55 protein-coding genes and 2 riboswitches (1 of these 57 cut by a window edge) are annotated in these 56,548 nt (G+C 61.2%); of the genes, 26 read left to right on the plus strand and 29 right to left on the minus strand.

Features of this window, described 5'->3' with window-relative positions; genetic code table 11:
• Positions 1-210: 210 nt before the first annotated feature.
• Entirely contained in the window at positions 211-1,623 is a 1,413-nt protein-coding gene (locus QM716_RS26895; RefSeq protein WP_283307281.1) for a plasmid pRiA4b ORF-3 family protein, read from the plus strand.
• Between the two features lie 81 nt (positions 1,624-1,704).
• Here QM716_RS26895 and QM716_RS26900 read toward each other — a convergent pair whose 3' ends face one another.
• Positions 1,705-2,280 (minus strand): TerD family protein, encoded by a 576-nt coding sequence (locus QM716_RS26900; protein WP_003940660.1) that lies wholly within the window; start codon positions 2,278-2,280, stop codon positions 1,705-1,707.
• A 113-nt stretch (positions 2,281-2,393) separates the two neighbouring features.
• Positions 2,394-5,576 (minus strand): DEAD/DEAH box helicase, encoded by a 3,183-nt coding sequence (locus QM716_RS26905; RefSeq protein ID WP_283307284.1) that lies wholly within the window; start codon positions 5,574-5,576, stop codon positions 2,394-2,396.
• A 118-nt stretch (positions 5,577-5,694) separates the two neighbouring features.
• Here QM716_RS26905 and QM716_RS26910 point away from each other — a divergent pair, with 118 nt between their 5' ends.
• Positions 5,695-6,813: an alpha/beta hydrolase gene (locus QM716_RS26910; RefSeq protein ID WP_283307286.1), complete on the plus strand. Its 1,119-nt coding sequence runs from the start codon at positions 5,695-5,697 to the stop codon at positions 6,811-6,813.
• Positions 6,814-6,864: 51 nt separating this feature from the next.
• On the opposite strand, the gene QM716_RS26915 is transcribed toward QM716_RS26910, so the two are convergent.
• The gene (locus QM716_RS26915) at positions 6,865-7,233 is read right to left on the minus strand and encodes an excalibur calcium-binding domain-containing protein (RefSeq protein ID WP_283307288.1); all 369 of its coding nucleotides are present in this window, start codon (positions 7,231-7,233) and stop codon (positions 6,865-6,867) included.
• A 171-nt stretch (positions 7,234-7,404) separates the two neighbouring features.
• Positions 7,405-8,778, minus strand: coding sequence for a dicarboxylate/amino acid:cation symporter (locus QM716_RS26920; protein ID WP_283307290.1), 1,374 nt, complete (start codon positions 8,776-8,778; stop codon positions 7,405-7,407).
• A gap of 339 nt (positions 8,779-9,117) precedes the next feature.
• On the opposite strand from QM716_RS26920, the gene QM716_RS26925 reads away from it, so the two are divergent.
• The 3 genes from QM716_RS26925 to QM716_RS26935 all read left to right on the plus strand — a co-directional run bounded on the left by QM716_RS26925 (position 9,118) and on the right by QM716_RS26935 (position 12,933).
• The gene (locus QM716_RS26925) at positions 9,118-10,023 is read left to right on the plus strand and encodes a phosphodiesterase (RefSeq protein WP_283307292.1); all 906 of its coding nucleotides are present in this window, start codon (positions 9,118-9,120) and stop codon (positions 10,021-10,023) included.
• Positions 10,024-10,101: 78 nt separating this feature from the next.
• Positions 10,102-10,215, plus strand: a riboswitch (SAM riboswitch).
• Between the two features lie 88 nt (positions 10,216-10,303).
• Positions 10,304-11,545 carry an LLM class flavin-dependent oxidoreductase gene (locus QM716_RS26930; RefSeq protein WP_283307294.1) on the plus strand — a complete coding sequence of 414 codons (1,242 nt, stop codon included), beginning with the start codon at positions 10,304-10,306 and terminating at the stop codon, positions 11,543-11,545.
• A gap of 20 nt (positions 11,546-11,565) precedes the next feature.
• Positions 11,566-12,933: an NtaA/DmoA family FMN-dependent monooxygenase gene (locus QM716_RS26935; protein ID WP_283307296.1), complete on the plus strand. Its 1,368-nt coding sequence runs from the start codon at positions 11,566-11,568 to the stop codon at positions 12,931-12,933.
• A gap of 51 nt (positions 12,934-12,984) precedes the next feature.
• Here QM716_RS26935 and QM716_RS26940 read toward each other — a convergent pair whose 3' ends face one another.
• A complete protein-coding gene (locus tag QM716_RS26940; RefSeq protein ID WP_283307441.1) occupies positions 12,985-14,478 on the minus strand; it encodes a stealth family protein in 1,494 nt (497 codons plus the stop codon).
• Positions 14,479-14,758: 280 nt separating this feature from the next.
• Between QM716_RS26940 and QM716_RS26945 the strand changes: the two genes are divergently transcribed.
• Positions 14,759-14,992, plus strand: coding sequence for a hypothetical protein (locus QM716_RS26945; protein WP_283307298.1), 234 nt, complete (start codon positions 14,759-14,761; stop codon positions 14,990-14,992).
• 3 nt (positions 14,993-14,995) lie between these two features.
• Here the strand turns inward: QM716_RS26945 and QM716_RS26950 are convergent, their stop codons facing one another.
• The gene (locus QM716_RS26950; RefSeq protein WP_283307300.1) at positions 14,996-15,421 is read right to left on the minus strand and encodes a nuclear transport factor 2 family protein; all 426 of its coding nucleotides are present in this window, start codon (positions 15,419-15,421) and stop codon (positions 14,996-14,998) included.
• Between the two features lie 235 nt (positions 15,422-15,656).
• Between QM716_RS26950 and QM716_RS26955 the strand changes: the two genes are divergently transcribed.
• Positions 15,657-16,631: a TauD/TfdA dioxygenase family protein gene (locus QM716_RS26955; protein WP_283307302.1), complete on the plus strand. Its 975-nt coding sequence runs from the start codon at positions 15,657-15,659 to the stop codon at positions 16,629-16,631.
• A gap of 85 nt (positions 16,632-16,716) precedes the next feature.
• Here QM716_RS26955 and QM716_RS26960 read toward each other — a convergent pair whose 3' ends face one another.
• Entirely contained in the window at positions 16,717-18,510 is a 1,794-nt protein-coding gene (locus QM716_RS26960) for an alanine racemase (protein ID WP_283307304.1), read from the minus strand.
• Positions 18,511-18,670: 160 nt separating this feature from the next.
• Here QM716_RS26960 and QM716_RS26965 point away from each other — a divergent pair, with 160 nt between their 5' ends.
• Together QM716_RS26965 and QM716_RS26970 are read left to right on the plus strand one after the other, a co-directional pair.
• Positions 18,671-20,116 (plus strand): amino acid permease, encoded by a 1,446-nt coding sequence (locus QM716_RS26965; RefSeq protein WP_283307305.1) that lies wholly within the window; start codon positions 18,671-18,673, stop codon positions 20,114-20,116.
• On the plus strand, positions 20,113-21,033 hold the full coding sequence (locus QM716_RS26970) for a universal stress protein (RefSeq protein ID WP_283307307.1): 921 nt from the start codon (positions 20,113-20,115) through the stop codon (positions 21,031-21,033). Before QM716_RS26965 ends, QM716_RS26970 begins: the two co-directional genes overlap by 4 nt.
• Before the next feature lie 42 nt (positions 21,034-21,075).
• Here the strand turns inward: QM716_RS26970 and QM716_RS26975 are convergent, their stop codons facing one another.
• A complete protein-coding gene (locus QM716_RS26975; protein WP_283307309.1) occupies positions 21,076-22,077 on the minus strand; it encodes an MBL fold metallo-hydrolase in 1,002 nt (333 codons plus the stop codon).
• 297 nt (positions 22,078-22,374) lie between these two features.
• Here QM716_RS26975 and QM716_RS26980 point away from each other — a divergent pair, with 297 nt between their 5' ends.
• Positions 22,375-23,475 (plus strand): LLM class flavin-dependent oxidoreductase, encoded by a 1,101-nt coding sequence (locus QM716_RS26980; protein ID WP_283307311.1) that lies wholly within the window; start codon positions 22,375-22,377, stop codon positions 23,473-23,475.
• A 281-nt stretch (positions 23,476-23,756) separates the two neighbouring features.
• On the opposite strand, the gene QM716_RS26985 is transcribed toward QM716_RS26980, so the two are convergent.
• Entirely contained in the window at positions 23,757-24,344 is a 588-nt protein-coding gene (locus tag QM716_RS26985) for a T3SS (YopN, CesT) and YbjN peptide-binding chaperone 1 (protein WP_283307313.1), read from the minus strand.
• A 186-nt stretch (positions 24,345-24,530) separates the two neighbouring features.
• On the opposite strand from QM716_RS26985, the gene QM716_RS26990 reads away from it, so the two are divergent.
• Positions 24,531-24,992 (plus strand): MarR family winged helix-turn-helix transcriptional regulator, encoded by a 462-nt coding sequence (locus QM716_RS26990; RefSeq protein ID WP_283307315.1) that lies wholly within the window; start codon positions 24,531-24,533, stop codon positions 24,990-24,992.
• Positions 24,989-26,782: an AMP-dependent synthetase/ligase gene (locus tag QM716_RS26995; protein ID WP_283307317.1), complete on the plus strand. Its 1,794-nt coding sequence runs from the start codon at positions 24,989-24,991 to the stop codon at positions 26,780-26,782. Before QM716_RS26990 ends, QM716_RS26995 begins: the two co-directional genes overlap by 4 nt.
• Here QM716_RS26995 and QM716_RS27000 read toward each other — a convergent pair.
• Positions 26,779-27,159, minus strand: coding sequence for a helix-turn-helix domain-containing protein (locus QM716_RS27000; protein WP_283307319.1), 381 nt, complete (start codon positions 27,157-27,159; stop codon positions 26,779-26,781). The genes QM716_RS26995 and QM716_RS27000 overlap by 4 nt on opposite strands.
• Before the next feature lie 222 nt (positions 27,160-27,381).
• On the opposite strand from QM716_RS27000, the gene QM716_RS27005 reads away from it, so the two are divergent.
• The 3 genes from QM716_RS27005 (at position 27,382) to QM716_RS27015 (ending at position 29,664) form a co-directional block, all read left to right on the plus strand.
• Positions 27,382-27,627, plus strand: coding sequence for a hypothetical protein (locus QM716_RS27005; RefSeq protein WP_283307321.1), 246 nt, complete (start codon positions 27,382-27,384; stop codon positions 27,625-27,627).
• 124 nt (positions 27,628-27,751) lie between these two features.
• Positions 27,752-29,344: an FAD-dependent oxidoreductase gene (locus QM716_RS27010; protein ID WP_283307323.1), complete on the plus strand. Its 1,593-nt coding sequence runs from the start codon at positions 27,752-27,754 to the stop codon at positions 29,342-29,344.
• On the plus strand, positions 29,341-29,664 hold the full coding sequence (locus QM716_RS27015; RefSeq protein WP_283307325.1) for a 4Fe-4S dicluster domain-containing protein: 324 nt from the start codon (positions 29,341-29,343) through the stop codon (positions 29,662-29,664). The genes QM716_RS27010 and QM716_RS27015 overlap by 4 nt, the downstream gene beginning before the upstream one ends.
• On the opposite strand, the gene QM716_RS27020 is transcribed toward QM716_RS27015, so the two are convergent.
• Positions 29,654-30,709, minus strand: coding sequence for a 2,3-butanediol dehydrogenase (locus QM716_RS27020; protein WP_283307327.1), 1,056 nt, complete (start codon positions 30,707-30,709; stop codon positions 29,654-29,656). The two genes, QM716_RS27015 and QM716_RS27020, sit on opposite strands and share 11 nt — an antisense overlap.
• A gap of 164 nt (positions 30,710-30,873) precedes the next feature.
• On the opposite strand from QM716_RS27020, the gene QM716_RS27025 reads away from it, so the two are divergent.
• Together QM716_RS27025 and QM716_RS27030 are read left to right on the plus strand one after the other, a co-directional pair.
• Positions 30,874-31,380: a DUF3558 domain-containing protein gene (locus QM716_RS27025; RefSeq protein WP_283307329.1), complete on the plus strand. Its 507-nt coding sequence runs from the start codon at positions 30,874-30,876 to the stop codon at positions 31,378-31,380.
• Between the two features lie 30 nt (positions 31,381-31,410).
• Positions 31,411-31,764, plus strand: coding sequence for a hypothetical protein (locus QM716_RS27030; RefSeq protein ID WP_283307330.1), 354 nt, complete (start codon positions 31,411-31,413; stop codon positions 31,762-31,764).
• 1 nt (position 31,765) lies between these two features.
• Here QM716_RS27030 and QM716_RS27035 read toward each other — a convergent pair whose 3' ends face one another.
• Both QM716_RS27035 and QM716_RS27040 read right to left on the minus strand, forming a co-directional pair.
• Positions 31,766-32,119 (minus strand): UBP-type zinc finger domain-containing protein, encoded by a 354-nt coding sequence (locus QM716_RS27035; RefSeq protein WP_283307332.1) that lies wholly within the window; start codon positions 32,117-32,119, stop codon positions 31,766-31,768.
• Between the two features lie 77 nt (positions 32,120-32,196).
• Positions 32,197-33,114 carry an enoyl-CoA hydratase/isomerase family protein gene (locus QM716_RS27040; protein WP_283307334.1) on the minus strand — a complete coding sequence of 306 codons (918 nt, stop codon included), beginning with the start codon at positions 33,112-33,114 and terminating at the stop codon, positions 32,197-32,199.
• 97 nt (positions 33,115-33,211) lie between these two features.
• Between QM716_RS27040 and QM716_RS27045 the strand changes: the two genes are divergently transcribed.
• The gene (locus QM716_RS27045) at positions 33,212-33,667 is read left to right on the plus strand and encodes a winged helix-turn-helix transcriptional regulator (RefSeq protein ID WP_283307336.1); all 456 of its coding nucleotides are present in this window, start codon (positions 33,212-33,214) and stop codon (positions 33,665-33,667) included.
• Positions 33,668-34,054: 387 nt separating this feature from the next.
• On the opposite strand, the gene QM716_RS27050 is transcribed toward QM716_RS27045, so the two are convergent.
• Positions 34,055-34,252 (minus strand): hypothetical protein, encoded by a 198-nt coding sequence (locus QM716_RS27050; protein WP_283307338.1) that lies wholly within the window; start codon positions 34,250-34,252, stop codon positions 34,055-34,057.
• Positions 34,253-34,785: 533 nt separating this feature from the next.
• Here QM716_RS27050 and QM716_RS27055 point away from each other — a divergent pair.
• Positions 34,786-35,073, plus strand: a complete 288-nt coding sequence (locus QM716_RS27055) for a hypothetical protein (protein ID WP_283307339.1) — start codon at positions 34,786-34,788, stop codon at positions 35,071-35,073.
• A 22-nt stretch (positions 35,074-35,095) separates the two neighbouring features.
• Here the strand turns inward: QM716_RS27055 and QM716_RS27060 are convergent, their stop codons facing one another.
• Both QM716_RS27060 and QM716_RS27065 read right to left on the minus strand, forming a co-directional pair.
• On the minus strand, positions 35,096-36,532 hold the full coding sequence (locus QM716_RS27060) for an ATP-binding protein (RefSeq protein WP_283307342.1): 1,437 nt from the start codon (positions 36,530-36,532) through the stop codon (positions 35,096-35,098).
• 9 nt (positions 36,533-36,541) lie between these two features.
• Positions 36,542-38,218 (minus strand): NAD(P)/FAD-dependent oxidoreductase, encoded by a 1,677-nt coding sequence (locus QM716_RS27065; RefSeq protein ID WP_029255750.1) that lies wholly within the window; start codon positions 38,216-38,218, stop codon positions 36,542-36,544.
• A 213-nt stretch (positions 38,219-38,431) separates the two neighbouring features.
• On the opposite strand from QM716_RS27065, the gene QM716_RS27070 reads away from it, so the two are divergent.
• Entirely contained in the window at positions 38,432-38,926 is a 495-nt protein-coding gene (locus tag QM716_RS27070; protein ID WP_283307346.1) for a DUF3558 domain-containing protein, read from the plus strand.
• A gap of 128 nt (positions 38,927-39,054) precedes the next feature.
• Positions 39,055-39,261, plus strand: a complete 207-nt coding sequence (locus QM716_RS27075; protein WP_283307348.1) for a hypothetical protein — start codon at positions 39,055-39,057, stop codon at positions 39,259-39,261.
• Positions 39,262-39,316: 55 nt separating this feature from the next.
• Here the strand turns inward: QM716_RS27075 and QM716_RS27080 are convergent, their stop codons facing one another.
• Both QM716_RS27080 and QM716_RS27085 read right to left on the minus strand, forming a co-directional pair.
• Complete coding sequence (locus QM716_RS27080; RefSeq protein WP_064689487.1) at positions 39,317-39,778, minus strand: 6,7-dimethyl-8-ribityllumazine synthase; 462 nt, start codon at positions 39,776-39,778, stop codon at positions 39,317-39,319.
• Between the two features lie 46 nt (positions 39,779-39,824).
• A complete protein-coding gene (locus QM716_RS27085; RefSeq protein WP_003941343.1) occupies positions 39,825-40,337 on the minus strand; it encodes an Lrp/AsnC family transcriptional regulator in 513 nt (170 codons plus the stop codon).
• Positions 40,338-40,554: 217 nt separating this feature from the next.
• Here QM716_RS27085 and QM716_RS27090 point away from each other — a divergent pair, with 217 nt between their 5' ends.
• The 3 genes from QM716_RS27090 (at position 40,555) to QM716_RS27100 (ending at position 44,399) form a co-directional block, all read left to right on the plus strand.
• Positions 40,555-41,670, plus strand: a complete 1,116-nt coding sequence (locus QM716_RS27090; RefSeq protein WP_283307352.1) for a Glu/Leu/Phe/Val family dehydrogenase — start codon at positions 40,555-40,557, stop codon at positions 41,668-41,670.
• A gap of 129 nt (positions 41,671-41,799) precedes the next feature.
• Positions 41,800-42,918 (plus strand): methyltransferase, encoded by a 1,119-nt coding sequence (locus QM716_RS27095; protein WP_283307353.1) that lies wholly within the window; start codon positions 41,800-41,802, stop codon positions 42,916-42,918.
• A gap of 113 nt (positions 42,919-43,031) precedes the next feature.
• The gene (locus QM716_RS27100; protein ID WP_283307355.1) at positions 43,032-44,399 is read left to right on the plus strand and encodes an acetamidase/formamidase family protein; all 1,368 of its coding nucleotides are present in this window, start codon (positions 43,032-43,034) and stop codon (positions 44,397-44,399) included.
• A 21-nt stretch (positions 44,400-44,420) separates the two neighbouring features.
• Here the strand turns inward: QM716_RS27100 and QM716_RS27105 are convergent, their stop codons facing one another.
• The 7 genes from QM716_RS27105 to QM716_RS27135 all read right to left on the minus strand — a co-directional run bounded on the left by QM716_RS27105 (position 44,421) and on the right by QM716_RS27135 (position 50,832).
• Positions 44,421-45,767 (minus strand): T3SS (YopN, CesT) and YbjN peptide-binding chaperone 1, encoded by a 1,347-nt coding sequence (locus QM716_RS27105; RefSeq protein WP_283307358.1) that lies wholly within the window; start codon positions 45,765-45,767, stop codon positions 44,421-44,423.
• A 212-nt stretch (positions 45,768-45,979) separates the two neighbouring features.
• Complete coding sequence (locus QM716_RS27110) at positions 45,980-46,462, minus strand: hypothetical protein (protein ID WP_283307360.1); 483 nt, start codon at positions 46,460-46,462, stop codon at positions 45,980-45,982.
• A 165-nt stretch (positions 46,463-46,627) separates the two neighbouring features.
• A complete protein-coding gene (locus tag QM716_RS27115; RefSeq protein WP_283307361.1) occupies positions 46,628-47,185 on the minus strand; it encodes a LysM peptidoglycan-binding domain-containing protein in 558 nt (185 codons plus the stop codon).
• 288 nt (positions 47,186-47,473) lie between these two features.
• A complete protein-coding gene (locus tag QM716_RS27120; protein ID WP_283307442.1) occupies positions 47,474-48,268 on the minus strand; it encodes an ABC transporter ATP-binding protein in 795 nt (264 codons plus the stop codon).
• 11 nt (positions 48,269-48,279) lie between these two features.
• Positions 48,280-49,083, minus strand: a complete 804-nt coding sequence (locus tag QM716_RS27125) for an ABC transporter permease (RefSeq protein WP_283307362.1) — start codon at positions 49,081-49,083, stop codon at positions 48,280-48,282.
• Positions 49,061-50,089 carry an ABC transporter substrate-binding protein gene (locus QM716_RS27130; protein ID WP_283307363.1) on the minus strand — a complete coding sequence of 343 codons (1,029 nt, stop codon included), beginning with the start codon at positions 50,087-50,089 and terminating at the stop codon, positions 49,061-49,063. Before QM716_RS27130 ends, QM716_RS27125 begins: the two co-directional genes overlap by 23 nt.
• Positions 50,089-50,832, minus strand: coding sequence for a TenA family protein (locus QM716_RS27135; protein WP_283307364.1), 744 nt, complete (start codon positions 50,830-50,832; stop codon positions 50,089-50,091). The genes QM716_RS27130 and QM716_RS27135 overlap by 1 nt, the downstream gene beginning before the upstream one ends.
• Positions 50,820-50,915, minus strand: a riboswitch (TPP riboswitch). It overlaps the preceding gene by 13 nt.
• A 130-nt stretch (positions 50,916-51,045) precedes the next feature.
• Between QM716_RS27135 and QM716_RS27140 the strand changes: the two genes are divergently transcribed.
• Complete coding sequence (locus QM716_RS27140) at positions 51,046-52,614, plus strand: carboxylesterase/lipase family protein (RefSeq protein WP_283307365.1); 1,569 nt, start codon at positions 51,046-51,048, stop codon at positions 52,612-52,614.
• On the opposite strand, the gene QM716_RS27145 is transcribed toward QM716_RS27140, so the two are convergent.
• Together QM716_RS27145 and QM716_RS27150 are read right to left on the minus strand one after the other, a co-directional pair.
• The gene (locus QM716_RS27145) at positions 52,607-53,830 is read right to left on the minus strand and encodes an MFS transporter (protein ID WP_283307443.1); all 1,224 of its coding nucleotides are present in this window, start codon (positions 53,828-53,830) and stop codon (positions 52,607-52,609) included. The genes QM716_RS27140 and QM716_RS27145 overlap by 8 nt on opposite strands.
• 185 nt (positions 53,831-54,015) lie before the next feature.
• Positions 54,016-54,285, minus strand: coding sequence for a GNAT family N-acetyltransferase (locus QM716_RS27150; protein ID WP_283307366.1), 270 nt, complete (start codon positions 54,283-54,285; stop codon positions 54,016-54,018).
• Between the two features lie 511 nt (positions 54,286-54,796).
• On the opposite strand from QM716_RS27150, the gene QM716_RS27155 reads away from it, so the two are divergent.
• Complete coding sequence (locus QM716_RS27155) at positions 54,797-55,183, plus strand: hypothetical protein (protein WP_378449272.1); 387 nt, start codon at positions 54,797-54,799, stop codon at positions 55,181-55,183.
• A 58-nt stretch (positions 55,184-55,241) separates the two neighbouring features.
• Here QM716_RS27155 and QM716_RS27160 read toward each other — a convergent pair whose 3' ends face one another.
• Positions 55,242-55,865: a Type 1 glutamine amidotransferase-like domain-containing protein gene (locus QM716_RS27160; RefSeq protein ID WP_283307367.1), complete on the minus strand. Its 624-nt coding sequence runs from the start codon at positions 55,863-55,865 to the stop codon at positions 55,242-55,244.
• Between the two features lie 52 nt (positions 55,866-55,917).
• On the minus strand, positions 55,918-56,548 hold the 3' portion of the coding sequence (locus QM716_RS27165; RefSeq protein ID WP_283307368.1) for a maleylpyruvate isomerase family mycothiol-dependent enzyme. It continues 188 nt past the right edge of the window; 631 of the gene's 819 nt are visible here — the last part of the coding sequence; its start codon lies off the right edge, out of view; the stop codon is at positions 55,918-55,920.

Here is a 56,548-nt window from a genome sequence, read left to right on the forward strand (position 1 = left end):
CCGGGATCGAGCGAACGACACTGTCGTCGCCTCAGATCGACCGAACGTACCGTTCACACGATCAGGGCGGGAACTGGGTGAGGAAGATGCCGACGTCGACGCACGTAGCGACTTGTTAGCCAAGGTATAGATTGTGAACCGTCTCATAAGTCCGAAGTACTCTCCGATTTTGTGCCTTCGTCCCTAGCACTTTGGCCTAGGCTGAGGGTCATGGTGGGGTTGAGCAGCTCGAGGGTGTCGCATTTGCGACTCGTTCCGACGGAACCAGAAGAACTGCAAAGGTTTGTTCAAGAAGTAGGTGGAAGGCGTGGGGGCTTTCCATTTGCGCGATCGTTGCGTTCGAAGAGGCGCTCGGTACCGGCGCAGTACGCGATACGTATCAGTGTCGACAATGTTTCCACTCAGATCTGGCGAAGAATCCTCGTCGCGTCGGATCTGAATCTGGATGACATGCATTCGGTGGTTCAACGGGCAATGGGGTGGAGTGACCGTCATTCGCACGCGTGGTCCAAATCCGGCAGCCGATTTCCTGGCGAAGTCGAAGAGTACGTAGCTTCCGGAAGCAACGTCGAGCAGCGTCTCGCCGGACGAGTGGCGATTGTAGAGTCCGCCGTACGTCTGGACGAGGTCATGGTCTCGCCTGGCGATGAAATCAGTTATCGCTACGGACGCTTCGGGAACTGGCGTCACACGCTGACACTTGAATCTTCGGAAGTACTGCTCGATGGATTCCAAGTTGTGTGTGCCGCGGGTCGCGGTGCATGTCCGCCGGAGGAATGCGTCGGGCCTGATGAGTACGAGCAACTCCTCGGGGTCCTCGCTTCGGAGAAGTTGCGCTCCCACGAATGGACCCTCGAATGGCCGCAAACTGAATTCGAGCCGACACGATTCGAGATCGCTGAGGTCAACAATCGACTTCATACACCTCGACCGGACGAGATCGTTGCGCCGTACGACATTGCAAAGCTCGTCGAATGCCTGGAACCCTCGCGAGTCCCGGAATTGCACGCGGTCCTGGCCCGAGCCGGCATTGACGATCAGTCGGCAATCGGAGAGTTGGTCCAGGTCGAGGCGGGCCAACGCCTTCAAGCGGTCTTGGCGCTGATCGGTGTCGAAGGCATCGACGCCGATGATTTCTTCAACACGGTCGACGCGATGCTCGACAAACCTGAACTGGGACCTGTCAACCTTCCCCAAGGGCGATCACTCTTCGCAGTGCTCAAGAAGTTCGGCCTGGTGCGAAAGCACAAAGGACAGATTGTACTGACGAAGCGGGGACAGTCAGCTGAGCGGGACGCGTCAATGACGTGGTCGGTGATCGTCGAGGGAGTTCCGGTTGCGCCGGGCGGCTCGCAGAGAGCGGTGGAGCTTCTTGTCCTCCTCGCCGTAGCCGCTGGCTTGTCGCCGGCAGATCGTCAACGCTTCGTCGCGGGAGCGCTAGAGCCGATTCGGTCGTCGAGCATCCTCATGTCCGGGGCGCAGACTTCCTTACGTGACACGTCCGGGAGCACCGTAGAGGTGCTTGGTTTGATCGGCGCTACGGGATACGAGTTGGGGAAATTCGGCACCAAAGAGGACTCGTCCTGGGCTGTTCATCTCGCGAGGGCGATCCTGAAGCGTTAACCCGAGCACTGACGCAGACAACCGAAACGGGGTTCGATCCGGCAATGTCGGATCGAACCCCGTTTCGCGTACCGGTAGAGATCAGATGTTGACGCCGTAGTCGCGTGCGATGCCGGCGAGTCCGGATGCGTATCCCTGTCCGACTGCACGGAACTTCCATTCGCCGTTATGTCGATAGAGTTCGCCGAAAAGCATGGCGGTCTCGGTAGATGCATCTTCGGAGAGGTCGTAGCGTGCCAGTTCTGAGCCGTTCGACAGATCCACGACGCGGATGTAGGCGTTGGTGACCTGTCCGAAGGACTGGAGTCGGGCATCGGCGTCGTGAATCGAGACCGGGAAGAAGATGTTGGTGACGTTGGGCGGTACGGCAGGAAGATCGACATTGATGACCTCGTCGTCGCCGTCACCTTCACCCGTGAGATTGTCGCCGGTGTGCTCGATGGATCCGTCGGGTGAGCGAAGGTTGTTGTAGAAGACGAAGTGCAGGTCGGAAAGGACCTTGCGTTCCGGGCCGGTGACCAACGCGCTGGCGTCGAGGTCGAAGTCGGCACCGCTGGTACTGCGTGCATCCCAGCCGAGACCGACTGCGACCTTGGTCAGGTTGGGTGCGGCCTTCGACAGAGATACGTTGCCGCCCTTGGCAAGTGTGACGCCCATTCAGGTTCCTCTCGTTCGAACGAAGTGGATTTCTTCGTTCGGGAGTTCTGTGTTGTCCGTTCTGGACTCACATTACCGTGGGCAGTTAGGTGAGGTTCGACCGAATAGGTGCCTCACTCGAACAACGCGCGAAGATCCTCGGCGTCGAGTCCGGTGCCGAGTGTGCCTTCGGCGTCCATGACATTCGAGAACAATGCCGACTTTTTGGCTTTGAGTGCCATGACCTTCTCTTCGATGGTGTCTTTGGCAATGAGGCGGTAGACCATGACGTTTCGTGTCTGCCCGATGCGGTGGGTACGGTCGACCGCTTGTGCCTCGGCGGCCGGGTTCCACCAAGGGTCGAGAATGAAGCAGTAGTCGGCCTCGGTGAGATTGAGGCCGAAGCCACCAGCTTTGAGGCTGATCAGAAAGACTGGGACCGAGCCAGACTTGAACTCCTCCAACACTTCACCGCGATTGCGCGTCGAACCGTCGAGATAGCTGTACGGGATGTTTTCCGCGTCGAGTCGGGTGCGCACCGAGCCGAGGAACCCGGTGAACTGACTGAAGATCAACGCACGGTGTCCGCCGGCAATGACGTCGTCCAATTGCTCGACGAGAGCGTCGACTTTGGCCGACGGTATCGATCCGCTGTCCTTGTCGACGAGTGAGACGTCGAGACTGAGTTGGCGCAGTATCGTCAGCGATTGCAGGATCGTGAATCGGTTCTTGTCGACGTCGTCGAGCAGGCCGAGGATCTTTTGCCGTTCGCGCTGTAGATGAGTGTCGTAGATTGCGCGATGGCTCGGATGCAACTCGATCTCGAGTACCTGTTCCTGCTTGGGCGGCAAGTCTGCAGCCACCTGTTCCTTGGTCCGTCGTACCATCACCGGTTTGACACGTCGCCGCAGTTGCGCCAATCGTTCTGCGTCACCGTCTTTTTCGATGGGAGTGCGGTAGAAGTCGGTGAAGGTGGTGGGGCTGGGAAACAGTCCTGGTGCAGTGATCGCGAGGAGTGACCATAACTCCATGAGATTGTTTTCCATGGGTGTTCCGGTGATCGCGAGTTTGAACGGTGCGTTCACCGCCCTCGCACACTGGTGGACCTTGGACTTGTGGTTCTTGGCGAATTGGGCTTCGTCGAGTACCAGTCCGGACCAGAGGCCCGCGGAATACGCATCGGTGTCGAGGCGAAAGAGGGCGTACGAGGTCACGACGATGTCCGCCCCGTCGACGAGTGCCGTTAGATCGGTTTTGCGGCGTCGCAGCGTGTCCGTGATGACAGCGGTGTGGAGGGTTGGTGCGAACTTCGCCACCTCGGATTTCCAGTTGGATACGACGCTGGTGGGTGCGACGATCAGAAAGGGAGGCGCGGCTGGATTCGATTGCCTTGCAGCGCAGATCATTGCGAGGGTCTGCAGGGTCTTGCCCAGGCCCATGTCGTCGGCGAGTATGCCGCCCAGACTGTGCTGGCGGAGGAAATTGAGCCAACGGAATCCGTCGACCTGATAGGGACGCAGCGTTGCCGTCAAGGTGTCCGGGACTTCGATGGGATCGATGCCGGAACTGCCGAGTAATCCTGCGATCTGCTTCTTCCATGCTGCTGCTTGATGTTCGACTCTTCCGAGCGCCGCCAATTCTTCCCACAGACCGGCTTGAAATTTGCTGATCGCGAGTTTGCCGGTAGGTCGATCGAGTAGCGACCGCGCTTCGGTGATGAGACGGTGTAGGCCGAGTAGTTCAGGCGCGTCGAGCCGAAAGAAGGCGCCGTCCGGTAGCAGTATGTGAGTCTCGCCCTTGCTCAGAGCGGAGAACAGTGCTGTGAACGGAACGCTCTGTCCCGCAACATCGACGGTGACATCGAGGTCGAACCAGTCGGATCCGCTGTCCCCGTCGGGGGCTGATGTGCTGAGGCTGATCACGAGAGCGTCGTCTGCAGGCCGGTAGTCGGCGGGAGTGCCCGCAACCGTGAGATCGATGGCGTCGTGCGATTCGAGTTGGGGGAGGAGGTCGAGTGTGAACTGCATGGAATCGAGGCCGGTCAGCGTTCCCGCGAGAGTGGCCTTTGTCGCGGCCGCGCCGAGGCTTTTGGTGATGGCATCTTCGGCAGCGTGATTGCGGACCTCGGACTCGTCGGTGGTTGCATCGGCGGTAGAAATGATCAGTTCGTCGGCATCGACGGTGTATTTCCATGCCGATTCGATGGCGATGCGGTGGTCGTCTTCGTAAGTGGCCATCAGTTGTAGCCGTGGACCGGACACAGTCGGTGGGTTGTAGGCACCGTCGGAAGATATGACGGGAGCGAGGCTTCCGAGTTTGAACACGAACCGCGAAGTGAACGCATCGCGCTGCTCGGCGGGTATGTCGACTGACTTTCCGGAGTCGATCAACTGCCTCAATTGGTGGGTGACCGGCGTGTGCAGTGGTGCGAGCGTGATCGTGTTGGCGTCGTCGAGCGTGAAGACACCATGTGCCGGCGTGCCGACAAGTCCCCAGTGGGAATGGGTGATGATGCGTCCATCGGTCTGAATTCGGGGCGTGAGACGGAGATTGTTGTCTTCCGCTCCGTGGACGTCGAGGCAGATGTTGGCGTCGTCGAGTAGTGAGATATTGCCGAGGCCGGCCTTCGAGTGAACGAGTGAAACGCCCACGCCGATCGCCTCACGGAGAAGCGACCAGAGTTGCGGGCTCGCGAACCCGGCAAGATCGATTTCCGCGGCATTCTGGTTTCGGTAATGATTGCCGGCGCTGTGGAGGAGATGAATGTCGCGTAGAACCCGGATGTGGTCGACGGGGAACTGAAAGGTGCTTCCGAGTTTGTTCCAGGCGAGTCCGCCGGAGATCCACCCTCTCGCTCCTGGTTGCACTGGTTTGACGAGGAGTCGCGGCGATGTGCCCTTTGTTCGGGTGGTGAATTGAATGCCGAGTCCACGAGTGGTGCGGCCGTCGGGGTCTGGTCGGAGTAACTCCTCGAGCGCGCCGTCCCACCCGAGTTGTTGTGGCTTCGTGTTCGCCTCGGCCACCGCTGCGAGTACCAACGCGGCCACGTGTTTACAGTTCATCCGCACCGGACACGTGCAGAGGCCACGCGCGAATGTGGCAGTACCAGTCGCGCTGCGACTTATCGAAATCGTGCAGGCGTACGGCTCCCGCGCGGTCCCCGCCACAGCACCGGTCAAGGTATCCGGGGTGTCGTTCCAGCTGATGGACACGACCGCATTCTGCCGCAGGTAGGTAAGTCCGCGGTCGTAGGTGGTCGTGCCGACGACAGCGCGAATTCGGTCGAGGTCGAGGGCCTTGACTGAGTCCGGTTGCACGGGGCCAGCCTAGTGGCGGCGTCCGACAGATCTTGTCTCTTGTCGTGGTCGTTTGTCCAAGAAAGTCCGAACTGCACGGTATGTTCACGGAAACATCGTTGACTGGTTTGGGAGTTTTATGAGGACTGAGCGGCGTGCGTGGATCCGGTCTGCGCGAACAGGTGCGGTGTGTTTGGCCGTCTGTGCACTTTCTTTGCAGTTGGGCGGACTGTCGACGGCAGCGCCGAGTTCCGGAAGTTCGGGGAGCTCGGGAAGTCTGGGCAGCGTTGAGGGAAGCGTGAGTTCGGGGTCGACGATCCCGGGGCCACTTCAGGAGGATCCGGGCCCCAAGCCGGACCTACGCGACGATATCGTCGTCCCGGCTATCGTCGGGGAGAAGGTGACCGCGCCGCAGGCAGTGAGGCTGACGGTGGCGTCGCCCGCACTTCGACGCGAGGTCGGCGTCGAGATTTTGCTACCCGCTGACAATTCGGTTCCGCGCCCAGCGCTGTACATGCTCGAGGGTGTCGACGCCGGAGAGAAAAGCAGCGGATGGATGACGATCGGCGGCGCTCCGGCGTTCTTCGCCGACAAGAACGCCAACGTCGTGATGCTCAATGGCGGAATCGCGAGCCTGTACTCGGACTGGGAGAATCCGGATCCGCGGCTGGGACTGCACAAGTGGGAAACTTTCATCACCGAGGAGTTGCCACCGCTGATCGACGCGCGACTCAAGACCAACGGCATCAACGCGATTGCCGGCAATTCCATGGGCGCGATGGGCGCAATGATGCTCGCTCAACGCTTTCCGGACATGTACCGGGGCGTCGCGGTTTTCAGCGGCTGCTACTCCACGATGGATCCGCTTGGCCGCACTGCCGTTCAGGCCACGATTTCTTCCCGAAGCGGAGATCCGGCCAACATCTGGGGTGTGCCAGGAGGTCCGGAGTGGGAGGCACACGATTCTTTGATCAACGCAGAGAAGTTGCGCGGCAAGGAAATCTACGTGTCGACGGCAAACGGTCTTCCCGGATCCGATGAGACGCTGCAGACTCCTGAACTGCTCGAGCGACTGGTGATCGGCGGCGGCATCGAGGTTGTTGCCCACGCCTGCACCAAGATGTTCGATGCGCGGTTGCAGGAGCTGAAGATTCCGGCGCAGGTGGATTACGAGCCGAACGGTACACACGCGTGGGCGTATTGGCGTGAACGACTGCCCAAGGCGTGGCCGACGCTGTCCCGGGCATTGGGCCTCTGACGGTTCGACAACAGGGCTCGGGTTGTGGCGCACCACAACCCGAGCGTTGGATCACTCGCAGGCGATGCCGTCGTTGTCCCGGTCGAGATGCGGGGCGTACCCGTTCTGACCCCGGTACAACGGAGCTGCGCCGGCGTTACGCACGGCAGTGCAGTTCTGGTAGTACCGCGCCGGTGCGGGAGTGTTCTGCGGTGCCGGCTGATTCTGGGGCGCCTGCGGAGCGGGCGGTGCAGGTGGGGCCGGCGGTGCGAAGACGGGGGGAAGGAACGGCTGGACTGCGTCGGCAGAGCCAGCCGGAATCATGCGGGCGATCTCGATCGGTAGGAAATCGAAAACCGTGGATGCCTGAGCGGCGGGTGCCGCAACCAGAGTGATTGCGGCGCAACCTGCGACGCTGAATGCCAGACGGCGGAGCTTCATGTGACCTCGTGTTCAACTGGGCAGCCCTACCACTTCTGAGGGCTGTGCCGGATGAGCATACTGGTCATAACGACCAAATGGTCTATTTCGGTAAGGGTGAAACCTGGGGTGAAAGCAGCGTCCCCGCACCGTATTGCTCGGGTGCGGGGACGCTCTGTTGTCGGCGAGGGGTTACGCGTCGACAAGGTCCTCGGCGAAGGGATCGCCGTTGCGGGGAGCGTCGAAACGCTCCTTGTCGAGGATTCCCTCACGCTTTGCGACGATGACCGGAACCAGAGCCTGGCCGGTGACGTTGACTGCGGTACGACCCATGTCGACGATCGGTTCGACTGCGAGGAGCAGTCCGACGCCAGCCAGGGGAAGACCCAGGGTGGAGAGCGTGAGTGTGAGCATGACCGTCGCACCGGTCGTTCCGGCCGTTGCTGCCGAGCCGATGACCGAAACGACGACGATCAGCAGGTAGTCGGTGAAGGTCAGCGGAACGTCGTAGAAGCCGGCGACGAAGATTGCCGCGATCGCGGGATAGATTGCAGCGCAACCGTCCATCTTCGTGGTGGCACCGAGCGGAACGGCGAACGAGGCGTACTCACGCGGAACACCGAGGTTGCGTTCCGTGACGCGTTCGGTCAGCGGCAGTGTGCCGATCGACGAGCGCGAGACGAACCCGAGCTGAGTCGCAGGCCAGACGCCGGAGAAGAAGCTTCGGACCGAGAGGCCGTGCGCGGCAATCAGGATGGGGTAGACCACGAAGAACACGATCGCCAGACCGATGTAAATGGCGGCGGTGAAGACGCCCAGCGAGCCGATCGCATCCCAGCCGTAGGTGGCGACAGCGTTGGCGATCAGCGCGGCCGTGCCGATCGGGGCGAGGCGGATGATCCACCACAGGACCTTCTGAACGATCGCGAGGAGCGACGCGTTGAACTCGAGGAACGGAGCAGCCTTCGGTCCGATCTTGAGCGCAGCAATACCGATTGCGCCGGCGATGACGAGCAGCTGCAGGACGTTGAAGCTCAGCGACGTGGTCGCTACACCTTCGGTGACGGAAGTCTTTGCGCCCAGCCCCAGGAAGTTGTTCGGAACCAGTCCGGTGATGAACGCCCACCACGAGCCGGAGCTCTTGGGTTCTTTCGCTGCTTCAGCCGCGACGTCGGTCCGTGAACCTGGATCGGTGATCAGGCCGACGATGATGCCGATGATCACAGCGATGAACGCGGTGATGGCGAACCAGAGCAAGGTCTGCACGGCCAGGCGAGCTGCATTGGCGACCTGGCGCAGGTTGGCGATGGAACTGACGATGGCCGTGAATACCAGCGGGATCACCGCGACGGTGAGCAGCTTGACGTAACTCGAACCGATAGTCTGCACGGTGCCGACCAACCAGTTGACGTTGCCGTCGGCTGCATCAGGCATTGCCCGGGCGACGAGACCGATGATGACACCGAGTACAAGGCCGGCGACGATCTGCGGTCCGAATGCCGTCGCCCAGGACGGAAAACGGGACGTGGACTTTTCCGGCACGCCGGTGGAGGTGGAGCTGGGCATGACTATGCCTTTCGAAAATCAAGGGAGCGAAACGCAGCGCGGCATCAGAGGCCGGGCAGATTCGAAGAAATGTTTCCTGGTACGCGTCAGGTCAGAGCGAGCGCGTACACATTGCGCTCGCCTGCAGGCGAAGGTCGACGTAACGCCGACTGGTCAGGAACAACACTGTCCACACACTACTCGCAGCTTCAACTACTCGATCCCGAGGGTCGCCGCGGGAGTTCGCTTCGCGTTCGTCGGGTGTGCCCCGATCAGTCACTGTTGGTCGGTTGACTAGTCTCGACGATCAGTAGGTGCCGCACCGGCGCCTACGCGTCGGCAAGCGGAAGCGAGAGACCGATGAGCGTTCGGAATGCCGAGTACCCGCGTCCGAAGCATTTCCTGGTGCACCTCAGTGACACGCATCTGGTGGCACAGGGAGCGCTGTACGACGCAGTGGACGCGTCGACGAGGTTGCGGGAAGTGCTCCGCGGGATCGTGGCCTCGGGCGCACGCCCGGACGCACTCCTCTTCACCGGCGACCTGACCGATGAGGGAGAACCCGACGCGTACGCGCAACTGAAAGCCATCGTGGAACCCGTGGCGGCCGAGATCGATGCACAGGTCATCTGGGCGATGGGTAACCACGACGACCGCCCCACCTTCAGATCGTTGCTGTTAGGCGAGGACGCGGCAGATCATCCCGTCGACAACGTCTACGATCTTGACGGACTGCGGGTGATCACCTTGGACTCGTCGGTTCCGGGTCATCACTACGGTGAGATCACGGATCGTCAATTGGACTGGCTACGAGCAGAGTTGGCGGTCCGCGCGCCCGACGGAACGATACTGGCGCTGCATCACCCGCCGGTTCCGTGTATTCAGGATCTTGCAGTCTTGGTGGAGTTGCGCGATCAGCCCCGGCTGGCAGACGTCCTGCGAGGCAGTGATGTTCGGGCGATTCTTGCCGGGCACCTTCACTATTCGACGACGGCGACGTTCGCCGGGATTCCCGTGTCCGTGGCGTCGTCGACGTGTTACACCCAGGACCTGAACGTGGAAGTCGGTGGGCAGCGTGGTCGCGACGGGGCTCAGGGGTGCAACCTGGTGCACGTCTACGACGAGACGATTGTTCATTCGGTCGTTCCTCTCGGCGCTCACGTGACGGTCGGTGAGCCCGTCGACGCGGCCGAGGGAGCCCGCAGGCTCGGCGCTGCCGGTATTCGAATCCTCGAGAGCGAAAAGGCGGGGCGCTCGATCGTCTGAGGTGGCAGGCGGTTTCCGGTGCGTCGGCACGGTTCGAGTCGATTGCCGGGCAGTCGCGTACTCACTACCGTCGAGGTAGGTGCAGAGCTCCAGCAACAAGGACCGGCTAGCTGGACGGCAACCCTTCATGCCGATGGGGTGCCCCGGAATCACACCTGGCGATACGCGCGGTGCGTGTCGCAAGCGGCAGTCGCCACGAGAACCGTCAGTCGGGTTGCTGACGGTTTCTGCGGTCGGCACTGTGCGCTCCCGAGTAGTTCTCGAACAGGAGTATGCGCCGATGACCTCCACCCCTCCTTCCCATCTTGCTCCGCTGCATCTCGCGGTGGCGCTGGACGGTGCCGGTTGGCACCCTGCAGCCTGGCGAGAGCCACACTCGCGTCCGAGTGAGCTGTTCAGTGCGTCGTACTGGACGGACGTGGTGACGACCGCCGAGCGTGGTCTGCTCGATTTCGTCACCATCGAGGACAGTCTCTCGGTGCCGGCGGACCCGCTCGAGCCCGTCGACGACGCCGTCGACCGGGTACGCGCGCGGCTCGACGCGCATCTCGTGGCTGCCCGACTGGCACCTGTCACGAGCAACATCGGATTGGTCCCGACCATCACCACCATTCACACCGAGCCGTTTCACGTATCCAAAGCTGTTGCCACGCTGGACTACACCTCGCGTGGTCGCGCCGGATGGCAGGTGAAGGTGTCGGCCTCGGAATCCGAGGCGGCGCAGTTCGGGCGACGCGATATCCCAGCGCTCACCGCTGCCGACCGACAGTCGATAGTGTCAGGCGTGCTCCCTGACTTCGTGCGCGCTCTGTTCGACGAAGCCGCGGAGGCAGCCGACGTCATCCGGCGACTCTGGGACAGCTGGGAGGACGACGCCGAGATCCGCGACGTGGAGCAGCGCCGATTCATCGACCGAGACAAGTTGCACTACATCGACTTCGAGGGAAAATATTTGTCGGTCCGTGGGCCGTCGGTGACTCCGCGCCCGCCGCAGGGGCATCCCGTCGTCACAGCATTGGCGCATCAGCGCGTGGCGTACGAACTGGCGGCGCGCACGGCTGACCTGGTGTTCGTGACGCCGTTCGACGACGAGCAGGTAACGGCCATCGTGGGTGAGGTGCGAGCAGCCGAAGAGCACGTGCAGCGCACCGGCGAACCGCTTCGGGTCTTCACCGACATTGTCGTCTTCTTCGATACGCCGGAAGAAGCTGGAAAGGAACGGCTCGCTCGCCTCGACGCGCAGGCCGGTACCGAATACCGTTCGGACGCGCTGACCTTCACCGGCACCGCGGCCGAGTTGGCAGATCTTCTGCTCCGGTGGCAACAGTTGGGCATCGACGGCTTCCGGCTACGACCGGGCGTCGTCGTGGACGACCTCGACGCGATCGCGGGCGAGCTGGTTCCGGAGTTGCAGCGGCGCAGCGTATTCCGCACCGAATATCCGCAGACGAACCTTCGCGGACTGCTTGGTCTACCCATCGACGTTCCCAACCGCTACGCCGCCGGCACTCCGGCCGCCTGACAGACGAGGAATACATTTTCATGAGTTCTCAGAAGCGTAAGCAGGTCATCCTGGGTGCCTACCTCGGCGGCGTCAACCATCACACTGCATGGTGGGATCCGCAGGCGGGCAGCCAGATCGAGTTCGATTCCTTCGAGCACACCGCTCGAACCGCCGAGCGTGGGAAGTTCGACTTCTTCTTCCTCGCCGAAGGTCTCGCCCTTCGTGAACGTGCAGGACAGATATTCGATCAGGACATCATCGGTAGGCCGGACACCTTCACCGTGCTTGCATCGTTGGCGGCAGTGACCGAACACCTCGGTTTGGCCGGCACCATCAACGCCACGTTCAACGAGCCGTACGAACTGGCCCGCCAATTCGCGACGCTCGATCAGTTGTCCGGGGGACGTGCCGCCTGGAACGTCGTCACCTCGTTCGACGCATTCACCGGCCAGAACTTTCGTCGCGGCGGATACCTGGATCGTGCGCAACGATACGAGCGCGCGGAGGAGACGGTCGCGCTGGTGCGTGAACTGTGGGATTCGTGGCGCAGTGACGACATAGCGGCTGACAAGGGATCTGGGCGTTTTCTCGCGCGACCGGATGCCGGTGAATTCGCTTTCCACGGATCACATTTCGACGTGAATGGCCGATTCACAGTGCCGCGTAGCCCGCAAGGGCGCCCGGTTATTCTCCAGGCCGGTGTCTCGCCGCAAGGGCGGGATTTCGCTGCGGGCAATGCCGACGCGATCTTCTCACCGTACGGACAGTTGCCCGAGGCGGCCGACTTCTATCGTGACATCAAGGCTCGTGCCGTCGCGGCCGGACGCGACCCGGGTGACATCAAGATCCTGCCGTCGGCGAGTTTTGTTCTCGGCACGTCCGAGGCGGACGCGATCGAGAAATACCGCGATATTCGCGACCAGCAGGTCACCGGCCAGACCGCTTTGGTTCTGCTCGAGCAGATCTGGAATCTCGATCTGTCGAAGTACGATCCCGAAGGACCCCTACCCGATATCGCACCGGACCCCGAAGCCCCGCCGATCATCCAGGGGCGCGCCTTCATTCACCAGGACCGTTTCGAGACCGTGGCAAAACTGCGCGCGGTCGCCGAGAGCAAGAAGTTGAATCTGCGCGAGGTGGTGATCGATCAGTTCGAGCGTGGACCGATCGTGGGTACGCCGCAGCAGGTTGCCGAGAAGATCGATTTGTTTGTCAGCAACGACGGTTCGGACGGATTTATCCTCGGGTCGCACCTGGTGCCGACCGGACTCGACGAGTTCGTCGACAACGTGGTGCCGCTACTGCAGGATCGAGGTGTTCTCCGCAGTGACTACGAAGGAACGACCTTGCGTGACAATCTCGGACTGCCCATTCCGGTGCAGCGGGAGCAAGTGTCAGCACGCTGATCGACCGAAGTGGCAAGGGCCCAGCCGAAATCGGCTGGGCCCTTGTTTCAACTAGGCTTCCCAGGGAGCAGGGATGGGGTAGTAGCTCTCCAGAAATTCCGTGATCTTGCGGGTGCGAAGTTCCAGATCGATCTCCGGAGCGCTGCCGTCGTTGAGGCAGAAGAAGTCCATGGAGCGCTTGGCGAGCAATGAGTCCATGTCGCGCAAACCGGCTTTGACCGTCGTATCGACGTACTTCACGGCTGCGGACTTCTGCACCACCGATCGTCCACTCATCAGTGTGTAGTAGTGGTACAGCGAATTGGTAACCGAGATATTGGAACTCGCGCGGAAGGTGCTTGCTGCAGTTGCGGCGAAGTCTTCGGCGAACTCGCGTTCCATCTCTGCCATCACGCTCTTACGCAGCGGCGTCGCTGCGTGCTCGAGGTGCCTGGTCGTCATCAGCCCGAAGCGGTCCTGAAGCAACCGGCGGTTGACGCGTGCCGCATTCTCGAACCCGCTGCGGTCGTTGTCGTTGTGTCCCAAACCGATTCTGGTATCGGCTTCGATGAACATGCTGATCCCACCGGGGGAGAAGAACATGTCCGGACCGACGGGGCGACCGAAGAACATGTCGTCGTTCGAGTAGAGGAAGTGTTCTGCCAGACCCGGTATATGGTGCAGCTGGCATTCGACAGCTTGAGAATTATGGGTCGGCAACACAGTTGGATCGGCGAAGAACTTTTCGCTGGGCATGAACGTGACTCGCGGATCGTCGGCAAGCCAGTCCGGCCGATCGGAATCGGTCGCGACGAAGATACGCCGGATCCACGGCGCATACATGTGGATGGATCGTAGCGCGTATTTGAGTTCGTCGATCTGACGGAAACGCGCTTCTGATTCGTCGCCCTCGCCGACGATGTAGTTCTGCATGCGCTTGGCGCGCTGAGCCTGAAACTCTTTGGAAGAGCCGTCGACCCAGGAAAAGACAAGATCGATATCGAAGCTGATATCGGAGGCATGATCGGCGAACATGTTCTCGATAGTCGGCCAGATCCGGCCGAATCGCTCGACGGTTCCTCGGACAGCTTCTTCGGGGAGGACGGTACGTCGTGTCAGTGAATTCTCGACGGGCAGAACGATTTCTTCGTCGGAAATCGACCATAATTCGATTTGAACTCCGATGTTTGCGCCGTAGTTCATGCCGCTTGCGACGTGAACCCTCGGCCGGAACAAGCGGAAGATCCGTGACTTGTTGGTCTTCGACAGGGCGCCGTCCGCAACAAGAAGCGCTGGGCTCTTCTTTGCGTCGACGGTTTTGGAATAGAAGGGTGCGTTGGTGCATCCCTCGACAAGTGCCTGCCGCAGGTTCTTGCGTTCGGTCCAGCTGACTGCGATGACGGGGCGCTCGTCGTTTCCGCGGACGAGTAGATACTCGATCCCTGCGGCGTCGAGGACGCCGCGGATGAACAGCAGATCTTCGACCATCGCTTCGAGCGGCGTGGTGGTCGTGATCGCGAGGGCAAATCGATTCTTGAATCGGACGGTCTCGGGTAGTTCACCCATCCGCGCGCGTGACGCGGCCGACGCCGGTTCCACGGGATTGGGGCTGTCCTGCTCCGGGGGTACGAAGTAGATGTCGTGCGGAGCGGGAGATTCTGTAATGGGATGCCTTCCGATTCTGATCCAGCTGTGTATCTGTCGCCCCCGACGCTGCGCGAGCGTGGTGGCGACGAGCTCAGTCTATGCCGTCGATGCCGAAAGTCGGACATGAGTGACGGGGATGGGTAGGGCGGGGCGAGTCGGGTACCCCGAGGACCGAAGCGAGAGTGAAGGAGGAGATCCCATGCGTGTGAAAGCGATGGTCGGAACAGGGGCGATGGCTGTTGCGCTGGCCGCCGGTCCAGTTGCGACAGCTTCTGCGGAGGGAACCGACGCGGCGGGATCGGAAGGTTCACCGGAGATGCTGACCTGCGAGGTGGTCTTCGATGCACTGGAAGACGTGAGCCCGGAATGGACGGAAGTGGGGATCGATCAGGTCGAAGACTGGTGTGAGTTGATCACCGGCGAAGAAGACTGAGCGTCAGCCGCGCGAGATCACTCGTCGTGACAGTCGCCACCGCCCGTCCTCGAGTTCGAATTCGTCGGCGTAGCTCCCGACGCCGCTGAGTTTGGGCGACGTGGTTGTGTCGACGTAGAACGTCCACACCGCATCCGCGCGGGCTGTAGTTTCCGAGGTCACGTCCACGGCGATCGCCGTGGTGACGTGGCGTGTGAATGTGCCCGGGCCTTGTATCCCGGCGGCCCGACGCCCGCGTACTCCAGCAGCAATTTCTTCGCGGCCACGTCGTACCTGTGCGGGGATACCGCGATCGGGATTAGCGGGCATGTTCCATTCGGCCTCGCGGGTGAACTGCTCCACGTAATCCTCGACCGAGCCGGTATCGGCAAGATGCGCGATCCGAGCGAGCGTTGAACGAATCTGTTCGGCAGGGCTCTCGGGTTGCATTCTGTCCTCCGTAGGCGTGGGTGCGGCAGATCGGACGCTACAGCTCATGACGACAACGACGATGGCCCCGTCCCATTGAGCGGCAACATCCCACAGCCGGGCGAGGGACGAAAGTTGAGATCACCTCGAGTTCAACCGTATTCGAGCTCGCAGCGTAAATGATTGAGTGTTCACAGTAGGCAGTGCCATAACGACTGCCGTGCCCGTAGGCTTGACCGACTCACAGGAGATCGCCATGTCCGTCACCGAACTCGAACGCATCACCCAGACCCCGGACCAGATCTATGCTGCCGGCGGAATCACCGTCCACAAAGTAGGTGAACTGATCGGCGCCCGCATCGACGGAGTACATCTCTCCGGAGACCTGTCCGACGAGACTGCCTACGCAATCACCTATGCGCTGGCCGCGCACAAGGTTGTGTTCTTCCGTGGGCAGCACCACCTCGACGACGCGTCGCAGTACGAATTTGCGGGAACTCTCGGTACCCAGACCACCCCGCACCCGACGGTGAAGTCCAGGGGCGACAAACTGTTGGTGCTCGACCGCGCCGCCAACAGTTGGCACACGGACGTGACGTTCGTCGACCGCATCCCGAAAGCATCGGTTCTGCGAGCTACGACCATTCCCGAGTACGGCGGAGCGACCACGTGGGCGTCGACTACCGCTGCGTACGACCAACTGCCGCCTTCGCTCAAGGTATTTGTCGAGAATCTGCGTGCCGTTCACACCAATGCCTACGACTACGCCGAGGTTGTCAACCAGGCGAACCCGGTAGACGCGCAACGACTGGCCTACTACGCCGAATTCACTCGTGAGATCTACGAGACCGAACACCCGGTGGTGCGGATCCATCCGGCGACGGGGGAGAAGACCCTCCTGCTCGGTCACTTCTTCAAGGAGTTCGTCGGGCTCAAGCCGTCCGAGTCGGTCGCTCTCTACCAGATTCTCCAGGCGCGAATCATCAAGTTGGAAAACACTGTTCGATGGAACTGGACGGCCGGCGACCTGGCGATCTGGGACAACCAGGCGACTCAGCACTACGGGATCGCCGACTACGGAACTCAGGCACGCAGTGTGCACCGAGTGACGTTGGCCGGTGGCGTTCCGGTTGACGTCCACGGCGAGCCGAGTCGAATCCTTCAGGGCGACGCCACGGAGTATTCGATCATCGCGGACATCGATCGGCTTCCGGGCTTTGCTGCGAACTGATCAATCTGAGCTTTTCCAGATCCGGCAGCCTGTCACATCAGTTCCCGTCTCGGCTTCGGGATGTGTTCGGCCGCCGCCGACAACGTCAGGCTTTGACCACCTTGCGCCCGAGCAACGATGCAACCAATCCGTCGACGAAGGTCGCCTGACGGCCGAGAGGATCGGAATCCGCTACCGCGACGCTGCCGATCGAAATCGATCTCGTCAGGCCGGTCTCGCTGATGAATTCGGCGGCGAGGTGCGCTTCTCGGAACGTGAGGCCGCCCAGATGTGTCGTGTCGTCGACGCCGAGAACGCGCCCATCGATGATGTCCATGTCGAAGTGGACGTGGACGCCGTTCACGCCCTGGCCCGCCGCGGCGAGGACACGAGGCATCAAGGCCGCCATGCCATGGCGATCGATCTCGTCGATCGTCACCAGCAATACCCCGTACTCGTCGAGTGCGCGCTTGTGATCGACCGTTGCGTTCTTGACCCCTACCAAGACGGTGTTCTCCAAACTGGGGCCGTGCAGATCCACCGCCGACGACAGCAATTGCGCGATATCGCCGTGGGAGGCGAAAATTATTGCACCCAAATCGGTTCCGGGTTCGGTGGTGATCGGAATTCTGGTGTTCTGCCAGGCCTCGGAAGTGAGCCACAGCGGCAACGTCGTGAGATCCGCGGCGGCGTTCTCGCCTTGAATGCAGTTGAAACCGATTCCGGACATGTCTTCGCGTAGACCGTGATCGAGGAGATGGTTTGCCAGGCCGGTAGTTTCGAGGTCGATCAATTCGACGGTCGCATTGGTATCGATCGGTTCGGTGCCCAGGACATAGCGCTTTTCGACGTAGGGCGATGTCATTGCCATCAAGAGCGCGCCGTAGTCGATCGTGAAGTCGACCGTGCCACCCAGTCGGTATTCGTCACCTGTTTCTCCGGCGTCGACGAGGAGGTGATCGCTGCTGGCGCTGATCACCTTCAATCGCGGATCCATCGGGGTCAAGCCTTCCGGCGAGATGTCTTCGCGGCCGATGGACAAGATCAGACGTCGGCTCGGTTTGTCCTCGTTGTCGAAGACGGGGCGTCGGCCGAACGCGTCTTCCCCTGAGACGCCATACGGCCGCGACGGCTTGATCTTGGCCTCGATGATGTCAGCTGTCAGAGTGAAGGCGTCGTTGTTCAGCAGTTCGTACAGCCCTGGGGGAGTGGGTGATTCGGCCAGAACGATGCTGGCACCCAAACGCAGATGGTTAATCCCCTCGGGCATTTTGCCGGTCTCGAGGAGCGGCAGGGAGAACGTATTGCCGCCGGAAACGATCGGCAGTTCGATCGAGAACCGCTTCGTGATTTCGTCGGCTATGTAGACCAGGTTCGACAAGTTGTCGACGGTCGGTTGGATGCCGCCGACGCACGCGAGGTTTGCGCCGATTCCGATCAGTCTGATGCCCTTGACGGGAAGGATTTCAGCGACGACGTCCAATGCCTCTGCCGGCAGGATTCCTTCGCGGAGATCGCCGAGGTCGATCATCAGCACGATGTCGTGGACGACTCCTCGCACCCGCGCTGCTCTGCCCAGGGCAACAATCGTCGTCAACTCGGAGTTGAGGCTGATGTCGGCGTAGCGGATCGTGTCGTCGATCTCGTTCAGCGACGGTGCGCGGATCAGCATCAGGGGAACGGTGATGCCGTCGCGGCGAATGCGGGCCAGGTTGTCCAAGCGGGAGTCGGCGATCTGTGCGACGCCGCCGCGGACCATTGCTCGCGCCACCTTGGGGGAGCCACACGTAGATTTGCTGACGCCGGCCACCGAAATACCCTTGGCATTGGACGCTTCGACGAGGACGCGCGCATTCTGTTCGATACGACGCAGGTCGACGGTGATGGTCGGTCCAGTCATGATCTCCCCGTTTTCTCCGAAGGCGGTTCACGCTCCAGGCATTGCGGACCGGACGGTTGGCGTGAGCTGGACAACTTTGCTCCAACTGTTGTGTCGTAGGACACTTACGTGCAGTATGAGGATACAATAGTTTCCTACCAGGCACTCTAGAGGAGCGTCGATGGCTACTCTCGTCAAACACGTACTTCGGCGCAAGCCGGCTTTGCAGACAGACCAGGAGACCGGCGCAGATACCAACGGCGGCGAGCTGACCCGCAGTATCGGTTTAGCGCAGTTGTCCATGTTCGGCATCGGCGCCACGATCGGCACCGGTATCTTCTTCGTCCTCTCGCAGGCAGTCCCGGTTGCGGGTCCGGCAGTCATCATCTCCTTCGTTGTTGCCGGTGTCGTCGCGGGACTCACGGCGATCTGTTACGCGGAGTTGGCCGGAGCTGTACCGGCGTCGGGCTCGTCGTATTCCTACGCTTACGCGACGCTCGGAGAGCTTCCGGCCATGGCGGTCGGCGCGTGTCTGCTCCTCGAGTACGGAGTCTCGGCCGCAGCGGTGTCCGTCGGATGGTCGCAATATTTGAACCAGTTACTGGGCAACCTCTTCGGCTTCCAGATCCCAGATGCGCTGTCACAAGCGCCGGAGCAGGGCGGCATCATCAATCTGCCCGCAGTGATCCTGGTGTGTCTGTGCGGTGTTCTGCTCATCCGCGGCGCCAGTGAATCAGCCAAGGCCAACGCCATCATGGTCTCGATCAAACTCGCGATTCTGCTGCTCTTCATCGTGGTCGGCATCGGCGGATGGAACAGCAATCACTTCGCCGACTTCGCACCGTTCGGATTCAGCGGCGTCATGTCCGCCGCCGGAATCATCTTCTTCTCCTACATCGGCCTCGACGCAGTGTCCACCGCCGGCGAAGAAGTGAAGAATCCTCGTCGCAATCTCCCTCTCGCGATCCTCATTGCACTCGTGTCCGTCACTGCGATCTACATCGCCGTTGTCGCCGTCGCGATCGGTGCACAGGATTCCGCATCGTTCGAAGGTCAGGAAGCCGGACTGTCGGCCATCCTCGAACAGGTGACCGGATCTACCTGGCCGGGAACACTTCTGGCCGCCGGAGCAGTGATCTCGATCTGCAGCGTCACACTCGTGGTCATCTACGGTCAGACCCGCATCCTGTTCGCGATGTCACGCGACGGCATGATTCCGTCGATCTTCCACAAAGTGAACCCGCGGACTCTGACACCGGTGCCCAACACCATCATCGTCTGCGTTGTCATCAGCATTCTGGCCGGTTTCATTCCGATCAACTTCCTCGCCGAAATGACCAGCATCGGAACCCTGGTGGCCTTCCTCGTGGTTTCGGTCGGGGTCATCATCCTGCGGCGCAGTGACCCGGACCTGCCGCGCAGCTTCAAAGTTCCCGGCTATCCGGTGACGCCGATCCTCTCGATCCTGGGTTGCCTGTGGATCATCAAGGACCTCCGAACCGTCACGATCTACGTGTTCCTCGTGTGGGTGACCGTCGCGATCATCTGGTATTTCGCTTACGGTATGAAGCACTCGCGTCTCGGTGCGAAGAACCGCGCCGACTTGGGATCGGAGTCCGAGTCATGACGCTGCTCGCGGGATATGCGCCCGACGGTGACAGTTCCGGGACCGTCCATCTGGCAACGCTCTTGGCGCGCTCGTCCGGTGAACCGTTGGTGATCTGCGCGGTGATTCCGTCGCCGCCACCGCCCGGGATGGCGCGTGTCGACTCCGAATATCACCAACAATTGCGAGCCGAAGCCGAAGCGGCGCTGGCGAAAGCGCGGGCCGACATGCCCTCCGACGTCGACGTGACCTATGTCGTGCATGAGGCTCAGTCGACGTCGAGCGGCCTGCTTGATCTCGTTCACGAGCACGAAGCCAAGATGATCGTCCTGGATTCGTCCACGGCTGGGGTGTTCGGCCATGTGGCTCTCGGCAGCGTCACTTCACGCCTGCTGCACAGTTCAGACGTTCCGGTCGCGCTGGCGCCGAGGGGGTTTCGAACCAAGCCAGGTGAGGTGGTCCGCCGCGTCACCGCCGCCTACTCGGGCACACCCGATCAAGACGATCTGGTGCTCGCCGCCGCGACCGTGGCTGCGCGTGTCGATGCCGGACTTAGATTGGCGGCGTTTGCAGTTCGTGCGAACGCGCAGTACACGACCACGCTCGGGACCGAGGGGGATTCGCCGATCATCTCGGAGTGGGCCGAAGTGGTCGAGCGTGAGACCAACGCTGCCTTCGAGCGAGTGCGCGCACTGCCCGAAATACCCGACGTAATGGAATCGGTTATCAGCCATGGTCGTAACTGGGCCGAGGCGCTCGAGGGCGTCGAGTGGGATCGAGGTGACGTTCTGACGGTCGGCTCGAGCAAGGCGGGTCCACTGGCGCGGGTGTTCCTCGGCAGTCGGGCGGCGAAGATCGTGAGGTACTCACCGGTTCCGGTGGTGGTGGTGCCGCGATCCGCGTCGACCCGAATAGTCGATCAGGCCGAAGCGGAATAGAGAGCAGGGCCGACGAGCGGAGTGCTTGTCGGCCCTGATCTTTCAGATGGAGCGAGCGAAGAGTGCGGGCTCGGAGCCGGGGACCTGAGAGACCTGCTCTCGGGCAACCAGATGGCGAAGGTGAGCTGCACCCTCGGAGAGCGCCATCGTCTTGCCCATCGGGGAGATCTCGGCCCACGGCTTGTACCACTTCATCTTTGCCGCGACGTCCCACACCGTGAGCTTGTCGTCGGCGAACTCTTGCAGCAGGTGATCGAGTCGTTCCTGGTGGTGCTCGATCAGCTCGCCGGCGCGACCTCCGACGTCGTCGATCGGAATGCCGTGAGCGCCGAGCCCACGGGTGATGTTCATGTTCTGCACCCGTGCGAGCGAGTTGAGGAAATCAGCGAGGGCGTCACGCTCGTCGAGGGGGTACACGAAGTTGCCGACGTGCGGTGTCGTCTTCTGCAGGACGTGGTCGCCGGTGAACATGACGTCGGCGTCGTCGAGGTAGAAACAGACGTGACCAGGCGTGTGGCCGGGGGTGTAGACAACGCGGAGGCCGCGGCCGGTGAGCGCGATGATCTCGTCGTCCGCGAGAAGGCGGTCGGGGGCGGACTCGGGGCCCACAGGAGACTCTCCCGCGGCAGCGATCCGGAAGGAATCGCGGTCGGCTGCGGGTGCTCCAGCGCGTTCCATGTTCTCGAGCTGGTACGCCATCCACTCCTCGTTACGCGCAGTGGACATCTGATCGAACAGGTAGTGGTCGTCCTCGTGCATCGCGATCCAGGCGCCGGATGCCTCGCGGACCCGTCCGCACAGTCCGGTGTGGTCTGGATGGAAGTGCGTGACCACGACGCCCTCGATGTCGGTCACCGAATGCCCGATCTCGGCGAGCCCCGCGTTGAGGCCCTGCCAGCCGTTGTCGTCGCCCCAACCGGCGTCGACCAAGATCAGTCCGCTGGGGGATTCCATGGCGTAGACGAGCGTGTGCCCGAGCGGGTTGTCCGTGATCGGGACAGGAATCTGGAATATGCCATCACCGATGGCTGCCGCACCGTTCATATCAAGTACCTCTTAACGATAAGGGAACGCACTCTTAGTACTTCATGTTTACCGTGCGCTCGTTTGGTTGGTAACACAGGTCCTGCCTGGCGGGAGTTCGGCATGTTTTCGGTCGACTTCGGATCGGTGAGAGTTTTATCGACTGAGTGGTCTCTTGTGGTCGAAAGATGTTGCTGACTAAGAGTTTTCGAAAGTTTTTTTGTGTTGAGGGCGACTTCGGATAGCTGATCCGTCGAGCAGCCGCGCACTAGCCTCCGAGGGACAGGCGCGCTGTGCGGTTATCGAGAAAGACGGGTCATGCGTTTTCAGGTTCTGGACATCATTTTCAACCCACCCCATCCAGTGACCGGCGAGGAAGTTGCCCCGTCCGATCGGCTCAACCGCGTCGTCGAACTGGCGGTTCTGGCCGAAGAGTTGGGTATCGATTCGTTCTCGGTGGGGGAGCGCCACGCCGGGCCGGTTCTTTCGTCGGCGCCAACCGTCGTTTTGGGTGCAATTGCGCAGGCCACGGACAGAATTCTGCTCTCGACCGGTGTCACCGTCCTGTCGCTACTCGACCCGATTCGAGTCGCCGAAGATTTCGGAACCATCGATCAGCTCAGCCGCGGACGCCTCGAGATCGTGATCGGCAAGGGTAACGAGGTCCTTCAATACCCGCTCCTCGGTCTGGACATCGCCAAGCAGTACGAATACCTCACCGAGAACTACGAACTCCTCAAGCTGCTGATCAGCGAGGAAAACGTCAAGTGGGTGGGAACCCACCGACCATCGCTCGAGGACGCGACGACGCTACCGCGTCCGTACGACGGTCCGTTCCGTATCTGGCATGGATCGGCTACCTCGTTCGAGGCCGTCGAACTCGCGGCGAAGTGGGGCGACCCCATCGTCACCGCCAATGCCTTCCAGCCTCGTGAGAACTACAAGGTGCTGATCGACCACTACCGCGAGCAGTACCTGGCGTACGGGCACGACCCGTCTAAGGCATACGTCGGCTCGGGTTCGGGCGGATTGTTCCTCGCCGATACCACCGAGCAGGCCATCGAAGAGTTCCGTCCGATCTACGAAGGTGCCGTTGCGCAGGCCGACAAACGTAAGCACGATCCCAAAGCGGTCGGAAAGTCGACAAGCTTCCGGACCATCGAGGAAGCCGTCGACCGCGGGCCGGCCTTGGTCGGGTCCTCGGAGCGAGTCGCCGAGAAGATCATCGACTACCACCAGAGCTACGGCCACGATTTCCAATCGGTGTCGGTCAATCATGTGCTCGACTTCGAGCAGCAGAAGGACACTCTGCGCCGCTTCGCGGACGAGGTTATCCCGCTGGTGAAGGCCGAACTGTCGACGACGCTGTGGACCTCGGGCGACAAAGATCGGGCGAAGGGTTTCACCGCCGTCGACTGAGCGGAGAAGCCTGACTGTCGGGTGAGCAGGTCCGGCGCTGCGACCGCATCACCGTCGATGAGGACTTGAACCTCCATTACGCGCCCGGTGTGAGAGCGATATGGAGATCGAACGTCCGCTTCGCGCGGCACTCGGAAGCCACTTCTGATCGACCGATTGATCTTGCCGGACAAGGCGGAGCATCCGGATTTCGTCTACCTGGATTGGCACCCCACGCAGATCTATGTCGCTTCGTGACAACTACAGCGAGTGCTCTGCGGAGCCGATCGAAGAGGGCCAGTCTATTTGACTGGGGTAATGCCGAGATCTCCGTCGACGGTGTCCGCGTCCTCGCCGCACGCACAGTCACAGTCACCGCCACAACCGCCGGGATCGCAGTCGCCGGCGTAACTGTCGTCATCCGCGTCGCAGTCGAGGGAACCGCCAAAGGATTCAGCAAAATCATCGTCGAGTTCGTGAGTGAAGTCGTGGACCTCGTCGATCAGGTTGAGCAGATGCTGCGGAGCGAAGGGGTCCGCGTCGAGCATCGTGGAGGCCAGCAGGTGGTCGCCGCTGAAGGCGAAGCGCAGGCGCGGCCATTCCTGCGCGAGTTCGATCAACCGCGTTGCAGCGTGCGAGGGGTTGCCGAGGCCGGTAAGAACCGAGGACCACACGTTGATCTGAGGGCCGTCGTCGGCGACGGTCACATAGACGACAAACCCGTGAACCGGCACGACGATGTCGCCGTCGTCATCGGTGGCAGGCTCGCTGCCCAGCAGTTCGGCGAGAGTCTGAACGCACAGGCGTACCAATTCGTCGCGCTCGTCCGTCACCAGGGCAAGCTTGCCGTCGATGTAAAGCGGCTGATCGGCGGTGTCGTGCTCGCTCATGGATCCTCGTCTCCTGTGTCCGAACCGCATACGGGTGGACACTGCTTACTGCGGTTGTTGTCGTGACCACGATAGTCGGGGTCGTGTCTCTCATTCGCTTCGGTGATCGGGTGGTACGTCAATCTGCCCAGAGGGTGGCAGCGGTCATATTGCAATCGGGACTGGGGGCAGCGTTATAGTTGCCCAGTGCAACACGAAGAAGCAATGGCGCTCACCGGTCCACCAGCCGTTCATAACGAGCTGGTGCACCTGACGAGACAGCTGATGACGGGGGATCGGCATTCCGAAGACCACCCGTCGATCGCGCAGCATTCCTTCCTCTCCTTCATCGGCCGCAACGACGGCTGCAAGGCCACGGAGATCTCCGAAGTCTTCGGCGTCAACCGCTCGACAATCTCGCGCCAAGTACGCGGCTGCATCGAGGCAGGCTGGGTGTATGCCGATCCGGGATCCGTTCGCCAGGGCAACCCGCTGCACCTCACGGAGGCGGGCCGCAAATACCTCGACGCAGCCGACGCGCGTCGGCTCGACCAAGTCGCCGGCAGGCTGCACGATTGGACCGAGTCCGAGGTCGCAGACTTCGCCCGCGCACTCCACCGCTTCAGAACCAGCATCGAATCGCAGACCAACGGAGATGACACCCTGTGAGTGAGTACAGCGCCAAAGCCCAGTTCACCATCTCCGACAACGAGTCCGTGGTGCACACCGTCTTCACTCACGCCGAGCGCACGCCCGAACTGACGGTGTTCTCCCGCCCCAAGGGTGAAGGTTGGGTAGACGTCACAGCCAAAGAGTTCGCCGAGCAGGTCACCGGCGTCGCAAACGGTCTCATCGCCGCTGGCGTGCAGGCAGGCGACCGCGTCGCACTTCTCTCCGCGACTCGATACGAGTGGACGCTCTTCGACTTCGCCATCTGGGCTGCCGGCGCTGCGACCGTCCCGATCTACGACTCGTCGTCTCAGGGGCAGGTCAGCTGGATCCTCGAAGACTCCGAGGCCGTCATCGCGATCGTCGAAACCGGCGCGCACGAGCAACTGTTCCAGGACGCGCCAAGCTCTCTCAAAGCCGTCATGCAGATCGACGGCGGAGCAGTCGAAACGCTGACTGCACAAGGCGCCGACGTGGACGACACCGAGTTGAAGAAGCGCCTCGCCGGCATCAAGGCGGACGATCTGGCGTCGCTCGTCTACACCTCCGGCACGACAGGTCGTCCCAAGGGATGCATCCTGACGCACCGCAACTTCCTGTCCGAGGTGCGCGGCATTCTCACGGCTTCGATCGGCAAAGTGGCGGTTCCGGGAAACCGAGTCCTGACCTTCCTGCCGCTCGCTCACGTACTGGCTCGTGCAGTGTCCCTCGCGACGTTCGAGGCAGGCGCTTCGCAGGCCCACTGGTCCGACTTTGCCACCATTACAACCCAATTCGAGCGCTACAAGCCCAACACCATCCTCGGTGTTCCGCGTGTCTTCGAAAAAGTTCGTGACGGCGCAGCACGCAAGGCAGAGTCCGGTGGAAAGATTCCCGGCGCGATCTTCGCCTTCGCAGAAGCCACCGCCAAGGAGTACAGCCAAGCTCTCGACAAGGGCGGTCCCTCGCTGATCTTGAAGGCGAAGCACGCAGTGGCAGACAAGCTCGTGTACTCGAAGCTTCGTGAGGCTCTCGGGGGCGAGTGCTGGTTCGCGATCTCCGGCGGCGGCGCCCTCACCCCTGAGCTGGGGCACTTCTTCCGTGGGCTCGGAGTTCCGATCTACGAGGGCTACGGTCTCACCGAGACCACAGCGGCGCACTGCGTGAATGTTCCGAGTGCTCAGAAGATCGGAACCGTCGGACAGCCGATGGGCGGCAACGGAGTTCGTATCGCCGAGGACGGCGAGATCGAACTCAACGGCGGAGTTGTCTTCACGGGCTACTGGAAGAACGACAAGGCCACCGAAGAGGCTTTTGTCAACGGTTGGATGCGCACCGGTGATCTCGGTGAACTAGACAGCGACGGTTACCTTTCCATCACCGGACGCAAGAAGGATCTTTTGGTGACGGCGGGCGGCAAGAACGTCTCGCCCGGCCCGATGGAAGACCGTATCCGTTCGCATTCCATCGTCTCGCAGGCAGTCGTCGTCGGCGACGGGAAGACCTACATCACGGCGCTGCTGACCGTCGACCCAGAGGTGTTCGAGAAGTGGAAGTCGGAGAACGGCAAGCCTTCTGGCGCCACCGTCGCCGAACTGCGTGATGACAAGGACCTTCGAGCGGAGTTGCAGAAGGCCGTCGACGACGCCAATGCCGCTGTCTCGCATGCGGAGTCGATCAAGAAGTTCGTCATTCTCGATCGCGATCTGACCGAGGACGACGGCGAGATGACAGCGACGCTCAAGATCAAGCGCAATGTCGTCGTCGATCGGTTCTCGAAGGAGATCGAAGGAATGTACGCGAAGAGTTAGGCGCGTTTGGGGAACTGCTCGCGGTAAGCCATCACGTCATCGAGGCGGAACCTGCGGTGCGTGCCGCGTAGTTCGATCGGGAGTTTCCCGGCGTCGGCGAGTTTGCGTACATACGTGTCCGAAACGCCGAGGATCTCTGCTGCCTGCGAGGTGGTGAGGAGTTCTGCGACGGGCCCGAGGGCGACGCTGTCTCCGGCAGCGAGGTAGGTCAGAAGCTGCACGACGGCGTCGCCGACCGACGGTGGAATCTCGATGCTCACGCCGTCGAACACCAGCGTGGTCGTGTCCGTCGAGGTTGTGGCTATCTCGGACAGGGCCGATTTGATTCGCTCGGCAGCGTCGCCGTCGACTGCGGAAACGATGTGGTCGATGCTCACGCGGTGTATCTCCGATCGAAGGCAGTGTTTCGCAAGCATAGACAGCGACAGTGTTCGTCGGCACCCTGGCTGGTGCTGTGTGCGTTGCGTTACATGTGTGCCTGCGTTGAAAACGATTTACCCACGTAGATCGGAATTCGAAGGTTTTGGCGCCCAAAGATATTCGATTCGACGCGTACGTAGCTCACCAAATTTGGTGTACCCGCAAGTAACATCCTGAGCGTGGCTAGACGATCGGTAACGGTGAGATTCGACGTAGAGGAACTGAGGGCCCTAGAAACCCTCCAAGAGCTCACGGGCGCGGACATTTCCAGCGTCATACGTGAAGCTGTGATCGAGCATGCTCGTCAATGTGTGGCGCAGGGAAAGCCCCGCGACATCGCCGAGCGACGCAAATCGCTGACCTTGCAGGAAGCCTTCGCCAAGTACTCCGCGTTGTGCACGGACGAGGAGCGGGAAGCGTCGTAGCGCTCTGTCGACGCGATGGTGATCGGTTGAGTTCACAGTGATTCTGACTGTGGCGCTGGGTAGTTCGTTCGAGGAATATTGCGACAACAGAAATGTTGCGTAGACCTCTGACAGGAGCTGGCCAGTGACGGACGTCCTCGAACTCTCCACCGATGTATTGGTGATCGGTGGTGGCCCCGCCGGTGCGTGGGCAGCGTTGCGTGCGGCCAAGGCCGGTGCAGACGTCGTCCTGGTCGACAAGGGCTACTGCGGAACGAGCGGCGCAACGGCCCCGTCCGGAACGGGTGTTTGGTACGTCGAACCGGATACGACTGCACGTGAGCGGGCAAAGGCCGGACGCGAGGCGCTCGGTGGATATCTGGCCGACCACCATTGGATGGACCGCGTCCTCGAGCAGACCTACTCCAACATGGATCTCCTCGCGGTGGAGGGCAGATATCCGTTCCCCGTCGACACCAGCACGGGCAAGCAGATACGCACCGGCTTGCAGGGGCCTGAGTACATGCGGCGGATGCGCACCTGGATTCGTCGAGCCGGGGTGCGAATCCTCGACCATTCGCCGGCGCTGGAGTTGTTGGTGGACGACGCCGGGCGAGTTCGCGGAGCGGTGGGCTATCAGCGTCACGAACACCAGGACTACCGCGTCTCGGCAGGCGCCGTAGTGGTCGCCAGCGGAGGTTGTGCGTTTCTCTCCGGTGCGTTGGGCACCAATGTTGATACCGGTGACGGTGCATTGATGGCAGCTGAAGTCGGAGCGGAGTTCTCCGGAATGGAGTTCTCGAACGCGTACGGAATCGCAGCGGCCGGATCGACGATCACCAAAACTGCCTACTACGCGTACGCGACGTTCTTCCACGCCGACGGAAGCGTGCTCGAAGGGGCCGGTTCGGTGAAGGGGAGGTCCGTCATCGCCAGCACGTTGCGGAACGAGCCCGTCTTCGCGCAGATCGATCGGGCCGACGCCGAGGTGCAGCGTCGAATGAGGCTGGGACAGCCCAATTTCTTCCTGCAATTCGATCGCCGCGGAATCGATCCCTTCACCGACAAATTCGAGGTCGGCATGCTCGCTGAAGGCACTGTTCGCGGGACTGGGGGAATCAACGTCGTCGACGACGATTGCGCGTCATCCGTTCCAGGACTGTTTGCCGCCGGGGACGCTGCAACGCGGGAGCGAATCTGTGGAGGGTTCACCGGCGGGGGAAGTCACAACGCCGCTTGGGCGATGTCTTCTGGTTCATGGGCGGGAACCGGTGCTGCGCGCTATGCGCTGTCGGTCGGACGTGGGTCTGCCAGTGGTCTTCGCGGAGCCGGAACCGTCGGATTGCGTAATCCGGTACGTACCGGGTTTACTGCCGCCGATGTGGTGAAAGCTGCTCAGGCGCAGCTGATTCCCTTCGACAAGAACTACCTCCGCAGTGGTGATCGAGTATCCGTAGCGCTCGGTGAGCTCGAATCGCTGTGGGGTGCAGTGAGTGCGGACTTGGGCGCGGATCATCCTGCGGGGCGGATGGCAGCGCGGCAGGCTGCCGCAATCACGGCCGTCGGTCGCTGGATGTACCATTCGACGCTGGCGCGGACCGAGACTCGGGGAATGAGCAAGCGAGACGATTATCCCGAACTCGATGTGACGCAGCACCATCACGTTCTCACCGGCGGTTTGGATTCGGTGTGGACCCGGACTTCCGAATCTGTCGGTTCTGCACTGGTGGCGTCATGATCGAACTGGTGTCAGCGCCGGCATGCATCGGTTGCGACAAGTGCGTAGATGTGTGTCCTACAGATGTTTTCGATCGGACGCCGTCGGGCGTCCCGGTGATTGCGCGCCAATCGGATTGCCAGACCTGCTTCATGTGTGAGGCCTATTGCCCGACGGACGCGCTATACGTGCATCCGCAATCCACCCCGCTGGAAACGGCCGATGTGATCGAGGACGATCACATCGGCCGCTACCGAGAGAAGATCGGATGGGGCAAAGGGAGGGCACCCGGATCGCTGACTGCGGTGGGTCCCGAGGTGCCCCGTCCGGTCACGACCTGACGAGAATCTTGACCGCCGTGTCGTTGTGCTCGATCAGGGTGGTGAATCCTTCGGAGATCAACTCCTCGAGCTGAATGCGACCCGTGATGAATGGCGCTAGATCGACGACACCGTCCTGGACCATCTTGATGACCGCTTCATGGTCACGTACGTACGCGATGGTTCCGCGTAGATCGATTTCCTTGAGGACCAGCTTCTGCATGTCGATGGTCGCGGGCTTGCCCCAAATCGACACGTTGACAACAACTCCGGCGGGCCGGACCGTGTCGAGCATGGTGTCGAGGACCGCGTTGACGCCTGCGCACTCGAAACCGATGTCTGCGCCGATGCCTCCGCTGAGTTCGAGGACGCGCGCTTTGACGTCTTCGGTCGTGGGATCGATGACGTAGTCGGCCACGCCACTGGAGAGGGCCTTGGCCTTGCGGGCTTCGCTGAGTTCGGTGACGATCGTCGTAACACCAAGCCCCTTGAGAACTGCCGCAACGAGGAGCCCGATCGGTCCGGCTCCGCCCACAATTGCGACGTTGCCACTTTCGGCTCCACTGCGCACGACTGCGTGATGGGCAACGCTCAACGGTTCGATGAGAGCTGCCTCGTCGAGCGGAATGTTGCCGATCTTGTGGATCCAGCGACGGTCGACGACGACCTTCTCGCTGAGTCCGCCACCGCCGCCGGCCAAGCCGATGAACCCCATCTTCGTACACAGGTGGTAGTTACCCGCCTTGCACGGGGCGCACTCGTTGCAGACGAAGTACGGCTCGACGACAACATTTTCGCCGACCTCGACGTCCGTGACACCGTCGCCGACCTCTTCGACGGTGCCGGAGAACTCGTGGCCCATCGTGACCGGCGCATTCTCGTGTGAGAGTGGATGCGGGTGTCCGGGTGCGGAGATGAAGATCGGTCCCTCGAGGTACTCGTGGAGATCGGTGCCGCAGATTCCGCACCATGCGACCTTCAGCTTGACTGTTCCTGGCCGCAATTCGGGCTCAGGGATCTCTTCGATCCGGATGTCTTTCTGCCCGTGGAACCGTGCTGCCTTCATTGATCCGCACCTCACTTCGTTGTGAATCCCCTGGTAGACCGACGTTAGGCCGATTATTGGCGTGGGTGAAGGGTTGCAACGGAATGCAATGCGGTGGAACCGATCGGTGCTGGGGAGCGTCCAATACTGTGAGCGGGCCGCGAACGAGGGGGAGTGCTGTGGGAGTGAAGGGTGCAGTGGTCCTGGTCGCGGCCGCAGTGTTGGTGGGGGGGTGTTCCTCGACGGTGGAGGGTCGCGCAGTAGTAGCTGACGAGGCTGTCGGACTATTCGACCCTTGTAATGGCATTAGCGACAGCGCCTTGCGGTACGTCGGAGTCAATCCGGCGACTGAAGAACGCGGGATTCTTGGAGTTCAGATTCCACGATTCGAAATCTGCTCATGGAATGGGACGGGAATTTCGCTGAGCGTCTGGTCAACTGACTATTCTCTCGACGAAGTCGAAGCGAACACCAACAATGCCGATGTCAGGACTGCCAGTGTTCATGGCGGCCCTGCTATCAAGTTCGGGCAACGGGACGATGCGACTGGGCAGATTTGCTCGGTAGCTTGGGCGGCTAGTCAGGGGGCGCTGATCGTTCGGATCGTCCCAGATTTTGGTGAGGCTCCGATCGACCCGTGTGGCCTTGCCTCGATGATTACCGACAAACTTTTCCAGGAACTCCCCAGGTGAATCGCTCGCTTGATGAAGGTGGTGCTGCGCATGAGTACATATGAGAACTACGGGGCCGAGGTATCGTTCTCGCTGGATCCGGACACGGCGCGATCGCTAGTTTCGGCTTGCGACGAGTATCGAATGACGTTGGAGCATTTGTCTATTGCTGCTGGGAAACTGAGCTGGGTTGGTGGTTTCGGGACTTTGGCATCAGGTCGGGCACTGCAGGTTAAGTTCGAGGAGAAAGCGGTCGGTGGCCCCGATGCGCTCGTCGACGTGTTGGCGAGTCATATCGCGGTAGTGGAGGCGATGCAGGCTCAGTTTCAAGCTTCCGTCGACAACGCATTCGATCAGGAGTCGTTGAACGTCTCGACTTTGAAGTCGATCGACCAACCGAACTGAGTCAGTGGATGTGTTGCTGCCAATCGGCTGGGACACGACCCTTAGGTCCTGGCGTCGGCTGATCTACGGGATGCGAAGTGGGCGCGGCCAATTCCGGTCCGTCGTATGCCTCATTGGTTTCGAAGCTCCAGAACCAATCCTCACCGGGTTCGTAGCTCTGCATGAACAGATGCTTCGTCGAGGCCGCGTGCTTGCTCGCATGCTGTGACGGTGAGGAGTCGCAACAACCGACGTGACCGCACTGCGCGCATCGACGCAGGTGCACCCACCAACCACCGTTCGCATCGCATTCGACGCATCCCGCGCCACTGGGCGGCACACTCGGATCGATCCCCGCTGGAAGTTCGTCGGTCATGGTCAGCCCTCTCCTTGGCTACGGGTGATCAATCCATCGTGCGCGCTGCCGATCACGCGTGCAACGCGGCATGGCAGTCAGACCGGACCGCAGTCAGGGCAGGGTCCATCGGTCCAGAAGGTGCGAGCGCGACTCCGCCGGTCGTTCCACAGCTCATTCTTTTCCTGGAAGCCAACAACTCCGGCCGCTTGATCCGCGTCGGGAACCTCCCATGCCCCGTTAACTGCCCCAGTAAGTCCAGCAGAGAGCTTCTCGAAAGCCTGCGCTGTTTTCAGGTCGGCCTCTGCACCATTGTTGATGATGAACTTCAACTGCCGTACAGCTTGCTGATTCTTGCTCAGTGCGACGTCGATGAGTTCTTCGACTGCGCTGTCGAGGAGTTTGTCGTCGACGACACGATTCCACAGCGTCAGCTGGGCGGCCCGAGATGCCGGGTGCAATGCCCCTAGAAGATTAATCTCTTTCGTCAGACGCCGTCCGATAAGCCTCACCATTCGGGTGGTTCCGCCCCAGCCGGGCGTGATTCCGACGTCCACCTCGGGCATGCCCCATTTCGCACTGGCTGCAGCTATGACGAAATCACATGCCATGGTGATTTCCAAGCCGCCGCCGACGGCATAGCCATCAACTTTTGCAATTGTTATCTTGTCGAGTTCTTCGAGGGTATCGGCCATGTGTTGATAACCCGTCACCCTCCGCATGATCTCGTTGGCGTTGCCCCACCGCGGCATCTCGGTGATGTCATCACCCGCGCAAAACGTGCCGCCTGCACCGTCAATAACGACGACCTTCACGCTCGCACTGTCTCGTAGCCTTTCGAGGACGTGAATTAATTCGTCGGAAAGCTGCATTGACAGAGCATTGCGTGCTTGTGGGCGATTGAGCGTTATCCGCGCCACCGGTCCGCTCTCGCGGTAAATCAGATGCGCATACGCCGATGACGTGACGTTGTGGGCAGACGGAGTAGGCGCCGTGATTGCTTTCGGGGTTGTCATCTAGCTTCTCCCATCGAGTAGGTAGCTTTTTGCTACTCACTAAGTGTCGCAGCAGTGAGTAGTAAATTGCAACCCTCAATTTGATACGCTGTGGCACATGGAAAGCCATGGTGTGGAGCGGCAGGATTCTGTCGCTGCAGCACTTTCTCAAGTCGGGGATCGTTGGACTTTCCTCATATTGCGCGAGAGCTTTTTCGGGGTCCGCCGGTTTGCGGACTTCCAACGCAATCTCGGCGTCGCTCGCAATATCCTGTCTGACAGACTCGGGAAGCTCGTTGAATTCGAGATCCTTGCGCGCCGCCGCTACAGCAACCACCCCCCACGTGAGGAGTACCGCCTCACCGAGAAGGGCCGCGACCTATACAACGTCACCGTTGCACTCATGCACTGGGGTGATAAATGGGTCGTAGACAAACCTGCACTCCTTCTCACACACCGAGACGACGGAGGAGTCGTCGAACAGATTCTGCAATGCACTTGCTGCAGACAGCCGATCACATCCCGCGACGTGACCTATCACACTCCGGACGATCATTCACCGTCAGCGATGTGAGTACTGCGATCAACCGGCTTGGTGTGCAACTCTTTTCGAACGCACCACGCTATGGCCAAGGTTCACTGTCGTCTCGGCTTTCGTGCGATTCGGCTTCAGAAAAGGTGGGTCGCGGTAGTCCTTGGTGCCGGGACATTCTTCGACGGCAGCGGTGGTCAATTCTGTGATCGGTGGCCGCCATCTTGCGCGCTTTTCGGCTTTGCTGATGTGGCACCACATCGTGGTGTCCCTGATGTCGAGGTCATCGTCACTTTGCCGTGCGAGGAACGAGTCCGGGATTGGTGTGTCAGCGCGGTCAGGGCGAGAAGTTGCTCGAGCGAGGGGTACCGGGTGCCGGCCTCCCATTCCTCGACTGCGGGCTCCTGTGCCCCGCATGCAGTGTCGACGTCAGGGCCGTGGGCCGTACAGATCTGCGGCGTCGAGCGCGCGGGTGATTCGATACGGTGCCAGCGCTCCGGTGATCCAGTGTTCGTAGGCTCGATCGTGGGCGGCTCGGCGTTGGGTAGCGGTGAATGCCCACTCGGCTCGTTTCCGTAGACGCGCTGCTGTCCGGTCTCCGTTTGACCGGAACCTCGGTGTCGACATGGTGCGCTCTTCCGTCGCGGGGTCCGTGGACTCCCGTCTGCACCAGCTGCGTCCTCGTCGGCAACGCGGCCGGTGGGGTTCGGAACACGTCTTCCCCACTCAGTTTGAGAACGGTGGTGGGGCCTCTCGCGGTGAGCAGCCGGGACGCAAATGACGCGCCTCGATCCCACCAAGAACGCGATGCGGCCTGCCGTCTTCGCTGACTTGTGGGAAAGCTGAGCCCTTTTCGCAGGCTGCTCCCGTCTACGGCGGCGGAAAGCCTTCATCGTGCCGTACAGCTGAACGAGATCCCAACGCAGCAGAAGCCAACTCTTGGAACTGTCTGGTTGCTAGTCCAGGTACCCGGCTACGGCGTCTTCGAATGTGGTTGTTCGCAAATCTTCCCTGGTCATCGACTCTCCCCGTCTGTCAGTGCCTGTGTGAGATGAAGGTACCGATCGACCTGGACAGTTTGGGCTTTCGCGGTGTCTTTGGGCGCAAGTGGTTGCGGCCGGATGATGGGAACGGTGTTGATCAGGTGCTGCGGAGGTTCTGTGAGTAACGACTTTCACAGCGCGTCGGATCTGGTCGCGCGGGGCTATACGTCCGAGCGTTTGACGTCGGTGTTCGGTGAACCGGATTCCGTCGACGGGGAGTTTCGTTTGGATGCCGACATCGTTGTCGCCATCGAACGGGAGGTGCTCGCTCCTGCTGCTCGGGTCATGTTCGATGCCTTCGCTCCGGAGTGGAACACACGGTTCCGGATGAATGGGGCGAATCTGGCTCTCGGGTGGCCGCAGATGGAGCCGATGCTCGCTCGGGTGACGATGCGGGAATCCTGACCTCTTCGGCGAGCATGACGGGCTAGTCGACTTGTGAATCTCGCGCTGGACCGGCGATGGGTAGCACCACTCGGAATCTCGTATCGCCAGGTTCGGAGGTGACATGCATTTCGCCCCGATGCTTGCCCACTACGATTCGCCACGAGATATCAAGTCCGAGACCAGTTCCTTCGCCGACCGGCTTCGTCGTGAAGAACGGCTGGAAGATTCGGTCGATAACGTCGTCTGGAATTCCGGTGCCGGAGTCGCAGATTTCGATACACGCTCGATCGCCGTCGCGGCTGGTCCGCACCGTCAACGTGCCGGTACCGTCCATGGCAGCCACCGCGTTGTCGATCAGGTTGGTCCACACCTGATTGAGTTCGGCGGCATAGGCGTCGATCGGAGGCAATGCAAGGTCGTACTCCTTGACGACTTCGATTCCGCTTCCGATCTTCTGCCCCAGCATGATCAACGTGCTGTCGAGGAGTTCGTGGACGTCGATGGTCTGGAACGGTGCGCGGTCCATCTGCGAATACTGTTTGGCCGCGCCGACGAGAGTCGAAATCCTCGTTGTGGAGTCGGCGATCTCGTTCATCAAGAGTTCAGATTCGATTGTGTAGTTCAGCCAGCGAATTGCGCCTTCGAGCACCGACTCGTCCACAGCTGCAGCAACATTCTCGAGCCAAGCGGTGTCGAGACCGGCCTGAACGAAGGTAGGAGCCAGATCCCAACCCTCTCGAATTGAATGATCCTCGAACCATTCACCCAACGAATCCTCCTGATCCGAGGCTTCGAGGGGAGTGAGCGTCGGCGCCTTGGCGACAACCTCTGCAACTTCGTCCTGAAGTCGCATGAGCGTGACGAGGGCGTCGCGGTCGTAAGTACCCGATGCGACCATTCCCAGTTTGTGACGCATGCCTGCGACTCGCTCACGCAGTGAAGCCGTCGCCCGAACCGCTGCGGCTGCAGGATTATTGAGCTCGTGAGTCAACCCGGCTGACAGTGATCCGAGTGCGAGGAGCCGTTCTCGTTGATCAATAATCTGCTGGGTGTTCTTCTTGCCGAAGAAAACACCTTCGAGTAGATGAACGGCCATCGGGAACCACTCACGCATCGCGTTGCCGAATTTGTCGGCGTCCAGGACGAAGAACGTCGAGGGCGTCGTAACTCGCATCGACCCTGCGTACACCTGCGGTACACGATCACCGAGGTACGCCGTCCACCCTCCCGCATAGACACCACGCTGAGTGGTCCGATTGGTCTCGATGTCCTCTCCGCCTGACAGCTTGGACAAGACCACTTCGCCCTCGATCAGGACGTAGAAGCAGGTGGCAGGCTCACCTTCGAGGTAGACCTGCCCTCGATCGATCTCGGTGATATGGCCTGCCTGGCAAAGCGATTCGAGCTGATTGTCGGTGAGCTTCTCGAACAGGAACAGGGTGCGAAGCAGGTCGGGGCTGCATTCAGGAATGGACATCGAATCTCCCTATTGTTGAGCGAGATAGCGGTGGACGAACATCACGGCCATCGCGCCCTCTCCGACGGCCGACGCGACGCGCTTGGCCGATTCGGCGTGTACGTCTCCAGCGACAAATACTCCGGGGACACTGGTTTCGAGATGGTGTGGTGCGCGGTCGAGCGGCCACCCGTCCGGGGTGACACCTTCGGACGGAAGGTCCGGGCCGGCGAGAACGAATCCGTTTCCATCGCGGACCACCACGTCGCCAAGCCAGTCGGTCAGGGGAGCGGCACCGATGAAGATGAACAACCACTGAGCATCGACGGTATCTTCTTCTCCGGTAGCTCTGTTACGCAGCGTGATTCGTTCGAGGTGATCGTCACCCTCGGCTCCGATCACCTCCGTACACGTGCGCACGGTGATCTTCGGATTCTTTTCGATCTGCTGAATCAGGTAGTAGGACATCGAGGCTTCAAGCGAGTTGCCGCGAATGAGAATGGTGACTGACCTAGCTCCTCGGGAGAGGTAGACCGCAGCTTGGCCGGCCGAATTGGCGCCGCCGACGATGTACACATCCTGTTCGCTACACCGTGCAGCTTCGGTGACAGCCGATCCGTAGTAGACCCCTCGGCCCGTGTAGGTATCGAGCCCCGGCGCCGAAAGCTGGCGATAGGAAACACCGGTCGCCAAGATGACCGAATGGGCGTCCACCGACGAACCGTCGTCGAAACGCACAGTGCGAGCCGAGCCGTTGATTTCCAAACCGGTGACGTCGCGAGCGGTGATGACTTCGGCGCCGAACTTGGTTGCCTGGCGTCGTGCGCGATCGGCCAACTGTGCGCCGGAGACTCCGTCGGGGAAGCCGAGGTAGTTTTCGATCCGAGAACTCTGACCGGCCTGGCCGCCGGTGGCTCGCCGTTCGATGAGAACCGTCCGCAGTCCCTCCGAAGCGCCGTACAGGGCGGCTCCCAGACCGGCAGGGCCGCCGCCGATGACAACGAGATCGTAAAAATCCTCGGAGAGAGTGGTGCTCAGCCCGAGTTTGTCGGCGAGTTCGGCGTCAGTGGGCTCGACGAGGACATCTCCGTTGGATGCGATGACGACGGGAAGTCGCAGTTCGTCGGTACCTGCAGCAGAGAGCAGTCGTTGACCTTCGGGCTCGTCCGACATGTACCAGCGATAGGCAAGTTGGTTGCGTGCCAAGAACTCTCGAACATCGGATGATCGCTCGGACCAGCGATGGCCGATCACCTTGGTTTCCTCGGCGGGGTGATGGCTCGAGCTTGCCCAGGCATCGAGGAGTGCATCGATGACGGGGTACAGCTTCTCTTCCGGCGGGTCCCAAGGCTTGAGGAGGTAGTGGTCGAGGTCGACGACGTTGATGGCGTCGATCGCAGCATCGGTATCGGCGTACGCGGTGAGGAGAACGCGCCGAGCTACGGGGTACAGGTCCATTGCCTGTTCGAGGAACTCGATTCCGCTCAAACCAGGCATGCGGTAGTCGGCGACGATCACAGCGACTGCATCGCCGCGAAGTTTCATTTCGCGCAAGGTCTCGAGGGCCTGATCACCCGACTCCGCGCGAATGATGCGGTACTTCTCGCCGTACCGCTTGCGGAGGTCTCGAACGACGGCACGCGAAACACCTGGATCGTCGTCGACGCTGAGGATCGCTGGTTTGGCCGGGGCTTTCGGTGCGCTCACTCGGTGCCTTCCCGAAGTCGTAATCAACCTCTCCAGTATGCGACTGCTGAGCTGAGCGTCAATCGCTGGAGATGCGCTCTGAGTGAACCGGCGATCGTGACCGGGGAATTTGAAGATTGCGGGAACCGATCCGGCCTCCGATGCATCCAATAGAGTGGGTCCACATCAACAGGGGGTGCCATGTTGGGGTCGGTGGGGGTTGGGCGACTGCTCATGGCTGGGGTGTTGGTGTGGGCTGCGGCAGGATGCAGCTCAGTCGTGGAGGGGGCGGCTGAGCCTGCATCCGGCCAAGAGGGTTTGTTCGATCCGTGCAAGGACATTCCGGACTCGATTCTGGAAGATGTTGGGCTTGATCCGGCGACCGAGGAAGTTGATATCGCGGGCGTTGAGCAGCCGGGATGGAAGATTTGCTCGTGGACGGGAACGTGGTTCTTCGTGTCAGTTCTCTCAAACCGATACACCCAGAATGAAGTAACCCGAAACCCGGATTATGCGGAGTTTGTTGAATTGACGATTGGCGATCGCGTGGGTATCAGATTCAAGCGAGGAAGCGATGCAGCAGTCGACGGGTGCTACGTGGCTTTAGCAGCAACGCAGGGTTCTGTCTGGGTAAATGTCGAAGCAAAGGCCGGGGTCACACACCAAGAGTCGGCGTGTGAATTGGTTGCAGACGTCGCCGCACACCTCGACGGACACCTACCGCGGTGAGTACGGCGAGGGGGCTTGTGATTGTTGACCCCGATGTTGCGAAACTGATTGTATGCGCTTGCAATTCGTTACTCGACGAACTGCGAGCGATGGTACTCATGTGTGAGCGAATCGGAGATGTGAAGGGGATGGGTACCCTCAAGTCAGGGCAGGACCTTGCCGCGAAATTCTCCAAGAAGGCCGTCGGCGGTGAAGATTCATTGGAGAAGTCGTTGAACAGCCACATGCAGGTGGTCACCGAGATGCGGGACTTCTTCCAGCAATGCGTCGACCGCTACGGGGAAGTCGAGGACTCGAATGCCTCTGCGCTCGCGAGTACCGAGGTCCCTCGATAGGCACAAAAAATCTCGCTGAGCCGATGGCATTCGACTCAGCGAGACTGGGTAACGACTAGCTGGTGGGCAGGGCCTTCAACGACTTGACGGTGGCGTCTACCGCGCGCGCGGCCTCCGCGCCCTTCTTCACGAAATGCGTGCTGAAGTAGTCGACGTGCTCGGCGTGTTCGTGGAAGTGATGCGGCGTCAAGACCACCGAGAAGACCGGAATGTCCGTATCGAGCTGCACCCGCATCAAGCCGTCGATGACAGCCGTCGCCACGAAGTCATGCCGGTAGATTCCGCCGTCGACGACCAGACCTGCGGCAACGATCGCCTGGTAGCGGCCGGTCTTGGCCAACCGCCGAGCATGCAGCGGGATCTCGAAAGCTCCCGGTACCTCGAAGAAATCAACCGTGTCCTTGGGGTAGCCGAGCTCGACGATCGCGTCGGTGAATCCGTCGCGTGCACGGTCGACGATGTTGCGATGCCACGTCGCCTGAATGAACGCGATGCGCTGTCCCTGGATCTCACTCATAACCATGAAACTAGCGCACCGGGAAGCATCCACGCGACCACCCGTCCTAGTCCTGCTGACGGGGGAAGGCAGTCGAACGACCCCAGCCGGCGTCATTGGTGAGGTGCTCGAGGAGAGGCTGAATTCGATACGGAAGGGGATTGGTCAGAGCGATGGTTGTGGTCGAATGCGTGACGCCTGGAAGCGAGACGATCTGCTCGGCCAACTTTTGCAGTGCCGCGTGCGTCGACGTGGCAACCCGAACGAGCAGATCCTCTCGGCCGGTTGTGGCGTGAATTTCGATCACCTCGGGCAACTCGGTCAGACTGCGAGCGACTGCGCTGATCTTGCCCTGCTCGAGCTCCAGGCCGACAAATGCCTGAATCGGGATACCGACCTCGGGGAGATTGAGATTCGGCCGAAACCCGGTGAGAAGTCCGTTGGATTCCATGCGCTTCATTCGCGACTGGACGGTGTTGCGGGCGACGCCCAACGAGTTGGCCAACTCGGCCACACTCATCCTTGAGTCCTTGCTGAGCAGTCCGAGCAACTGGACGTCGAGCTTGTCGATGCTGAGCACTTTGTGAACCTCTCCTCAGTGATTTGAGTCACTGGATGATCGAATTGACTAGTTCAAGAGATTTGCATTGACCAAATCGTAACTCAGGCAGAGCATTGGTTCCACGAATTGCTCAGCGGGATTCTTTTTGGGTTATTTGTCCCAATAGTACCCAATGAACGCTTCGCCCCAATATTTCGACTGCACCCCGTAATTCTTCGGAAAGGTCTATCCCACAATGACTCTCACCGCCGAGCCCGTGAACTCCGTTGTTTCCCATGACGACACTGCGGGCGTGTTCGATCGCGCCGACTATCTGCGCGATTACCCCCACGAGCAGGTGAGCTTCTTCCAGGATCCCGCGAGCGGCCTCAAGGCCATCGTCGCCATCCACTCCACGACGCTCGGCCCCGCGCTCGGCGGAACGCGCTTCTATCCGTACTCCGACGAATCTGCCGCAGTCACAGACGTTTTGCGCCTCTCCCGCGGCATGACCTACAAGGCTGCGGTTGCCGGCGTCGACCTCGGCGGCGGCAAGGCCGTCATCATCGGCGACCCCGCAACGGCCAAGACCGACGAATTGCTCGGCGCCTACGCAAAATTCGTCCAGACCCTCGGTGGCCGCTACATCACCGCTGGTGACGTCGGAACCAACTCCAACGACCTCGACATCATCGGTCGCAACACCGACTTCGTCGTCGGCCGCAACGCCACCGTCGGCGGTTCCGGCGACAGCGCTCCGATGACGGCCCTCGGCGTATTCCAGTCGATGCGCGCAGCGGCGCAGTCGCATTGGGGCACTCCGTCGCTCGCAGGCAAGACGGTTGGTGTCGAGGGAACGGGCAAGGTCGGCTACGAACTGATCAAGCTTCTCCTCGCCGACGGTGCAACCGTGTTGGCGACAGACGTCAACGCCGCAGCACTCGATCGCGTCAAGGCGGACTTCCCGCAGGTGAGCATCGTCGACAGCATCATCGACGCCGATCTCGACGTCTACGCACCGTGCGCGATGGGCGCAACCCTCACCGACGCGACCGCACTCTCGATCAAGGCCGAGGTTGTCTGCGGCGCTGCGAACAACCAGCTCACCGTCCCCGAGGTCGAGAACATCCTCCGCGACCGCGGCATCACCTGGACCCCCGATTACGTCGCCAACGGCGGCGGCCTCATCCAGGTTGCCGGCGAGCTGAAGGGCAACTCGGCCGAAGAGGTCAAGCTCAAGGTCGAGAAGATCTTCGACACGGTCACCGAGATCTTCGCGAAGTCGAAGAAGGACGGAATCCTCGCCGGCGAGGCTGCTGACGCGGTTGCCGAGGCTCGCATCGCCGAGGCAGCTCGCGCCGCCAAGAGCTGACATCCCTCTCGCAGTCATGTAGTGCGGCCGGTCCCGACTAGTGTGGACACCAGACAAGCAGATTTTGCAAATCTGGACCACGTCAGCCGGTAGACCGGCCGCCATGCGTCGGACGCCGGAAGGGCTTACATGACTGAACAATTCGCTGTGTGGACCGAGAACGACGCCGAGCAATCGGCCCGTTGGGGTTCGACGAGCAACGCCCCGGCGCCCAAGCGCATCGTCGTCGCCGACGACACGACGAAGGCCGACGACGCCTATCGCTTGGCGTGCGAAGGCACGGCGTTGTTGTGGCGCGGAGACTTTCAGAACGCTCGCCAACTGACGAAGGCCGTGGCGTCGCGCATCGACCGCAAGCCCCGCCGAGCCTCCGAGGACCCCGCCAAAGCTTTCCATCTCCACCGCCAGACTCAAGGACGCCGTGCGCAGATTCTCGGCATGCTGCTCATTCCGTTGAATGCAGATTTGTCGATTCCACTCCGACGCGCCCCGGACGCGCAAGTGGCTCTGACCGAGGCCTTCGGAATTACCGGTGAGCCGTCGGTTCGCTCGCTGCGTGACATCCTCGGCGCGATCGGCGCTCACGAGTGGCACCGCAAAGGCGTTTTCATCGAGGCACTCGACACTCGCATCCATCCCGCCTTCGGTGTGTTCTCGCCCGTGCGCGGAGAGTATGTCGACCTTGTCGCGTCTGCTCCGCTGCCGTCGACGGAATCGGCTTTCGACATCGGGACCGGTACCGGCGTTCTTGCTGCCGTGCTGGCGCAGCGCGGCGTCAAGACAGTAACGGCCACCGACCAGGACCCCCGGGCACTGCAATGCGCGCGTAGCAACCTCTCGCGGCTTGGCTACGGCGCTCAGGTGAACGTGGTGGAAGCCGACCTCTTTCCCGAAGGCTCTGCCCCGTTGGTGGTGTGCAATCCTCCCTGGATTCCGGCCAAAGCCACCTCACCCATCGAATACGCCGTCTACGACCCCGCTGGAGCGATGCTGAAGGGCTTCCTGACGGGTGTCGCAGCGCATCTGGACGACGGGGGAGAAGCATGGCTGATCCTCTCGGACATTGCCGAACACCTCGGTCTCCGAACGCGATCGGAACTGCACGATCTGATCGCGGCCGGTGGGCTCACTGTTGTCGACCGCATGGATGTCAAACCGACGCACGCAAAGGTCAGTGACCGAACCGACGCGCTTCACGCTGCCCGAGCACGAGAAACGACGTCGCTCTGGCGGCTTCGCCGTCGCTGAGAACTTTCTCAGTCAACGGTATTTCCTTGCCATGAAATGGTAATGAACGAGTAACAAATCGGGTCTAGCTTTCTTCGCAGTCGCACATCGTCACGCACTCCGGAGGAATCTCGATGGAAAACACTCTTGCCCGCAACGCAGCCGAAGACCTGACGAAAGGTCTTGGCCGACGCGGATTCATGAGGGCAGTCGCTGCTCTCGGTGCGGGAGTAGGCGTTGCGGGTGTGGCGTCGGGGTGCGCGCACTCGAACGCGTCGCCGGCTGGCTCGTCCTCCTCTGCAGTGCCGTTCGCCGACGGCATTCCGATTCTTCAACCGGGCAGCGGAAACGTCACTGGCGATCACTATCTGAGTTCGGATCCGTCGGACGTCATGTGGGGCTATGTGCCCAACATCCACACGCGCGAAGTGATGCGGATGAAGTCGGGCCAGACCGTCACCATCGACGCCCTCTCGCACGAGGGAATCCTCGAGGATCAAGGGCGCAATCCACTCGAGTACTTCGGGAGCAAAGGCGTTTCCGAGAAAGACGTGCTCGAGGATGCGATTGCCGTTGCGGCCGAATACAACCGAACCGAGCGAAACTTCGACAAGGACGGCCCGCACGTCGTCACCGGACCCGTCTTCGTCGAGGGCGCACAGCCCGGGGACGTACTCAAGATCGAGACACTCGAAGCAGTTCCCCGAGTGCCGTACGGGGTTGTGTCGAGCAGACACGGCAAGGGCGCTCTTGCCGTCACGGCCGACGGAACCGCTCCGGCGGGAATCACTCTGGACGAAGTCATGCCGCCGGTCGCCACGGACGGGAGGGCAACAAAGGATCCGTTGCAATACGGTGGGGTCTCCACTTTTACTGCGATCGAAGACGGCAAGGGCGTGATGCCCTTCGGTGAATCGAAGGTGCGGTTTCCCTTGCGTCCGTTCATGGGAATGATGGGAGTTGCCTACTCCACGGACACCGATCCGACTTCCCCGTCGTCGAACTCCATTCCTCCGACGCTGGGCGGCGGAAACATCGACATCAGGCATCTCGGCGTCGGATCAACCTTTTACCTGCCGGTCTTTGCTGAAGGTGCTCTGTTCTACGTCGGTGACCCACACATGGCAATGGGCGACGGCGAGGCAGCGCTGACGGCGATGGAAGGTTCTCTGCGCGGCACGTTCCGACTGAGCGTGTGCAAGAAGGATTCCGGCGATGCTCCGTCGGTGGCGTTCGGATACCCGTTCGCCGAAACCGAGGAAGCCTGGATTCCGATCGGCCTGTCCGACCCCAACGGTTCGGTCGACGGACAGAACAGTGACCTCAACGGTGCCATGCGCCGCGCGGTGGTCAATGCGCTCGACTTCCTCGAGCATGATCGCGGAATGGATCGAGCGACGGCCTACGCCTATCTGTCTGCCGCAGCAGATTTCACGGTCTCGCAGGTAGTCGATCGAACCGTGGGCGTCCACGGTCAGATCTTCAAATCCCACTTCGAATAGTGAGAAGGGCGATCCGTCTTGTCAGGACGGATCGTCGAAGAGGCTCTGCTGCAAGGGATCGGAGAACAGGCCCATCTGCTCAGGTTGCGGCTTTGCCGGCGTTTCGGTTCGAGAATTGGGCAGGACCACCAGTCGCAAAGCCCCGCGCAGACGGTCGACCATGAGTTCCCACCCACCGACCTGATCCTCGTAGCCCGCAGCCTCTTCGGCGTCCCCGCGACTGTGGGCGTCGACGGCCTGGCTACGCAGCTGAATCTGCCATTCGTTACTGATGTGGAGGAGCTGAAGAATCAGATCGCGATCGCGACCGCAGACATCGGCTACCGCATCGAGATCCTCGGCCACGTCCAGATCGAGGTGCAGCAGGGTCTCGAGTTCGGGAGGCAGGTCCTCGACTGTCAGATCGGGCTGTAGCGAGGAGGAATCACCGTTCTTGTTCGCGAAGAACAGGTCTCCGCCGACACGTGCGGCGAATTCGTCGTCCACGGTGCGCAGGAAGGACGTCAAGGCCGCGCACGTATCCGTGAGTTGCTTCGGAACGAATGGTGAACCCGCTACCTCGAGGAACACCGACAAACGGTCGTCGATCAAGACGAACTTGATGCGTGACCATTTGCGGTTGAGATCGGCGATGACCTCGGCTGCGCGGGTGCGGTTGCTGATGTCCTGAACGAGCGGCGAGAACAACTGCACGTCCATGGACTCGGACAGCGGACCCACGAACATGACAGTCGAACCGACACGAATTGGTATGTCCCCGTCGCTGTCCCGCTCGGGAAGAGTGCCGAGCATGGGAATCAATGCGAGAGTGACCAACTCCTTGAGATGGTCGATATCGGTGGGCATGTACGCCGCGGTGGGGTCGAGTGTCGGAAGTTCTGTCGACTCGACAACCGCCGGATCGAAATCCGGAGTCTGCTCGTTGCCGGTGAGATCGCTGGCGAGGAAGGCCGGGTGCTGCACACCGAACACGTCGCGGAAGGCAGAGACAGTCATCGCTGCGAGCTGATCGGCCCAGTTCTGTGCCTTGTCGACGCAGAAGGCGGGGGAGTTGTTCGGATCCTCGAGATTCTCGGACGGTGGGTTCCATCCCAGTGCGATCAACTTTTGTTCGTCGGCGTCTTCGAGTCGATAGCGCGGATGAAGGAAGTCGTTGGAAGGAACCTCGCAGCGGACTGTGTTCTCGTCCCACACGAGGAACTGAACGCATGGCGCTGCGCCGTCAGCTGGATCGAAGTCGCCGGTGGACGATTCCACGGCAAGCACGTCGCCGTCGACCATGATGGAGATGTGGTCGCCGAGGCGACGTTGAAATTCTGCCCATGCCCGGTCGACAGTGACATCGAGATCGAAGCCCATTGCGCTCATCAGCCACCTCCTTCCGCAAAAGCTCAGACCTATACGGTAACGCGAGGCTCCGACAATGCTGCTGTCCTTTTCCGGTCGACCGGATTGCAGCGGGTCACGGACCGTGAGGACGAGGAAGGTCGCCGCAGGTAGATCGGGTATTCGGGATCGGCGACTGAAGTGCTTCTGTAACCGCCGTCACGCCAGGCGGTACGCGAGCGAATGAGCGAGAACTATCCGGCGAGAACGGGCGAGACCTCGACGACGGGCGGCGTGGACCCGCTCGTGACCACTGGGGTGGTGCTGGTCTTGGTGGTCGTGGCTGTCGCAGTCGGTGACGAGGTCGCGGTGGCCGACGCGGTGGTCGTGGACGAGACCGGTGTTGTCGTGCTGGTTGCAGTTGTAGTCGAGGTGGCGGAACTCGTGCTTGTCGCGGTCACCACCAGCGGCTGATTGCGAGGAGCAGTCGTCTCGTCGGCGATTCGCCAGGTCGGCGTCGGCGGAATGACAACGGTGGGAACTGCAACCGAGCTGTAGAACGCGGCCGGTTCGATCCCGGCGACGGACTCCACGGAAACCGACGAGACCAGAGCGGGAGGCTTCACCACAGGGCCGCCGGCACCGAATGCGCCGGCTGCTCCGCCGAAAACGAGGCCTGATGTCAGAGAGAGAGCGGCCACTGCGACAGCGCCGATCATGACTGTTCTGTCTTTCATGCACACCTGTCCTTCGGGAGCAGTACGGAAGTACTGTAGGCGAAAAGATGCCGCAATGGAGTATCAGGGCCTGCTGAGCGAGACACGAATCTGTGTGGTGTAGAACACAAAAGACCCTGGGTGTCGACGTGAAAGTCGGCACCCAGGGCCAGGTCAAGCAGTAAATCAGGCGGGGATCGTCAGTACCTGACCGGCGTTGATGAGATCCGGGTTCGGGATGCCGTTTGCATCCGCGATGCGCTGGTACTGGTTGCCGTCACCGTAGAAGCGCTCTGCGATCGCCCACAGGGTGTCGCCGCTTTCGACGGTGTAGCTCTGCGCTGCCGGAGCGGCGGGTGCAGGCTCGGGCTCCGGTGCCGGAGCGGACTCGGGGGCAGCCTCGGCGGCCGGAGCCTCGACAGCGGTGTCCGAAGACCACAAAGCGTTTCCACCGGCGGACAGAACGACGTTGCGATCGTCCTGAACCGAGAGGGAGGCACCGTCGTTGCCTGCGGTCTGCGATGCCCACACGGCGTCGGAGTCCTTGTAGATGACGAAGTTTCCGTCAGCCTGCACCTCGGCGCGGTTGGCGCCGGATCCGTTGGTGCCTGCGGCCCAAACAGCCTGTCCACCCTCGGACAGGACCAGGTTGCCGTCGTCCTGCAAGCTGAGGGTGTACGCGCCGTTGTCGGACTTGAGTTCCTGGCCGACTCCGAGGCTCTGACCTGACTGCAGTGTGCTCACGCTGTCCCTTTCCAAATCTGTTGCGATGACTGTGCATCCACGATTCCGCTTGACCGTTCAGTTACCTTCTGGCCGTTGGTCTCGTAGGCGACCGAGTGTACGTTACCGAAGAGTACAGAGAATTGTGCAGCGTTGACGGACCGCGTGTCGAGCGTTCGGATCTTGCTGATATTAAGGCGTTTTGGGAGAAAGTGCCGCGACATTCTACGTGAAGTTGCATCGTTGCGATGCACTTTCTCTTGAACGGCAGGTGAAATCGGCGCGCTCTCAGCGCATTATCAGTAACCGCTACGGCCGCATCGATTTGCGCGTTTCGTCGTGGAGTACGGCGAGCAGTTCCCGCTCCACCTCGGCGAACTCGGGCGAGGTGATCATGTCCAGTTCGCGTGGCCTCGGCAAGGGGACGTCGACGACGCACCTGACCTTCGCCGGACGCGCAGACAGAACGACCACGCGGTCGGACAGGTAGATGGCTTCACGAATGTCGTGGGTGATCATCAGGACGGTCCACCGGTACTGCTGCCACACGTCTTGCAGCCAGGTCTGCATCTCGGTGCGAGTCAACGAGTCCAGAGCGCCGAAAGGCTCGTCGAGCAGCAGGACGGGTTTGCCCTGAACGACGGTGCGCAGCATTGCCGCCCGCTGGCGCATGCCGCCGGAGAGCTGCGACGGCCTAGCGTCCTCGAAGCCGGACAGACCGAACGCGGGGAACAACTCACGAGCGCGCTGGCGTGCTTCCTTCTTTGCGATTCCCTGGACTTCCAAACCGAGGGCCGTGTTGTCCAATACCGAGCGCCAGGGGAACAGAAGGTCCTTCTGTGGCATGTACGCGGTGTGCACCGCGGCGGCTGCTTCGGATTCTGTTGCGCGCGTGCCGACACGGACCGAACCCGAGGTCGGGGATTCGAGCCCGGCAAGGACGTTGAAGATCGTGCTCTTACCGCAGCCGCTCGGCCCGATCACCGACACGAATTCGCCCGAGTCGGCGGAGAAGGACACCGAATCGAGCACGAGACGCGATTCTCCGGTCGTGTCGAACCTCTTGGTCAGGTCCTGGATTTCGACCATTGCGTCCTCGACCATTGCGTCTTCCGTCATCCCCGCGACCTCTCGTTCATGGCCCATGGTGCAACGATGCGCTCCACGGCGAACGTCAGCAAGTACAGCGTGACGCTGATCAGCGCGGTCACCAGTACGGCCGCCAACACCAGATCGGTGCGGAAGGAGTTCTTCTGCGTGCTCATGTAGATGCCCAAACCGGAAGTAGCGCCGACGTATTCGGAGAACACCGCGCCCACGACCGCGTAGGTGATACCGATACGTAGGGCGGTGAAGAATCGCGGAATCGCCGAAGGAAGGCGGACGTATCGGAACTCCTGCCAGCGAGTGCTGCCCATGCTGCGCAGGAGAGCGCCCGCTTCCCGGTCGGCCGCGGCAAATCCCTCGATGAGGCCGATGGTCATCGGGAAGAACGTCGCAAGCGCGATCACCAAGACCTTCGGCAGCAGTCCGAAGCCGAACCAGATGATCATCAGTGGCGCGATGGCGATGATCGGCAACGTCTGCGAGACGACGAACAGCGGCACCAGGGCTCGTGACAACCACGGTGAAAAGTCCACGAGCACAGCAAGAATCCAGGCCAACACCAGTGAAACGGTAAATCCGACCAGCGTGACCTGCAACGTCGACCACGCGTGGCCGGAGATGATCTCGCGGTTGTCCCAACCCTGGGAAATTACGCGCCCCGGAGACGGAAGTACTTGTGGCCGAATCCCACTGATCTCGACGTATATCTGCCACGCCGCCACGAGGAGCACCACCACGGCGAGCGCGGGAAGCGCCCGCCGCGTGGTCGAAGCCAATCGCCCGCTCACGTCAGGACGCGTCGAGATACTCATTGGTGAAGTACTCCGAGAAGTCCGGCTTCTGAGTCAGTGGCTTCCCGTCAGGTCCGGCGAGCAATCCGTTATCGAAGAGGAATCCCGAATAACCCGACCAAGTTTCGAGATTCTGGGCGCCCACGACGCCGTTGGCATCCTTCATGTAGTCGGCGGCGAGCATCCGCTGACTGTCATGCACGAGGTCTTCGTCGGTGAACGCTCCGGGATTCGCGTCGATGAGATCCTGTGCGGCCTGGTCTGGATTGTCGGCAGCAGTCTGATATCCGCGTTGAACGGCCTTGACGAACTTGCGTGCCTCGTCGGGATTGTCCTTCAACCACTGTTGGTTGCCGTTGATCACAATCGAATACGCATCGGGGAAGCCGTAATCGGTGTACTGGAAGTACCGCATCGGAGTTCCGTTACGTTCCGCTTCGAGGCCTTCCCACGCAAAGTAGGAGACGGTGAAGTCGGCCTGGCCCGAGTACACGGCTTCGTATGCCGATGTTCCGAGCGTGACCGTCGTGAAGTTGCCGGTTCCACCGTCGTTGCGGATGATCTGCTGCAGCGTCTCGACTTCGCCGGGATCGCCGAACCCGGCGTAGGTTTTGCCGTCGAGATCACGCGGGCGCGTGATGTCCGCACGATCAGCCTTCACACCGATGCCGGTGGCGCGGTGCTGAAGTGGCGCGATGACGGACGTCGTGGCGGCGCCGGCAGCACGTGCGAACGTGGCCTGACTCTGCGTACTGATACCGAACTCGGCGTTGCCGGCGTCGACCAGGGTGTCGGGAGAGGTGTTGTTGTAGGGCAGGATCGAGACATCCAGACCGGCGTCTTCGAAGTAGCCCTCTTGGAGTGCAACGTACAAACCGGTGTGGTTCGTGTTCGGTGTCCAGTCGAGTGCGAACCGAATGGTCCCGTCGGAAGAGCCGGTGTCAGCGGCGCATCCGGTCAGAACTGTGAATGCGGCTGCGATCGCGGCAGAGGTGGCGAGCGTGCGGCGTAGCGCCGCAAACGACATCACGACGCCGGCCAAGGCTGCTGGTGGAGTGCGGAATCCCAGAACATCAGCTCGTAGCGACTGGCGATGCGGAACGCTTCACTCATCGCCTCACGCTCTGTCTCGGTGGCTGCCTCAGCGGCCGCGTCGACCAGTACACGAGCCTGCGCCACAGACTCGTGGAATTCGGGTGCGTCGTAGGTTGTGACCCACTGCGCGTACGGGTGCGACGGATCGGCGTCGAGCACCTCGCGCGCTGAAGCGGCAAGATCGCGGCCGACCTCGGCGTAGATCCAGAAGCAGGGGAGTACCGCCGCTGCGGAGACCGGATAGGGCGCCGTCGCCGCAGTCGCCGTCAGATACGAGACGTATCCGAGGCATGCCTGCGAATGCTCGAGCCTTCCCGATCCCGCGGGAAGAATTCCACCGGTGAGAAGACCGTCGTGCAGCGCAGATTCCACTGTCGCTGCCGTGGATGCGGAATTGGACCAGAAGCCCGCGGACTGCGGATCGGGTGCGTGAGCCGCGACCAGGGACAACGCCTTCGAATATCCCTCGAGATAGAGCTTGTCCTGCTCGATGTACCTACGGAAAGCGTCGAGAGGCAGTGTTCCGTCGCCGAGGCGTCGGAGGAACTCGAGCGAGTCGATCGACTCGTGGAGCGCCTTCGTCTCGGCCCAGAGTCGATCGGTGAACCGATGCGTCGACGGCGCTGTGGCCACCGAGTTTTCGGCAGAATTGTATGCAGGCTGCGTAGTAGCCATGACATCCCTTCGTCAGCATTACCTGATCAGGTTCCCGGGTGTGTTCTCAGCCCCGCCCATGCGGAGCACCCCGTGTCAGAACTAGGCGACCTTAACACCGAGCCTCTGCTTCGTCGGCGCCTACCTGGCAGTTGAGTAATCGGCGCACACCGGCCTGAGGTTGGTACGTTTGGTCTTGTTTGCCACACGCGCGGGTCGGGAGGGGATTCAGCCATGGAGACCGATGTTCGACCGAATCTTGGCGAGGACGGAACTCTCGTGATCCGTGCCCGAGGCGGAGAAGCCCGGGGATATCCGGATGGCGGAGTGTTCGCGTGGAAGGGCATGCCCTACGCAGCAGCGCCGGTGGGTGAACGGAGATTCCGCGCGCCGCAACCCGCAGGGCTGTGGGACGGGGTGCGTGACTGCCGTGAGTTCGGGCCGATCGCCCCGCAAGGGCAGAGTCCGGCGGTTCCGATCGACCGTGCTTTCAAAATCGACGAGGACTGCCTGTCGATCAACGTGTGGGCCCCGCGCCCCGACGGAACGCCGCGACCGGTGATGGTGTGGATTCACGGCGGCGCTTACTGCCTCGGGTCCGCCGCGCAAACGATCTACGACGGCCGTCATCTGGCTGAAACCGGTGACGTCGTTCTCGTCTCCTTCAACTATCGCGTCGGTGCACTCGGGTTCCTGGACCTGTCCGGATTCTCCACCGCGGATACCGTTTTCGAATCGAACTGTGGTCTGCGAGACCAGATTGCGGCACTCGAGTGGGTTCGAGACAACATCGATGCCTTCGGCGGCGATCCGGGTGCAGTGACCGTGTTCGGTGAGTCCTCCGGCGCAGGATCCATCACGACGCTCATGACCTGTCCGAGCGCCGAAGGTCTGTTCCATCGCGCGATCGCCCAAAGTCCGCCCGCGACCTCCGTCTACGGGGCCGAGCGCGCCAAGACCGTGGCGGAGCGGTTTCTCGAACTGCTCTCGATCGACCCCGAGGACGCGGGTGATCTGCTGACCACGGATCTCGAACTGCTCGTCAAGGCAAGCGATGACCTGGTCAACGAAATTCCGACACGGATACCGGGAACTTTGGCGATGGCACCCGTCGTCGATCGCGATCTGGTTCCGCACTACCCGGTTGCGGCTTTCCAGAAGGGTTATGCGCACCGGATCCCGCTGATTATCGGTTCCAACAAGGACGAGGCGTCGATCTTCAAGTTCATGAAGTCGCCGCTGATGCCGGTGAGCGCGCAGTCGGTCGAGGCCATGCTGCAATTACTGGCCGACGATCACCCCGATATCTCCGCGACCAAACTTGCCGAGATCATGTCGGCTTACCCTGACCATGCGAAACCGAGTGGCGCGCTGGCACTCTCACGGGACGCGGCGTTTCGCATGCCGACCCTGTGGATTGCCGACGCCCACTGCAGGCATTCCCCCACATGGGTCTACCGCTTCGATCACGCGACGCCGATGCTCAAGGCGGCACGGATCGGCGCGGGCCACGCGACCGAATTACCTTATGTATTCGGTAATTTCGGAACCTTGAACGTCGACCCGACGTTCTGGCTCGGCGGACGTAAAGCCGCAATGGAGGTAGCCGGGCGTATTCAACGGCGATGGCTGGCCTTCGCCAGGCATGCCGTGCCGGCAGCTCTCGACGGCTCGAAACACTGGGCGCCGTACGAGGAAGAGAAACGGTCGACGCTGTTGATCGACTCGACTGACACCCTCGTCAGGGACCCTGATCACGGACTGCGCGTCGCCTGGGGCAACGACGTGATGGGGTTCAACTGACGTCGGTCGAGTGCCGCGGATCCAGCTCACGCAGCACCGGCAGGGAGGCACAGACAGCGGCGATCAGGATGATCGGAATCGACAGGGCCACAAAGGTCGACGCGATTCCGAGTTGATCGAGCAGAGGGCCGACTGCGAGGTAGCCCAGCGGGCCGGCTGCGTAGGCCGTCGACGTCATGACACCGACGACGCGTCCGCGCATGTGCTCTGGGCTGTGCGTCTGCATGGCGTAGTTGGCGATCGGGCCGACCGGTCCGTAGACGAGACCCTGTAGTCCGGCGAGTACGAGGATCACCCACAGCGGAGGTAGGAGCGCCATCGCGAGCATCGCGATGCCGAGAACGGCGACCGCAAAAATCATGATCAGGCGCCGGGACAGGATCGGTGCGAGCGGGGCATAGGCGAGAGAGCCGATGATGCCGCCGATCGCCAAAGCCATCAGCACGGATCCGAGTTGGGCCGGTTGATCCAATTCGTTGAAGTACACCGGGAACACGACGCTCTCCACCGGCATGTAGAGCGCGACAACTGCCATGTCGATCAGAGCCAGAGTGCGGAGCAGTTTGTTGTTCCAGACGAACCGAAGACCGTCGAGGGTGCCGTGCCAGATCGATTTTGGACGATGTTCGTGTTCGGGCACTCCGGCGCCAGGAAGCCGGATGAAGGCAACCACGACAATCGAGAACACAAAACCTGCCGCCGTCACCCAGAGCGTGTTCACCGCTCCGATCGTTGCGATCAGGACACCGCCGATACCAGGTCCGATGAGGTACGCGACATTGAAGTTGGCCTCGTACACGCTGTTGGTTCGGTCGAGCGTCCACTTGGCGGTCCGAGTTGCGGCGGGCAGCATCGACTCCCGCGCCGCCACCCCGGCGGGATCGAACACCGCACCGAGCGCGGCCAGCGCTGCGATCACCGGAATCGTCAAGCCCGCGGTGGCCGCGATGATCGGGATCGCCGCTACGGACATCGCCGAGAGAGCGTCGGAAATCATCGAAGTACGACGACGTCCGAACTTGTCGACGAATGTCCCCGAGAACAGGCTCGACACGAGTAGCGGAATGGCTGCTGCGCCGGCAACGATCGCCGCGTCGGTAGCCCTGCCGGTTCGTTCGAGGACCAGCCAGGGAAGTACGACGATGGCGATACCGTTGCCGATCGCCGAGAACAGCGTCGCGAGATTGACAAGGACCAGAGGGAGATAGCTGGGGATAGCTACGTCCGTGGATGCAGGTGGACGCCGATCTGCTGAGGCGACCACGTTCTTTCCTTCCCCGAGATGGTGCCGACCAGAATTTCGACTGGGATTTCGACGAGAGTTTCGACGACGGCACTATCGACGCTAGCAGCGGGGTCTGCAGGTCCGCGAGTGATTTTACGCGGATCGTCTTGGTTCGGTTATGCCTGGTAAACGGGGTTCTCCGCAACAAACTTCTCGACGTACGAGCACGTCGGAAGGATCTTCAATCCCTCGTTCCGGGTCTGATCGAGCGCTTCACGCACCACGATGGCGGCAAGCCCACGCCCACGAAACTGTGGGTACGTCACCGTGTGGTGGAAATCACGGACGCCGGACTCGTCCGAGTACTCGGCAAAACCGGCGAGTTCGCCGTCGACCCGAATCTCGAAACGCGTTTCCGCGGGATTGTGCGCCACTGTCTCGGTCATCTTCGGGCTCCGTTTCGAAAGGGCGGCCGGTGGCGCGCCGCGTCTGCGTTCTGTGGAGCACGCTACCTGGCAGGCCGTCCGCAATATAAGTTGCCGACGTGGGATCCATTACTTAGCGCAACTACAACTGGACGAACGTTCAAGGGACGTTCGTCACCACGGCCAACGAACAAAACTGGTCTGTACGTGCCGATTTGCCCGTACTTTTGTGCCCACATCGGGTGATACATATGCATCGCGATCGTAAACATCCCAATATGTGAGACGCATCACAAAGTTTTTTGTCGTCTGTTCGGATGGATTAAGTGGAGGGCCTGAAACGGGCAAATTGCAGGTCAGCGGCGCGCTGCATGTGTACCGGTGATAGGTGCGAGCGGCCGGAAACCTCATGGGTATTGCCTTGGTCATCAGATCGTTTCTCGGACGTGATCCCAAAGACCCGCTCGGGGGGTTAGCGTTTGAATCGTCGGGGATGGAAGAAGCGTTACAACTTCGCCAAAAAAACTTTGGCGTGGCTGCGCAACGGTTCGATTTCGAGTCTTCGTCGGACAACTTCGAGGAAGGAACGCACATGATTTTCGGGCAGCGTGAGTCTAACAGTTACTTTGCCGCAATTTTTTCGTACGACTTCCTTGACGAAGGTCTGGGATACGAGACCATCGCACGGATTCACCGGGGTGAGATCTGCGAATGGATTCGCGATCTCGAGGCTTCCGGGTTGTTCTCAGCTGCTGAGGTCCATGCCGCTGAATTGGCATGGCGCGAAAATCCACGCCTGCTCCTCGACGCTCTTCTCGAGGACGCCGACGAGGTCTCGGTCAAGCGCTGGGAGATTGCGTGGACGAGGCTCGAGCGTCAGTCGCCGGCAGCCGGAACCGCGGTGGCCGAGCACGGCTGATTCAGCGGGCCGGAAGTCGACGGCTCAGTCCGCGTAAAGACCAACCGTCTGCGTCGGATCAACGGCCGACGACTATCACCTCTCGATCAGTGAGCACAGTGAACTGCGCGCCCGCGCCGGTCAGCGCCGCAACCGTCCGTGCGGTCACCTGCGGATCTTCGAGTAATGAATCGCCGCCGTGCGGCACTATCGCGAAGTCGACCAGCGCGAGCCCCGACCAGATCGGGTCGATACCGCACGTAGACATGACTTCAGCGGGGTCGTCCGAGGCGTCGAGTCCGATCAGTGTGGGAGTCGCCAGGCACGCTCCAGCGCTGTATCCCGCGTAGACCACAGCACCGGAACGAACCAGCATCTCGATCACCCGATCAGCGCCACTTCGGGCTAACTGTGCTCGCAGGACGAACGTGTTTCCTCCGCGGACCCACAGGCAGTCGAATTCGCGAAGCCGGACTTCGAGTTCTTCCGATGCACCCAGGAATTCTCGGACGTCCACTTCCTCTGCAGTGAAGCCTGCTGCTCGTAATGGGGTCAATTCGCTTGTGACTGCCGAACTGCGGGCATTGAGCGGCCATGAATCAGCAGCCGCGGCGATCACTGCGATGCGAGCGCCGCGGCCCACAAGATCGACAAAAGCCTCGGCGTGATCGCCGAATCTATAGGACGAGAGAAACAGCTTCACCACTCAGTACCTTCGCGAACTTCGCGTCCTTCCCGACCTCTGCACTGATTCCTCAAATCGTGAAAGCCAGATTGTCGACGACGCGTGTGCCCACCGTGGTGTCACCGCGAAGCGAGATGTCGGTTCGGTGATCGGACGCGTGGACACGGCCACCGGCAATTCGGGTGAAGAGCGGTGAGCTCATCGAGATGGTCGTTGTCGCCGGACCGTCCAGTTCCTCGACGAGTGATGCACGCGCGTCGACCGAGACGTGAAGTGAACGAGCAAGTGGCCCTTCGAGTTCGAAAGTGATCCGTGCTCCCTCGGGTGCTTTTCCTCGTTTTCCGACGACAAATCCGAGTGCGCTGGTGATTTCGGCGAATGCAGTCTCCGCGCGCAAGCCGCCTTCTTCGCCCGGAATGCCGACTGCATCTCTGATGTCGAGTTCGTGCATCCAACAGTCGAAGGTCCGAATGCGCATGAACCGACCATAGGGTGCAAGACCGACCGGAGTTTGTGTCTCGGCGTCCCAGTCCGCGCTCGTCATCGAGCGAAGTGCGTCGCTTCGCCTGGCGGTGATATCGCGATAGTGGGCCAGCAGGTCCATGTGTGGTGTCCGCTTCAAGCCTTCGACCCAGCGCTCGTTGAATGCCGCAATCTCGTTGTGGACGTGGGGCAATGCGTGCACGTCCAGGTCGACCGAC

This window comes from Rhodococcus sp. IEGM 1409 (assembly GCF_030056735.1).
Classification (GTDB): Bacteria; Actinomycetota; Actinomycetes; order Mycobacteriales; family Mycobacteriaceae; genus Rhodococcus_F.

Coding starts and splice junctions, on each gene's coding strand:
- QM716_RS27095 (WP_283307353.1), top strand. CDS start 41,800: ATGACTGAACAATTCGCTGTGTGGACCGAGAACGACGCCGAGCAATCG.
- QM716_RS26895 (WP_283307281.1), top strand. CDS start 211: ATGGTGGGGTTGAGCAGCTCGAGGGTGTCGCATTTGCGACTCGTTCCG.
- QM716_RS26915 (WP_283307288.1), bottom strand. CDS start 7,233: ATGAAGCTCCGCCGTCTGGCATTCAGCGTCGCAGGTTGCGCCGCAATC.
- QM716_RS27090 (WP_283307352.1), top strand. CDS start 40,555: ATGACTCTCACCGCCGAGCCCGTGAACTCCGTTGTTTCCCATGACGAC.
- QM716_RS27150 (WP_283307366.1), bottom strand. CDS start 54,285: ATGACCGAGACAGTGGCGCACAATCCCGCGGAAACGCGTTTCGAGATT.
- QM716_RS26930 (WP_283307294.1), top strand. CDS start 10,304: ATGACCTCCACCCCTCCTTCCCATCTTGCTCCGCTGCATCTCGCGGTG.
- QM716_RS27100 (WP_283307355.1), top strand. CDS start 43,032: ATGGAAAACACTCTTGCCCGCAACGCAGCCGAAGACCTGACGAAAGGT.
- QM716_RS26920 (WP_283307290.1), bottom strand. CDS start 8,778: ATGCCCAGCTCCACCTCCACCGGCGTGCCGGAAAAGTCCACGTCCCGT.
- QM716_RS27030 (WP_283307330.1), top strand. CDS start 31,411: ATGAGTACATATGAGAACTACGGGGCCGAGGTATCGTTCTCGCTGGAT.
- QM716_RS26985 (WP_283307313.1), bottom strand. CDS start 24,344: ATGAGCGAGCACGACACCGCCGATCAGCCGCTTTACATCGACGGCAAG.
- QM716_RS26945 (WP_283307298.1), top strand. CDS start 14,759: ATGCGTGTGAAAGCGATGGTCGGAACAGGGGCGATGGCTGTTGCGCTG.
- QM716_RS26980 (WP_283307311.1), top strand. CDS start 22,375: ATGCGTTTTCAGGTTCTGGACATCATTTTCAACCCACCCCATCCAGTG.
- QM716_RS27020 (WP_283307327.1), bottom strand. CDS start 30,709: ATGAAGGCAGCACGGTTCCACGGGCAGAAAGACATCCGGATCGAAGAG.
- QM716_RS27070 (WP_283307346.1), top strand. CDS start 38,432: ATGGCTGGGGTGTTGGTGTGGGCTGCGGCAGGATGCAGCTCAGTCGTG.
- QM716_RS27015 (WP_283307325.1), top strand. CDS start 29,341: ATGATCGAACTGGTGTCAGCGCCGGCATGCATCGGTTGCGACAAGTGC.
- QM716_RS27105 (WP_283307358.1), bottom strand. CDS start 45,767: ATGAGCGCAATGGGCTTCGATCTCGATGTCACTGTCGACCGGGCATGG.
- QM716_RS26960 (WP_283307304.1), bottom strand. CDS start 18,510: ATGACTGGACCGACCATCACCGTCGACCTGCGTCGTATCGAACAGAAT.
- QM716_RS27035 (WP_283307332.1), bottom strand. CDS start 32,119: ATGACCGACGAACTTCCAGCGGGGATCGATCCGAGTGTGCCGCCCAGT.
- QM716_RS27110 (WP_283307360.1), bottom strand. CDS start 46,462: ATGAAAGACAGAACAGTCATGATCGGCGCTGTCGCAGTGGCCGCTCTC.
- QM716_RS26955 (WP_283307302.1), top strand. CDS start 15,657: ATGTCCGTCACCGAACTCGAACGCATCACCCAGACCCCGGACCAGATC.
- QM716_RS26965 (WP_283307305.1), top strand. CDS start 18,671: ATGGCTACTCTCGTCAAACACGTACTTCGGCGCAAGCCGGCTTTGCAG.
- QM716_RS27045 (WP_283307336.1), top strand. CDS start 33,212: ATGGAAAGCCATGGTGTGGAGCGGCAGGATTCTGTCGCTGCAGCACTT.
- QM716_RS26925 (WP_283307292.1), top strand. CDS start 9,118: ATGAGCGTTCGGAATGCCGAGTACCCGCGTCCGAAGCATTTCCTGGTG.
- QM716_RS27040 (WP_283307334.1), bottom strand. CDS start 33,114: ATGACAACCCCGAAAGCAATCACGGCGCCTACTCCGTCTGCCCACAAC.
- QM716_RS27080 (WP_064689487.1), bottom strand. CDS start 39,778: ATGAGTGAGATCCAGGGACAGCGCATCGCGTTCATTCAGGCGACGTGG.
- QM716_RS27050 (WP_283307338.1), bottom strand. CDS start 34,252: ATGTCGACACCGAGGTTCCGGTCAAACGGAGACCGGACAGCAGCGCGT.
- QM716_RS26935 (WP_283307296.1), top strand. CDS start 11,566: ATGAGTTCTCAGAAGCGTAAGCAGGTCATCCTGGGTGCCTACCTCGGC.
- QM716_RS27135 (WP_283307364.1), bottom strand. CDS start 50,832: ATGGCTACTACGCAGCCTGCATACAATTCTGCCGAAAACTCGGTGGCC.
- QM716_RS26950 (WP_283307300.1), bottom strand. CDS start 15,421: ATGCAACCCGAGAGCCCTGCCGAACAGATTCGTTCAACGCTCGCTCGG.
- QM716_RS27060 (WP_283307342.1), bottom strand. CDS start 36,532: ATGTCCATTCCTGAATGCAGCCCCGACCTGCTTCGCACCCTGTTCCTG.
- QM716_RS26900 (WP_003940660.1), bottom strand. CDS start 2,280: ATGGGCGTCACACTTGCCAAGGGCGGCAACGTATCTCTGTCGAAGGCC.
- QM716_RS27125 (WP_283307362.1), bottom strand. CDS start 49,083: ATGAGTATCTCGACGCGTCCTGACGTGAGCGGGCGATTGGCTTCGACC.
- QM716_RS26940 (WP_283307441.1), bottom strand. CDS start 14,478: ATGGGTGAACTACCCGAGACCGTCCGATTCAAGAATCGATTTGCCCTC.
- QM716_RS27130 (WP_283307363.1), bottom strand. CDS start 50,089: ATGTCGTTTGCGGCGCTACGCCGCACGCTCGCCACCTCTGCCGCGATC.
- QM716_RS27140 (WP_283307365.1), top strand. CDS start 51,046: ATGGAGACCGATGTTCGACCGAATCTTGGCGAGGACGGAACTCTCGTG.
- QM716_RS27120 (WP_283307442.1), bottom strand. CDS start 48,268: ATGGTCGAGGACGCAATGGTCGAAATCCAGGACCTGACCAAGAGGTTC.
- QM716_RS27075 (WP_283307348.1), top strand. CDS start 39,055: ATGGGTACCCTCAAGTCAGGGCAGGACCTTGCCGCGAAATTCTCCAAG.
- QM716_RS26975 (WP_283307309.1), bottom strand. CDS start 22,077: ATGAACGGTGCGGCAGCCATCGGTGATGGCATATTCCAGATTCCTGTC.
- QM716_RS26910 (WP_283307286.1), top strand. CDS start 5,695: ATGAGGACTGAGCGGCGTGCGTGGATCCGGTCTGCGCGAACAGGTGCG.
- QM716_RS26970 (WP_283307307.1), top strand. CDS start 20,113: ATGACGCTGCTCGCGGGATATGCGCCCGACGGTGACAGTTCCGGGACC.